Source organism: Clostridium gasigenes, assembly GCF_900104115.1.
GTDB lineage: Bacteria > Bacillota > Clostridia > Clostridiales > Clostridiaceae > Clostridium > Clostridium gasigenes.
This window is the reverse complement of sequence record NZ_FNJM01000018.1, coordinates 1-57671: the sequence shown is the minus strand read 5'-3', so window position 1 is coordinate 57671 and position 57671 is coordinate 1. Positions and strand designations below refer to the sequence as shown.

The 57671-nt window shown below is 29.7% G+C and carries 56 protein-coding genes, 1 tRNA gene, 1 other RNA gene and 2 pseudogenes (1 of these 60 running past the window's edge); 12 read left to right on the top strand and 48 right to left on the bottom strand.

Going from position 1 to position 57671, the window contains the following annotated elements; translation table 11 throughout:
• Together deoC and BLS77_RS17775 are read right to left on the bottom strand one after the other, a co-directional pair.
• Positions 1-632: the 5' portion of a deoxyribose-phosphate aldolase gene (deoC, locus tag BLS77_RS17780; protein ID WP_089973092.1), read on the bottom strand. The gene continues 19 nt to the left of window position 1, outside the view; 632 of the gene's 651 nt are visible here — the first part of the coding sequence; it begins with the start codon at positions 630-632; the stop codon falls past the left edge of the window.
• 82 nt (positions 633-714) lie between these two features.
• Positions 715-1914: a pyridoxal phosphate-dependent aminotransferase gene (locus tag BLS77_RS17775; protein WP_089973088.1), complete on the bottom strand. Its 1200-nt coding sequence runs from the start codon at positions 1912-1914 to the stop codon at positions 715-717.
• A 150-nt stretch (positions 1915-2064) separates the two neighbouring features.
• Here BLS77_RS17775 and BLS77_RS17770 point away from each other — a divergent pair, with 150 nt between their 5' ends.
• The 3 genes from BLS77_RS17770 to BLS77_RS17760 all read left to right on the top strand — a co-directional run bounded on the left by BLS77_RS17770 (position 2065) and on the right by BLS77_RS17760 (position 4962).
• Positions 2065-3402 (top strand): aminotransferase-like domain-containing protein, encoded by a 1338-nt coding sequence (locus BLS77_RS17770; RefSeq protein WP_089973084.1) that lies wholly within the window; start codon positions 2065-2067, stop codon positions 3400-3402.
• Between the two features lie 100 nt (positions 3403-3502).
• Positions 3503-4303, top strand: coding sequence for a multinuclear nonheme iron-dependent oxidase (locus BLS77_RS17765; protein ID WP_089973081.1), 801 nt, complete (start codon positions 3503-3505; stop codon positions 4301-4303).
• Positions 4304-4473: 170 nt separating this feature from the next.
• The gene (locus tag BLS77_RS17760) at positions 4474-4962 is read left to right on the top strand and encodes a C-GCAxxG-C-C family protein (RefSeq protein WP_089973077.1); all 489 of its coding nucleotides are present in this window, start codon (positions 4474-4476) and stop codon (positions 4960-4962) included.
• A 136-nt stretch (positions 4963-5098) separates the two neighbouring features.
• Here BLS77_RS17760 and BLS77_RS17755 read toward each other — a convergent pair whose 3' ends face one another.
• Together BLS77_RS17755 and nagE are read right to left on the bottom strand one after the other, a co-directional pair.
• The gene (locus BLS77_RS17755; protein ID WP_089973072.1) at positions 5099-6181 is read right to left on the bottom strand and encodes an XdhC family protein; all 1083 of its coding nucleotides are present in this window, start codon (positions 6179-6181) and stop codon (positions 5099-5101) included.
• Between the two features lie 326 nt (positions 6182-6507).
• Positions 6508-7920: an N-acetylglucosamine-specific PTS transporter subunit IIBC gene (gene nagE / locus BLS77_RS17750; protein ID WP_207648708.1), complete on the bottom strand. Its 1413-nt coding sequence runs from the start codon at positions 7918-7920 to the stop codon at positions 6508-6510.
• 516 nt (positions 7921-8436) lie between these two features.
• On the opposite strand from nagE, the gene BLS77_RS17745 reads away from it, so the two are divergent.
• Positions 8437-8940, top strand: coding sequence for a PTS sugar transporter subunit IIA (locus BLS77_RS17745; protein WP_089973067.1), 504 nt, complete (start codon positions 8437-8439; stop codon positions 8938-8940).
• Positions 8941-9003: 63 nt separating this feature from the next.
• Here BLS77_RS17745 and BLS77_RS17740 read toward each other — a convergent pair whose 3' ends face one another.
• Both BLS77_RS17740 and BLS77_RS17735 read right to left on the bottom strand, forming a co-directional pair.
• Positions 9004-9861: a PRD domain-containing protein gene (locus BLS77_RS17740; protein ID WP_089973064.1), complete on the bottom strand. Its 858-nt coding sequence runs from the start codon at positions 9859-9861 to the stop codon at positions 9004-9006.
• A gap of 61 nt (positions 9862-9922) precedes the next feature.
• Entirely contained in the window at positions 9923-10852 is a 930-nt protein-coding gene (locus BLS77_RS17735; RefSeq protein WP_089973060.1) for a GNAT family N-acetyltransferase, read from the bottom strand.
• 298 nt (positions 10853-11150) lie between these two features.
• Between BLS77_RS17735 and BLS77_RS20385 the strand changes: the two genes are divergently transcribed.
• Positions 11151-11849: a DUF4230 domain-containing protein gene (locus BLS77_RS20385; protein WP_089973057.1), complete on the top strand. Its 699-nt coding sequence runs from the start codon at positions 11151-11153 to the stop codon at positions 11847-11849.
• Between the two features lie 6 nt (positions 11850-11855).
• On the opposite strand, the gene bioA is transcribed toward BLS77_RS20385, so the two are convergent.
• The 4 genes from bioA to BLS77_RS17710 are packed head-to-tail and all read right to left on the bottom strand — an operon-like array spanning position 11856 to position 15454.
• Positions 11856-13202 (bottom strand): adenosylmethionine--8-amino-7-oxononanoate transaminase, encoded by a 1347-nt coding sequence (gene bioA, locus BLS77_RS17725; protein WP_089973054.1) that lies wholly within the window; start codon positions 13200-13202, stop codon positions 11856-11858.
• Positions 13203-13217: 15 nt separating this feature from the next.
• Complete coding sequence (bioD, locus tag BLS77_RS17720) at positions 13218-13919, bottom strand: dethiobiotin synthase (protein ID WP_089973050.1); 702 nt, start codon at positions 13917-13919, stop codon at positions 13218-13220.
• Positions 13919-14878, bottom strand: coding sequence for a biotin synthase BioB (bioB, locus tag BLS77_RS17715; RefSeq protein WP_089973047.1), 960 nt, complete (start codon positions 14876-14878; stop codon positions 13919-13921). The genes bioD and bioB overlap by 1 nt, the downstream gene beginning before the upstream one ends.
• 18 nt (positions 14879-14896) lie before the next feature.
• Positions 14897-15454, bottom strand: a complete 558-nt coding sequence (locus tag BLS77_RS17710) for a biotin transporter BioY (protein ID WP_089973044.1) — start codon at positions 15452-15454, stop codon at positions 14897-14899.
• A 170-nt stretch (positions 15455-15624) separates the two neighbouring features.
• Here BLS77_RS17710 and msrA point away from each other — a divergent pair, with 170 nt between their 5' ends.
• Entirely contained in the window at positions 15625-16095 is a 471-nt protein-coding gene (gene msrA, locus BLS77_RS17705; RefSeq protein WP_089973041.1) for a peptide-methionine (S)-S-oxide reductase MsrA, read from the top strand.
• A 130-nt stretch (positions 16096-16225) separates the two neighbouring features.
• On the opposite strand, the gene BLS77_RS17700 is transcribed toward msrA, so the two are convergent.
• On the bottom strand, positions 16226-16996 hold the full coding sequence (locus BLS77_RS17700; protein ID WP_089973038.1) for a tRNA threonylcarbamoyladenosine dehydratase: 771 nt from the start codon (positions 16994-16996) through the stop codon (positions 16226-16228).
• A 164-nt stretch (positions 16997-17160) separates the two neighbouring features.
• On the opposite strand from BLS77_RS17700, the gene BLS77_RS17695 reads away from it, so the two are divergent.
• On the top strand, positions 17161-17853 hold the full coding sequence (locus BLS77_RS17695; protein ID WP_089973034.1) for a 5'-methylthioadenosine/adenosylhomocysteine nucleosidase: 693 nt from the start codon (positions 17161-17163) through the stop codon (positions 17851-17853).
• 140 nt (positions 17854-17993) lie between these two features.
• Here the strand turns inward: BLS77_RS17695 and BLS77_RS17690 are convergent, their stop codons facing one another.
• The 13 genes from BLS77_RS17690 to dnaX form a co-directional block, all read right to left on the bottom strand.
• On the bottom strand, positions 17994-18890 hold the full coding sequence (locus tag BLS77_RS17690) for a CPBP family intramembrane glutamic endopeptidase (RefSeq protein WP_089973031.1): 897 nt from the start codon (positions 18888-18890) through the stop codon (positions 17994-17996).
• A gap of 56 nt (positions 18891-18946) precedes the next feature.
• The gene (locus BLS77_RS17685; protein WP_175490911.1) at positions 18947-20401 is read right to left on the bottom strand and encodes a PH domain-containing protein; all 1455 of its coding nucleotides are present in this window, start codon (positions 20399-20401) and stop codon (positions 18947-18949) included.
• A complete protein-coding gene (locus tag BLS77_RS17680; RefSeq protein WP_089973025.1) occupies positions 20394-20948 on the bottom strand; it encodes a PH domain-containing protein in 555 nt (184 codons plus the stop codon). The genes BLS77_RS17685 and BLS77_RS17680 overlap by 8 nt, the downstream gene beginning before the upstream one ends.
• Positions 20949-21177: 229 nt before the next feature.
• Positions 21178-22422, bottom strand: coding sequence for a DUF1015 domain-containing protein (locus BLS77_RS17675; RefSeq protein ID WP_089973022.1), 1245 nt, complete (start codon positions 22420-22422; stop codon positions 21178-21180).
• Between the two features lie 96 nt (positions 22423-22518).
• Positions 22519-23430, bottom strand: coding sequence for a D-2-hydroxyacid dehydrogenase (locus BLS77_RS17670; protein WP_089973019.1), 912 nt, complete (start codon positions 23428-23430; stop codon positions 22519-22521).
• 110 nt (positions 23431-23540) lie between these two features.
• Complete coding sequence (locus tag BLS77_RS17665; protein ID WP_089973015.1) at positions 23541-24620, bottom strand: pyridoxal-phosphate-dependent aminotransferase family protein; 1080 nt, start codon at positions 24618-24620, stop codon at positions 23541-23543.
• Positions 24621-24799: 179 nt separating this feature from the next.
• A complete protein-coding gene (locus BLS77_RS17660; RefSeq protein WP_089973012.1) occupies positions 24800-26314 on the bottom strand; it encodes a carboxypeptidase M32 in 1515 nt (504 codons plus the stop codon).
• A gap of 142 nt (positions 26315-26456) precedes the next feature.
• Positions 26457-26645: a hypothetical protein gene (locus tag BLS77_RS17655; protein WP_089973009.1), complete on the bottom strand. Its 189-nt coding sequence runs from the start codon at positions 26643-26645 to the stop codon at positions 26457-26459.
• 410 nt (positions 26646-27055) lie between these two features.
• A complete protein-coding gene (locus BLS77_RS17650) occupies positions 27056-27304 on the bottom strand; it encodes a pro-sigmaK processing inhibitor BofA family protein (protein WP_089972992.1) in 249 nt (82 codons plus the stop codon).
• Between the two features lie 129 nt (positions 27305-27433).
• Positions 27434-27688 carry a YaaL family protein gene (locus BLS77_RS17645; RefSeq protein WP_089972989.1) on the bottom strand — a complete coding sequence of 85 codons (255 nt, stop codon included), beginning with the start codon at positions 27686-27688 and terminating at the stop codon, positions 27434-27436.
• A gap of 121 nt (positions 27689-27809) precedes the next feature.
• The gene (gene recR / locus BLS77_RS17640) at positions 27810-28406 is read right to left on the bottom strand and encodes a recombination mediator RecR (protein WP_089972984.1); all 597 of its coding nucleotides are present in this window, start codon (positions 28404-28406) and stop codon (positions 27810-27812) included.
• A 206-nt stretch (positions 28407-28612) separates the two neighbouring features.
• On the bottom strand, positions 28613-28957 hold the full coding sequence (locus BLS77_RS17635) for a YbaB/EbfC family nucleoid-associated protein (RefSeq protein ID WP_089972982.1): 345 nt from the start codon (positions 28955-28957) through the stop codon (positions 28613-28615).
• Between the two features lie 239 nt (positions 28958-29196).
• Positions 29197-30828, bottom strand: coding sequence for a DNA polymerase III subunit gamma/tau (dnaX, locus tag BLS77_RS17630; protein WP_089972977.1), 1632 nt, complete (start codon positions 30826-30828; stop codon positions 29197-29199).
• 318 nt (positions 30829-31146) lie between these two features.
• Here dnaX and BLS77_RS17625 point away from each other — a divergent pair.
• The 4 genes and pseudogenes from BLS77_RS17625 to BLS77_RS17610 all read left to right on the top strand — a co-directional run.
• Positions 31147-31638, top strand: a pseudogene (locus BLS77_RS17625) (thymidylate synthase); the annotation flags it as partial.
• Positions 31639-31752: 114 nt separating this feature from the next.
• Complete coding sequence (locus BLS77_RS17620; protein ID WP_175490910.1) at positions 31753-32589, top strand: NUMOD3 domain-containing DNA-binding protein; 837 nt, start codon at positions 31753-31755, stop codon at positions 32587-32589.
• A 213-nt stretch (positions 32590-32802) separates the two neighbouring features.
• Positions 32803-33105: pseudogene (locus BLS77_RS17615) on the top strand (thymidylate synthase); the annotation flags it as partial.
• Positions 33105-33596, top strand: coding sequence for a dihydrofolate reductase (locus tag BLS77_RS17610; RefSeq protein ID WP_089972970.1), 492 nt, complete (start codon positions 33105-33107; stop codon positions 33594-33596). The pseudogene BLS77_RS17615 and the gene BLS77_RS17610, both read left to right, overlap by 1 nt.
• Before the next feature lie 221 nt (positions 33597-33817).
• Here BLS77_RS17610 and ffs read toward each other — a convergent pair.
• The 24 genes from ffs to BLS77_RS17490 form a co-directional block, all read right to left on the bottom strand.
• Positions 33818-34081, bottom strand: an RNA gene (ffs, locus tag BLS77_RS17605) — signal recognition particle sRNA large type.
• 3 nt (positions 34082-34084) lie between these two features.
• A tRNA-Ser gene (locus BLS77_RS17600) sits at positions 34085-34174 on the bottom strand.
• A 141-nt stretch (positions 34175-34315) separates the two neighbouring features.
• Positions 34316-34705 carry a dihydroxyacetone kinase phosphoryl donor subunit DhaM gene (gene dhaM / locus BLS77_RS17595; RefSeq protein WP_089972965.1) on the bottom strand — a complete coding sequence of 130 codons (390 nt, stop codon included), beginning with the start codon at positions 34703-34705 and terminating at the stop codon, positions 34316-34318.
• 24 nt (positions 34706-34729) lie between these two features.
• Positions 34730-35353 carry a dihydroxyacetone kinase subunit DhaL gene (gene dhaL / locus BLS77_RS17590; RefSeq protein WP_089972961.1) on the bottom strand — a complete coding sequence of 208 codons (624 nt, stop codon included), beginning with the start codon at positions 35351-35353 and terminating at the stop codon, positions 34730-34732.
• Between the two features lie 12 nt (positions 35354-35365).
• Complete coding sequence (gene dhaK, locus BLS77_RS17585) at positions 35366-36364, bottom strand: dihydroxyacetone kinase subunit DhaK (protein WP_089972958.1); 999 nt, start codon at positions 36362-36364, stop codon at positions 35366-35368.
• A 194-nt stretch (positions 36365-36558) separates the two neighbouring features.
• Positions 36559-38679 carry a sigma 54-interacting transcriptional regulator gene (locus tag BLS77_RS20620; protein ID WP_089972955.1) on the bottom strand — a complete coding sequence of 707 codons (2121 nt, stop codon included), beginning with the start codon at positions 38677-38679 and terminating at the stop codon, positions 36559-36561.
• 195 nt (positions 38680-38874) lie between these two features.
• Complete coding sequence (lgt, locus tag BLS77_RS17575) at positions 38875-39651, bottom strand: prolipoprotein diacylglyceryl transferase (protein WP_089972952.1); 777 nt, start codon at positions 39649-39651, stop codon at positions 38875-38877.
• Between the two features lie 128 nt (positions 39652-39779).
• Entirely contained in the window at positions 39780-40220 is a 441-nt protein-coding gene (locus tag BLS77_RS17570; protein ID WP_089972948.1) for a nucleoside deaminase, read from the bottom strand.
• A gap of 60 nt (positions 40221-40280) precedes the next feature.
• The gene (locus tag BLS77_RS17565) at positions 40281-41531 is read right to left on the bottom strand and encodes an HlyC/CorC family transporter (protein ID WP_089972944.1); all 1251 of its coding nucleotides are present in this window, start codon (positions 41529-41531) and stop codon (positions 40281-40283) included.
• 101 nt (positions 41532-41632) lie between these two features.
• Positions 41633-43129: a response regulator transcription factor gene (locus tag BLS77_RS17560; protein ID WP_175490909.1), complete on the bottom strand. Its 1497-nt coding sequence runs from the start codon at positions 43127-43129 to the stop codon at positions 41633-41635.
• Complete coding sequence (locus BLS77_RS17555; RefSeq protein ID WP_089972939.1) at positions 43122-44855, bottom strand: cache domain-containing sensor histidine kinase; 1734 nt, start codon at positions 44853-44855, stop codon at positions 43122-43124. The genes BLS77_RS17560 and BLS77_RS17555 overlap by 8 nt, the downstream gene beginning before the upstream one ends.
• Positions 44856-44975: 120 nt before the next feature.
• Positions 44976-45671: an MgtC/SapB family protein gene (locus BLS77_RS17550; protein WP_089972935.1), complete on the bottom strand. Its 696-nt coding sequence runs from the start codon at positions 45669-45671 to the stop codon at positions 44976-44978.
• Between the two features lie 30 nt (positions 45672-45701).
• Entirely contained in the window at positions 45702-46772 is a 1071-nt protein-coding gene (locus tag BLS77_RS17545) for an ABC transporter ATP-binding protein (RefSeq protein ID WP_207713942.1), read from the bottom strand.
• 17 nt (positions 46773-46789) lie between these two features.
• Entirely contained in the window at positions 46790-48487 is a 1698-nt protein-coding gene (locus tag BLS77_RS17540; RefSeq protein ID WP_207648707.1) for an ABC transporter permease, read from the bottom strand.
• Between the two features lie 79 nt (positions 48488-48566).
• Positions 48567-49598 carry an ABC transporter substrate-binding protein gene (locus BLS77_RS17535; protein WP_089972929.1) on the bottom strand — a complete coding sequence of 344 codons (1032 nt, stop codon included), beginning with the start codon at positions 49596-49598 and terminating at the stop codon, positions 48567-48569.
• 364 nt (positions 49599-49962) lie between these two features.
• Entirely contained in the window at positions 49963-50688 is a 726-nt protein-coding gene (locus BLS77_RS17530) for a GntR family transcriptional regulator (RefSeq protein ID WP_089972926.1), read from the bottom strand.
• Between the two features lie 70 nt (positions 50689-50758).
• Complete coding sequence (locus BLS77_RS17525) at positions 50759-52516, bottom strand: class I mannose-6-phosphate isomerase (RefSeq protein WP_089972923.1); 1758 nt, start codon at positions 52514-52516, stop codon at positions 50759-50761.
• 23 nt (positions 52517-52539) lie between these two features.
• Positions 52540-53091: a glucose-6-phosphate isomerase family protein gene (locus BLS77_RS17520; protein WP_089972919.1), complete on the bottom strand. Its 552-nt coding sequence runs from the start codon at positions 53089-53091 to the stop codon at positions 52540-52542.
• Positions 53092-53107: 16 nt separating this feature from the next.
• Entirely contained in the window at positions 53108-53887 is a 780-nt protein-coding gene (locus BLS77_RS17515; protein ID WP_089972916.1) for a glucose-6-phosphate isomerase family protein, read from the bottom strand.
• 118 nt (positions 53888-54005) lie between these two features.
• Complete coding sequence (locus tag BLS77_RS17510; protein ID WP_089972914.1) at positions 54006-54260, bottom strand: hypothetical protein; 255 nt, start codon at positions 54258-54260, stop codon at positions 54006-54008.
• A gap of 73 nt (positions 54261-54333) precedes the next feature.
• Complete coding sequence (locus BLS77_RS17505) at positions 54334-55155, bottom strand: PTS system mannose/fructose/sorbose family transporter subunit IID (RefSeq protein WP_089972911.1); 822 nt, start codon at positions 55153-55155, stop codon at positions 54334-54336.
• 1 nt (position 55156) lies between these two features.
• A complete protein-coding gene (locus tag BLS77_RS17500; RefSeq protein ID WP_089972907.1) occupies positions 55157-55972 on the bottom strand; it encodes a PTS mannose/fructose/sorbose/N-acetylgalactosamine transporter subunit IIC in 816 nt (271 codons plus the stop codon).
• Between the two features lie 24 nt (positions 55973-55996).
• Positions 55997-56488, bottom strand: coding sequence for a PTS sugar transporter subunit IIB (locus tag BLS77_RS17495; RefSeq protein WP_089972904.1), 492 nt, complete (start codon positions 56486-56488; stop codon positions 55997-55999).
• Positions 56489-56500: 12 nt separating this feature from the next.
• Positions 56501-56926, bottom strand: coding sequence for a PTS sugar transporter subunit IIA (locus tag BLS77_RS17490; RefSeq protein ID WP_175490908.1), 426 nt, complete (start codon positions 56924-56926; stop codon positions 56501-56503).
• A 530-nt stretch (positions 56927-57456) separates the two neighbouring features.
• Between BLS77_RS17490 and BLS77_RS17485 the strand changes: the two genes are divergently transcribed.
• On the top strand, positions 57457-57671 hold a 215-nt coding region (locus tag BLS77_RS17485), incomplete at its 3' end, for an HTH domain-containing protein (protein ID WP_341423490.1).

The window sequence follows — 57671 nt, the reverse complement described above, 5'->3', positions numbered from 1 at the left end:
ATAGCAATACTTGCACTTGCACCAACTCTATTAGCACCTGCTGTTATCATATCCATAGCTGTATTAAAATCTCTTACTCCCCCTGAAGCCTTAACACCAATTTCTACTCCCACAGTTTTTCTCATAAGCGCAACATCTTCTTTAATTGCTCCTTCAGTAGAAAATCCTGTTGATGTCTTAACAAAATCCGCTCCCACTTCTTTAGATATTTCACATACCTTAACTTTTTCTTCATTTGTTAAAAGACATGCTTCAATAATTACTTTAACTATTACTTTTTTATTAGCTACATCTATTACTGCTTTTATGTCTTCTCTAACTAATTCATAATTTTTTTCTTTTAAAGCCCCGATATTTATGACTGTATCTATTTCGTCTGCACCATTTTCTATTGCTTGCTTTGTTTCAAAAGCTTTAACTTCTTTAGTTGTTGCTCCTAAAGGAAATCCAACAACTACGCAAGTCTTAACACCGCTTCCTTCAAGTTCTTTACTTACTAATGCAGCATTATAAGAATTCACACAAACTGAAGCGAAACCAAAGTTTTTAGCTTCAGTGCAAAATCTTTTAATATCTTCAGTTGTTGCCTCTGGTTTTAATATTGTATGGTCTATATACTTAGCTATATTCATAATTTATTTCTCCTCATTTTTAAAAATTTATTTTGAATTTATATAGTGAAATTTTTAAACATATTAATTTAGATTAATTATTTTATTCATAATCTTTTACAAAATTAATTATTCTTTTAACGCCCTCTTTAATGTTATCCATTGAAGTAGCATAGGAAATCCTCACATAATTGCTTACTCCAAATCCATCACCTGGAATGACTGCTACTTTTACTTTTTCTAAAAGTATATTTGAAAAATCTATAGAGTTATTAATTGTATGACCATCTATAACTTTACCAAGCATCTTTGATATATTAATCATAATATAAAATGCCCCTTTTGGCTTTTTACATGAAAGTATATTAGTATCATTAATTCTTTCAACTATATAATCTCTTCTATTCTTAAACTCATTAACCATTATTTTTACAGAAGTTTGATCTCCATTTAAAGCCTCCACGGCTGCATACTGTGCTATAGAATTAGGGTTAGATGTAGTATGACTTTGTATACTCGCCATTAAACTAATGATTTTTTCATTACCAACTGCATAACCTATTCTCCATCCAGTCATAGAATATGTCTTAGAAACACCCTGTATTATTATTGTCCTATTATATGAATCGCTACTAATATTGGCTATGCTAGTATACTTTTCATTTTCATTTTCATAATTAAACTTTTCATATATTTCATCGGAGATTATCATTAAATCATGAGTTCTCGCAAAATCGGCTATCATAGCTAACTCATCTTTACCATAAACTGCACCTGTTGGATTATTAGGAGTATTTATTAGAATTGCTTTAGTCTTTGAGCTAATTACATCTTCTAATATAGGTCTGGTATATTTAAAATCATTTTCTTCATCTCCAAATGCAAATACAGGTACCCCATCAACTAGCCTAATTAATTCTGGATAACTAACCCAATATGGTTTTGGTATAATAACCTCATCTCCAGGATTAAGAATAGTTTCAAAAACATTCCAGAGACATTGTTTAGCTCCAGTTGAAATGATGATTTGAGAATTAGAGTATATTAAATCATTATCTCTTTTAAATTTTTTAGCTACAGCAAGTTTTAATTCATCTATCCCAGATGCTGGAGTATATTTTGTAAGCCCATCATTAATTGCTTTTATAGCTATATTTCTAATATTTTCAGGAGTATTAAAATCTGGTTCTCCTGCGCCAAGAATTATAGTATCGGCTCCATCTTTTTTCATTTGTTTAGCTCCAGATGTAACTTCTAAAGTAATAGACGGTAAAACCTTCTCAGATTTTTTTGAAAATATCAATCTTAAATCCCCCCCTTTATAAAGTCTCTTACAATCCAATATCTTTCCGTTTATCAATTTACTATACAATTAGCCTAATATAGTTTAATGTATATATCAATAAATAAAATCACCATCTGTACTAGCACAATATTAAGGAGGGATATCAATTTGCTGAAATATGAAGAAGTGATAGAGTACATTAAAAACAATATAAATACCGGGGAACTCAGCCATTCTAAGAGATTGCCCTCTATAAGATCTATTCAAAAATTGTTTCAATTTAGCACTGGTACAGTTTTAAAAGCTTATGAGAAACTTGAGCAAGATCATATTATTTATTCAGTACCTAAAAGTGGGTATTATGTAGTTGATAATTTTCATACTCAAAATTCTTCTAAATATCCTATAATTGATTTTTCAGCTGTAAATTTAAACGCTGAAGCTTTTCCCTATCAGAATTTTCAACATTGTCTAAATAAATCAATAGACTTATATAAAGAAAAACTTTTCACATATTCGGATCCTAGAGGATTAAACTCTCTAATTAATGTTTTATCAAAACATATTCAAAACTATCAAATATTTACAAATCCAAATAATATAATTATTACATCTAGTTCTCAGCAAGCATTAAACATATTATCAATTATGCCATTTCCAAATGGTAAATCTAATATTCTTGTAGAGCAACCCACCTATTACGGAATGATAAAATCTCTAGAACTTAATAATATTGCTACTCTAGGCATAAATAGAGATTTAAATGGAATAAACCTAGATGAATTAGAGAAATTATTTAAATACGGTAATATTAAATTTTTTTATAGTATCCCCAGGTTCCATAATCCGACTGGAACTTCGTACAGTAGACTCGAGAAACAAGAAATTGTGAAATTGGCACACAAATATGATGTGTATATTGTTGAAGATGATATTGCTGCTGATTTAGATATAAATAAAAAAAATGACCCTATGTTTTCCTATGATACTTCATCAAAAGTAATATACTTGAAAAGTTATTCAAAGATACTTATGCCCGGTTTAAGAGTTGCTGCACTTATATTACCTAACTTACTGATTGATAAATTTTTACTATATAAAAAGTGGACTGATATGAATAGCCCAATACTATCTCAAGGAGCCTTAGAAATATATATAAAAAACGGTATGTTTGATGATCATATGAAACAATTGGTTAGTTTATATAACAGTCGTATGAGATGCTTGAAAGATACTTTATTAAAATATAAACATCCGAGAATACAGTACAATATTCCTGAGTCTGGATACTTTGCTTGCATTTATGTAAATGGTTCTTTAAACTATGATAAAATATTTGATTCCCTAAACCGTAAAAATATAAAAATGTTTAATACAAGTGAATGTTTCCTTAAAGAGTATAAATGCCATAATTATTTCAGAATTACCATTAGTGAAGTAAATGAAACACAAATAATTAAAAATATCCCTATAGTACTTGATGTTATTCAAAAATACCTAGATTAATACCTTCCGAAATAAATTTCAATGCAACCCTGTTATATATATAGGTTTTGAACTTTATTATTAATTTTTATTTAGATGCGATAGGAGCGTGGTATAAAATATGTATATTGGATGTAATTGCTCAAAGGCCCTAAAATATCTCATTGAAAAAGAAGCTGTTAGTGTAGATTATATTAAATCCGGTGCATATGGAACGTTTAATGAACAGTTTTCAACCATGCGTTCCATGCGACCAGTTCTACTTCATGGTCTAGGATATTTTGAGCGCACAGGAATGAAAAATATAGAAATCGTAGATTTTAATTTGGCAAATGACCTCATAAAAAAATGCGATTCTCCCCATTATGGCATTCATCTTTCAATTAAAAATTCAGATATGTATCCCGGTATGACTGATGAAAATATATATGAACATATGTCTAAACAGATACAGATCTTTAAAAACAACTTAAAAGTACCATTATTACTTGAAAACATTCCTGATTCCCCTAAAGAACGTGTAATAACGATTGATCATTACCCTTATATTATGCCAGAACAATTTAGCCGATTGTTTACAGATAATGATGTATCATTTTTGCTTGATATTACCCACGCAAAGATTACTGCACAATATCATGGCTGGAATATTCGTGATTATATTCGACAGTTATCACTTAATAGGGTTGTAGAAATTCATGTAAATGGTTCTGGTTATGATAAAGATGGTTTTCCAGCAGATACACATCAAGCCATGGAAAATGAAGATTACGAATTGTTAGAATGGGTTTTAAATTATACAAACCCAAATATAGTTACATTGGAATACAATGGATTAGATTCAGAAAATGAGGAGACAGTTATTTCTTCTTTAGCAAGACAGTTAAATGAAGTACAAAGAATATGTAATTCAACCAAATAAGTAAAAGTATAAATATAGACTTGCATATGCAGCGAACATGGCAAGTTTCGGTAATGTTTGTGCTGGTATTTCATTAACTTTTACGGCCCTATAAATAACAATTGGTAACCTTTAAATATATAAAGTATAATAGTAATTGAATTAAATTTGACCTTGGGGGGGAATAAATAATGATCTTTGGAAATACAAAAGATTTCACAAAGGAAGAGCTTCTTGATAGAGTTCAATCTAATGCAGAAGAACTTTTCAGAAGCGGTACATTTTTTTGTAGCGAAGCTGTAGTTCAAACACTCAATGAATTATTAGGGAAACCATATGATGAGAAGATAGTTAAAATGGCAAGTGGATTTCCTATAGGAATGGGTAAATCAGGATGTCTATGTGGCGCAGTCTCAGGTGGTCAAATGGCTCTAGGTATGGTATATGGTAGAGTCGAAGGTGAAGCTATGCAAGAAAAAATGTTTGCAAAAGCTAGTAGTCTTCATGACTATATTAAGAATGAATATAAATCAACTTGCTGTAGAATAATAACAAGAGAATGGACTGGAGACAACTTTAAAAGCCCTGAAAGAAAAACCCATTGCATTACAATTACTGGCAGAGTAGCAAGATGGATAGCAAATGAATTTATAGAAGACGGGCAAATTCAAGTAAAATAATAAGACAAGCTATAAGCCTTATATGTTAAGACTTATAGCTTATTTAAATTGTAAACTTGAGATATTACTAAGTATATTTATTTTATTAATTTCAGTTGTCTAATAGGATGTAACATCTCCTATGCGTTAGTGAAATTTAAAAAGACTCTATTATTACATCCATGATTCCTCCGCATACCATACCTTCATCTTCAGCTATAGTACCTGTCATATCTATACTTTGAATTTGATATCCACCTTTTCCCAGTAAATTCCGCGCGGTATTAATTATCTCTCCTTCGCTACACCCGCCCCCAATACTCCCTAAAATCTTACCATATGCCCATACAATCATTTTAGCTCCTGCATTTCTTGGAACTGAACCTTTCGTAGAAATGATTGTAATGATTGCTTTTGGTGAATCTTCTTCTTTGCACAATTCCATTAATACTTCAGGGTCAAATTCTGGCCAATTAGTTTTCTTAGGTCTAGTAATAACATTGCTTATATCACCAAGTCGTCTATAACTTATGACCTGAGATATAATGGAAATTGCTATCTCTTCAGGTGTAAGGGCACCTATTTCAAGCCCTATTGGGGCATTGACTTTGTTTAACTTTTCTTCAGGATAGCCTTCACTTACCATTTGCTCCATGACGCTTTTAACTCTCCGTTTTGAACCGATCATTCCAACATATGCAGTATTATGTTTTAAAACCTGTCTAAGACAATCCATATCATGTCGATGACCTCGAGTTACAATAACAACGTAGTCACATTTATTTAAACTAATTAAGTCGAAACAGTTATGGAAACTCTCACAAATTACTTCTTTAGCAGTAGCAAATCTTTTACTATTAGCAAATGAGGGTCTGTCATCGATAACTGTAACTGAAAAACCTACTTTTGAAGCAAATTCAGCTAAGGGCTTAGCTATATGTCCACCACCTAAAATTATTAAACGTGGTTCAGGAAAATATGGTTCAATTAAATAAGCTTCATTTTCACTAATTTTAAAAAACTGAAGAATTCCAGTTTCTATAGCATATTTCGCCTTTTGGTAAAGTACTTCATCTAAATCGGATACGCGATTGTATGAATTCAGACTTTCCTCAGTAAAAAGTGTTTTATTCTGAGATGGTTTATTTTTACAACTTTTGTTATCCAACATTGTAATTATAACGGCATTATTTCCCGAACCCACTTCTTTTAATAAATTTTTATAGGTATCTACATACATGATTTCATTCCTCCAAATTCATTTATTTTTAATATTCTGAAATATTTGATGCATAGCTGTCCTGTACCGGAAACTTAACCCCTCATACTCGGAATGTATTACTGCCTTTTGGTTTGATTAATACTATAAGAATATTGTAACATACTATGAATTAATTAGGTGATACTAACTTAAGTCCTGCAATTGCTAATTAAAACATATTGTATCTATACATTAATTATATATAGAAAAAGAGGTTATCTCCTTTAATGATTTAAAAATCATTTCTAGATAACCTCTTTTTAATATTATATAGTAAAAATTTTATTATTTATTTTGAAATAATATTATCTACCTCTTTTCAATTCACTCTTTATTGCATCTGCAAGAAATTGTACATTTGTTCCTACTATAATTTGAACATTCTTCTTACTTGGTCTAACTACGCCTCTTGCGCCTAATGCCCTTAATTTAGCATCCTTTACTATTGTATTATCTTTTACTTCTAATCTTAATCTAGTTATACAGTTGTCAACTGAAACTATATTATCTTTTCCGCCTAAGTATTCTATATATGATTTTGCAAGTTCTGCCATGTCGCCAGTTACAACCACATTTTCCATAAACTCATCATCATCATTTTCTCTTCCTGGTGTCGGAATGTCAAATCTCTTAATTAAGAATACGAATACTACAAAGTACAATGCTCCAATTGCTAATCCAATTGGAATTATTAATATTGGCTTTGTAGCAATACCAAAGTTCATTACATAATCAAGTGCACCTGCCGAGAATGTGAATCCATGTAAAACACCTAGTGATGTTGTTATGAACATTGATAAACCTGTAATTAACGCATGTGCTATTAATAATAATGGTGATAAGAATATGAATAAGAATTCTATTGGTTCTGTAATACCTGTTAAGAATGCTGTAAGTGCTAATGAACTTAATAGCCCTATGGTAGCAGTTCTCTTTTCTTTTTTAGCACATACAACTATTGCTAAAGCAACAGATGCCATACCAAACATCATTACAGGGAAAAATCCACCCATATAAATTCCAGCTGTTGGATCTCCTACGAAAAATCTGTTCAAATCTCCACTTTTCCCACCGAAATCTCCAATTGTAAACCAGAATATTGAATTTAATACATGATGTAATCCCATTGGAATTAATAATCTATTAAAGAAACCAAATAATCCTGACCCTACTGCTCCAAGTCCAACCATCCACATACCAAATGATGTTATAGCCTCTTGAATCGGTTGCCATATATATCCAAATATGCCCGCTAATATAATCATAAAGAATGATGTCATAATAGGCACTAATCTTCTGCCTCCAAAGAAACCTAATATTTCTGGTAATTTAACATTTTTAAACTTGTTGTAGGTATGACCTGCAACTATACCTGTAATTATACCACCTAAAGTATCAAACTTTAATGTTTTAGCAACGTCTACCCCAAATCTTGCTTCCCATATAGAGCTACTAACTTTAGTTAATACTAAATATCCAATTGCTCCTGCTAATGCTGCTGCTCCATTATCATCATCCGATAAACCAACTGCTACTCCAATTGCAAATATTAATGGCAAATTATCAAATAAAGCTCCACCAGCTGCTGCAAGCCATGCAATATTTAAAAGATCTCCTTGTCCAAGTCTTAACATAAGACCCGCTACCGGTAACGCTGCTATTGGAAGCATTAACGATTTACCGATTCTTTGTAAATAACCTAAAATTGCTTTTCCCATAATTAATTCCTCCTAATTTTTATTTATAAATTAACTTACATAGTAAATTTAAGGCTACATACTAAATATAATTACGAATATTGAACACAAAAAAGAGCCGAAAAGGATATAATAATCCCTTTCGGCTCTTGCTCAACTTATTGATAACACGCCTAAAATTTACGCATATTTAATTTATTGAATTCAGTATATCATGTTATGATATTGTTTTCAATAGTTTTTTTAAAGTAATTTATGTATTTTATGTATTTTTTTAGGTTTAATATTTGAATTATTTCTTTATATTCTGTTGACAACAATAATCAAATATATATATAATTGAATAGACGTGTTACTGTTAAATCAGGCATAAGTTGCTTTTTTAAGTTAACTTATGCTTTTTTAAATTTTATTCAGAATTTTCCGAATATATTGTATTACATATAAATTTTTATACTAATATTTATATGCAATATTAGTAATACTAATAAAATACATAAAGAAAGGATGTGAATTCCTGAATTTTCAGGAAGTATTATGTTTGATTTTATCAAAAATATGTTTAAACCTAATTCAGCTCAAGACACACTTACATTTGTAGCCCCAGTATCAGGTAAAGCAATGCCTTTATCAGAGGTCCCAGATCAAGTTTTCGCTGAGAAAATGGCTGGCGACGGACTTGCTATATTAGCTGAAGGAGATACCTTTGTTGCACCTGCTGATGGAGAGTTAACTTTAGTTTTCAAAACAAAGCATGCTTTTGCAATGACTTTAGCTAACGGAATAGAATTATTAATACATATTGGTATTGATACTGTTTCATTAAACGGTGAAGGTTTTGAACAACTTGCTGAGCAAGGCACTCAAGTTAAGGCTGGTACACCAATAATAAAAATCGATAGAGATTTTATTATTAGTAAGGGTTTATCTCTTATAACACCAGTATTAATCACAAATGTTGATATTACTAAATCAATATCAGCTGTAGAAACTGGAAATGTTATTGCCGGAAAAACTACAGTTATTAACTTTGAAGTTTAATATATAATTTTGAAATATTATTTCAAAAAAAGTAGCTATTAATTTAGCTACTTTTTTGTTTTTCTACGCCTTCTCTATAGATGACTTAAACCGTTCTATATGCATTGCTAAATAAGCAATTTCATCTTTTGTTACTTTTTTATCTAGACCTTTTTCCAAAATTATCGAAGCTTCTTCTGCAATCTTATAGGATACTTTATATCGTTTTTTTATTACACCCATTAAATCATTCTTTATATGATTATCTAATAATATTCTTTCTACCGCAAACCTTATATGAATTAAAAACCTTGCATAATCCAAAGACTCTCTATCTATTTTAATATCTAATCTTTTTTCAACATGTTTCACAATTGTATTACTTAGAGAACTATATTTAATAGTATTAGACAGATTACCATTATTTCTAGCAGAATGTATATGTAGGGCTATAAACCCAGCTTCTCCATTTGGGATTTTAACATTTATAGCATCACCTATTTTTTTTGCTAGCTTAACTGCCAAATTAAACTCTTTTTTATACAAAGTTTGAATTTCAACTAAAAATGGATTTTCAATTTCTTCATTACTTTCTATTCTTGTAATTGCAAAGGATAAATGATCTACTAATCCAATATGTATACTTTCATTTAATTTTTCTCCTAACTCTTCAGAAATATCAACTATAGCTTCTTGGCATAAAGCAAAAAACTCAGGATCAACTCTACTTATAACTTCATTCATATTCCTTTGATTATCTTCATTTTCTATTTTAAATAGTTTTTCTACCATTAATCCTGGATTCAGGGTTTCTCCAAACTTTTTCCCAAAGCCTAAGCCTTTTGCAAACAACACTTTCTCTATTCCCTTATCTCTAACAAGTATAATGTTATTATTAAATACCTTAACTACCACTACCTTATTTTTTAAAATAATACCCATAATTACACCTCATCAGTACATCTTATTAATCTATATGTTTCAGATTCATTTTTCAAACTTTTTATAATATTTTATAAAAAGTAATATGATCTTTCCAACTTCCATTTATAAATAAATACTGTTCATTTATTCCTATTTCCTTAAAACTACATTTCAAAAGCACATTTTTTGATTTATTATTATCTACTAAAGCCGAAGCTTCAATTCTATGTAACTCTAATTCTTCTTTAGAATACTTAAGTAAAAGGTTAACAGCTTCCGTCATATGACCCTTTCCTTGTTCCTTCTTATCTATAGAATATCCTAGAATTCCGCTTTTAAACACACCATATACAATATTAGATATTTTTGCCTTACCTATTAATTTATTATTTTTATATATTCCAAAATCAAAACTACTACCATTAAGTAATTGCTTGTAACTTTCTAGTAATATATCCTTTTGAACTTCATAAGTATAAAAACTGTTATCCCTTGCTGGCTCATAAAGTCTAAGATGTTCCTTATTTCTAATATAATACTGTAAAAGCTCTTCTGCATCATCTGGTGTGAAATTTCTAATTTCTAGGTTTGTTCCAACTATATTCACAAAAGAATTTCTAATTGGCTGAGTGTACTCACTTCTATTTATCCCAAAGCTTAATTCAGCTAAAAATACTCCATTTATAAAAAGATTTTCAGATAAAATCCCCTCTAAAGTAAATCCATAATCTAAGAAAGCTTTTAAATTAGCTTTTTCATTTATTATAAAATTAGCTTTATATATGTTAGCATCTTTAAAAATAGCCCTTAAAATAGTTTTTAAAGTTTCAATTAATAACTCATAATCGTTATCCCTATAGAATTTAAACTTTACATTACATTTTTTATTTTCTTTGTCTAAATCCATAATCGTAAATCTTCCTATTATTATATTACTCTTATCTTTTATCATATAATCGCTTAGCGTTCCTCTAACTAAATCTATATGAATTTCTTTCTTAGCACTCATAACACTTTCTCCTAAGGATATTCTTTTTGAGGCGCTTTCAAAAAAATAATAAACTATCATATTTGTCTATTATTTTTTTCAAAGTGCCTAAAGTCTTCTTTAATACTATTATACAGATAAATATAGTCTTTGCACAACTGAAATTAAAAAATCTTAATTCTAAATTAAATACGCTAATCATACACTTAATTATGTTGTTTAAGCCATACTTTTAAAAATAACAAGTAAATATGTTAGTATATTTTACGCCTTGATTTGTTATTTTCTCAAAGACCTAATGATTATTATATGAGGAGGGATTTTTATTTTTATTTTTAAATTTTTTAAAAGTAGAAAATCCAATCATAAAACTCATTTTAAACTTTCTTTAACTTTAGCTTTTATATTTATCCTCATTGGAGTTTTTTTAGGTTACAAAATTTTTCTTTCACCAAAAACTCCTCCAAAGCAATGGAAATTAACTGATAATGATAAAAAGAGTGTTAAATTTGTTTCTGAGGAAAGTTTAATTAATGAAATTAAAAGCGCTAATAAAATAATTCCACTAGAAATAGAATTCTCCGAAAGCATTATTATAGATGAAAGTTGGGGTAACTTTACTGTATTTAAGAAATTTAAAAAAATCAAGTTTTTTGCTAACTGTTCCTATGCAGTAGATTTATCCAATATTTCAGATAATGATATTAAAGTAAATTCACTTAAAGACGAAGTTGAATTAGTTCTTGAATATCCTAAAGTTTTTAGTGTAGATTTAGATGAGGATAAAACAATTTATGAAGAAGTTAATAATGGCTTTTTTAGATTTGGAGATGTTATTTTAACTGCTGAAGAACATGGTGTAATTGAAAGAGAGGTTTCTAAAAGTTTCGAAAAGAAAATGGAAGATCCTGAAATTTATGATAAAGCTGTTTCAAATACAACCTTAGCTTTAGAAAAACTCCTTAATCAAATTACAGGCAGTAAACTATCTGTTAAAGTAACCTTCAAAGAAAATTAACCACTCCTAGGAGTGGTTAATTTTTTCTTTAATACTTTCTTTACATAATCTAACCATTTCTCTCATTTCATCCTCTTCAATTATATAAGGAGGATTAAAATAAAGAACATTTCCTATTGGTCTTAGCACTATACCTTTTTTAAGTCCTATTTTATATATTTCATAACCAATTCTCTCTTCATGAGGGAAAGGATCTTTATTTTTCTTATCTTTAACAAGCTCTATAGCATTTATTAACCCTATACTTCTTATTTCTCCAATCCAAGGATTATCTGAGAGTTCCTCTTTTACTATCTTATTTAGTAATAATGCTTTTTTATTTATCATTTCAATAACATTATCCTCTTCAAACATTTTAAGAACTTCAAGCGCAACTGCACAGCCTAATGCATTCCCTGAATAAGTATGTGAATGTAAAAAGGCCTTACCATCATTATAATCGCCATAAAAAGCATTATATAATTTATTAGATGTCATAACTACAGACATAGGTAAATAGCCTGCTGTTAACCCTTTTGATAAGCACATAATATCAGGGCTTATTCCGGCATGTTCACAAGCAAACATCTTACCCGTTCTCCCATACCCTACAGCAATCTCATCTGCAATAATATTAATATCATATTTATCACATAACACTCTTAATTTTTTTAAATATATTGGGGAATAAATTTTCATACCTGCTGCCCCTTGTATAATGGGTTCTATAATAACTGCTGATATATCCTCATGATTTTCTCTTAAAGTTTTATCCATATGTTCAAAACACTCTGAATTACACTCATCTCTATGTTTTTTATATGGACATCTATAACAATCTGGGCCTTCCACCCTTAACGTATCTATCATCAAAGGTTTATATACCTTACTATACCTATCTAAATCACCAACAGATAATGCTCCTAAAGTTTCTCCATGATAAGCATCACTAAGGCCTACAAACCTCTTCTTTTTTTCTTTTCCTATTTGTTGATGATAATGAAAGCTCATTTTCAAAGCAACTTCAACTGCTGATGATCCATTATCAGCAAAAAATACTTTTTCTAATCTGTCTGGTGTTATTCTTACTAACCGTTCACTTAATTCTATAGCTGGTATATTAGAGAAATTTGCAAATATAACATGTTCTATTTTATTTATTTGATTCATAATTGCACTATTAATTCTTTTATTTGAATGACCAAATAAGTTACACCACCAAGAACTAATTGCATCTAAATATCTATTTCCATCTATATCATAAATATATAGCCCTTCACCCTTTTCAATAACAATAGGTTTAAGATCTTCATAATCCTTCATTTGAGAAGCAGGATGCCAAATATACTTTAAATCTTTATCTACTAAATTCATTACTCCACCTTCATACTATTTATTTATAATATTTATCAACAAATTAAAATTGAAATAATTATCCACAATTTGATTTCTTTCATCCACAAAAGGTATTTCAAAAAAGTTATTAACACCCGTTAAAACTTTTATAGTCTCTTTGTTATCCTTGTGGATAATATTTTGTGGATTATATCCATTTAATACAATTGCCTTAACCTTAATTCCTATTGATTCTAAATATTTAACCGTTAGTGTTGTATGATTAATTGTTCCAATCTCTGCTCTTGCTATTAATATGGTTTCTAAATTCAAAACTTTTATTACATCTTCTAATAAAATAACTTCATCATCTTTAATTTTCAAAGGACATATAATTCCTCCGCTACCTTCAACAACTAAACACTCATATTTTTCTTTAAGATTTTTATAATCATTTTTAATCTTATCTAATGATACCTCTATATTTTCTATTCTTGCTGCTAAATGAGGTGAATAAGGATTTTTCAATATATACGAAACCATATTACTGTACTCTTCTTCAATACCAGAAACATTACACACTTCTTCCGCATCTCCAGGAATTAATTTATTACCCTCTTCTCTTGCTCCACTTAATGCAGCTTTAAAATATCCCGCATTTATCCCATTATCTCTTAAAGATTTAATAATTAAACCTGTAACAAAAGTTTTTCCAACATCAGTATCTGTACCTACTATAAATATTGATTTATTCATTACTTCACCTTTAACCCTAAATCTAAAATCATTTTTCTATCAGCTTCAATATTATTTCCACAAGTAGTTAATAAATTTCCGGTTATTGTAGCATTTGCACCACTTTTAAATGCATTTTCTCCATAATTGGTTAATAAGTTTCTGCCTGCTGCTAACCTTATGTTCGCCTTTGGATTAATAAATCTAAATATTGCTATCGTTCTTAGTATTTCTTCCTCAGTTAAGTTTACCTCATTTTCTAAAGGCGTTCCCTTTATTGCCATAAGCACATTTATTGGTATTGATAAAATTTTTAACAGTCTTAATTCTATCGCCATATCAACTCTATCTTCTTTTGATTCACCCATACCAATTATTCCACCTGAGCAAACTTCAAGACCAACTTCCTTGGCTGATAATATTGTATTAATTCTATCTTCATAACTATGAGTGCTACATATATTGCTATAATATTGTTTTGAAGTTTCTATATTATGATGATATCTTTTAACCCCTGTTTTCTTTAGTGTAATTAATGATGACTTTTCTAATATTCCATGAGATGCACATAAACTTATACTACATTCATCATTTAACCTTTCATAATAATTTATTACTCTTTCAAAGTCATTACCTACTAGCCCTTTTCCAGATGTTACAATAGAAAATCTATCTACTCCAGCCTGTTCATTTTCCTTAGCCATAGATTTTATTTCATCATAGGATAATAATTTATATTCATTCACTCCTGTATTAAAGTAAATAGACTGAGCACAATATTTGCAATCCTCAGAGCATCTTCCACTTTTCCCATTAATAATTGAACATAAATCTACCTTATCCCCAACCAGTACTTCTCTTATTTCATTAGCACAACTATACAATTCTTCTTTTGGCTCTAAATATAGCCTTAAAGCCTCTATCTTTGTAATTTCATATCCCTGCAGCACTCTATCCTTCAAGCTACAAACAAAACTCATTCATCTCCCTCCTTCTACTTAATCCATTAATCCAAGCTTATTTAATATAGGTATAACTCTAACCCCTACAAGTGAAATTAATAATGTCAAAACTAAATCTCCACCTATAAAAGGTAAGAATCCTATTGCAACTACCTTCCATACTGAATAAGCTTTTCCCAAATAAAAATTCATTACTATATACATATAAATTAATCCTAATACATAAATAGCCCCAAGCCCACAAACACAAGCTATAAATATGTTTTTAACTGTTACATCTTTTAACTTCTCGCTAATTATGCCTATAATATAAGCCCCTACTATAAACCCAAGCAAATATCCAAATGTTGGTTTAAATATATATTGAGGTCCTCCACCTTGCGTAAATACTGGAATTCCTATAAGTCCTATTGCTACATATAATATTTGGGCAATGGCACCTCTCTTGGCACCAAGTAATATTGCTCCTAATGCACAGAAGAAATATTGCAAAGTAAATGGCACTATAGGTAATGGAATTCTTATAAATGCCCCCACCGCTGTAAGTGCTGCGAACATTGATATCAAAACTAAATCTCTTGATTTTAAATTCATATTAATCCTCCTAAATATATTTCGACTATCAAACTATATTTAGGATTTTATACCTATCTTTTTCCATTGTCAACCACATTTTTAATTATCGGTCGACAATACCTTGTTTAAATTTGTTTTTATAGTTTATTATTTTATAAATGGTTATAATAATCCTAAGAGGTGATATTATGAAAAAAATTATTTTAGCTGGAGGTTGCTTTTGGGGTGTTGAAGAGTTCTTATCAAGAATAGACGGTGTTGTAAATACCGAAGTTGGCTATGCAAATGGTAAAACTGTGAATCCTACTTATGAAGATATTTGTAATGGTAATACTTACTTTGCAGAGGTGTGCATGGTAACTTATGATGAAAGCAAGCTTAAATTTGAAATGTTATTAGATGAGTATTGGGGTATTATAAACCCGACTTCTTTAAACAAGCAAGGAAATGATGTTGGAAGTCAATATAGAACAGGAATTTATTACTTTGATGAAAGTGATTTAGATACAATTATCAAGAGCAGAGAAAATATTCAAACTAAATATGAAAAGAAAATTGTTACTGAAGTTGAATCTATTAAAAATTACTATACAGCAGAAAAATACCATCAAAAATATCTAAAAAATAATCCTAATGGTTATTGTCATATAAAATTTTAATAATTGTAAAAAGGCAAAGTGAAAAAATTCACCTTGCCTCTTACTATGTACTATTAAAACAACTCTACTATTTTAATATTCTAAACTATATTTCTTAGGAAATATTTCTTTTTACCTTCTCTAACTTCTACTAGTTAGTTGCCAATATATCCTTAATAACTTCTCCACCTATAATCATTCCTGCAACTGGTGGCACAAATGAAATACTCCCTGGAGTTTGTCTCTTTGGCTTAATTTTCTTTTCAACTTCTACTTCACTAGATACTTTGGCATTTTCAGCTTTAACCACTGATTCTGGTCCTTTGTTTGGTCTAGTTGGAACTTCTTGTGAATAAACTACTTTTAATTTCTCTATTCCTCTTTTTCTAAGCTCATGTCTCATGACCTTAGCTAAAGGACATACTTTTGTGTCATATACATCTGCTACTTCAAACTTTGTTGGGTCCATTTTATTGCCCGTCCCCATTGAACACATTATTTTTATATTCTTCTTAGTACAATATTCTACTAATGCCAATTTAGCTGTTATTGTATCTATAGCATCAACTACATAATCAGTATCCTCTGGTATTATATCTTTTATATTCTCTGCTGTTACAAAAATTTGTTTACTAGTAACATTACATTTACTATTTATAGAAAGAACTCTTTCTTTCATAACTTCTACTTTCACTCTACCAACAGTGGCTTCTGTTGCATGTATTTGTCTATTTAAATTTGTTATACATACAGTATCATCATCTACTAAAATTAGATTACCAACACCTGCTCTAGTTAATGCTTCTACTGTGAAGCTACCTACTCCCCCTACTCCAAATACTACTACTTTTGCATTTCTTAATTTCTCTATTGCTTCACTGCCTACAAGCAATTCTGTTCTAGTTAATGAGTTTTGCGACATCCATACCTCTCCTTTATATAACACATTAAAATAAATACTACTTAATATGCATAATTTATTCTTTATTTTAGCCTATTCTATGTAGATATACAAGATTATTATGTATATAATACTTATTAGGTTAATAATTTAATTATCCTAATTTTTTTTTGGAGGATTTTAATATGACTTTAGGAATTATAAGTGCAATGTCAGAAGAATTAGAACTTCTTTTAACTGATATGAAATTAGAAAATAAGATAACAAAGGCTAACATGACTTTTCATCAAGGTAAACTTTGGGGCAAGGATGTAGTCGCAGTAGTAAGTGGTATTGGTAAAGTTAATGCTGCTGTTTGTGCTCAAATTTTAATTTCAGAATATAAAGCAGATTCTATAATTAATGTAGGAGTTGCTGGTGGTATTGGTAAAAACATATATCCAGGTGATGTTGTTGTTGCTACAGATTTAGTTCAACATGATATGGATACAACAGTATTTGGAGATGCATATGGTCAAGTACCAAGATTAGATACTTTTGCTTTTAAATGTGACGATAATTTAGTAAGAGTTGCTTTAGAAGCTTGCAAAGAAATTTCCGAAATAAATACTTTTTCCGGAAGAATAGTTTCAGGAGATCAATTTATATCAAGCCTTGAAAAAATCCAATGGTTTGAAAAAGAATTTAAGGCTATTTCATGTGAAATGGAAGGTGCAAGCATAGCTCATGTTTGTTACTTGAATGATGTTCCTTGCGTTGTTATAAGGTCAATATCTGATAATGCTAACAATGGAGCTCATATGGATTATGAAAAATTCATACCTCTTGGTGTTAGAAACTCAACTACCATTTTAAAAACAATGATAAATAAATTATAAGAAAATAAGAGCATTAAAAAATACCTATAGGCTGAACATATTAAAAAACATGTTTAGTCTGTAGGTATTTTTTTCACCCTATTTTTAAAGTTACTTTTCCATTTAAGGCATCCTAAAATACAGAAACCAACCCTTATATATTAATTACCATCTTTAGTGTCCATAATTAAAGAAATCTCTTCTTCTCTAACACATCCATTGAACCTATTTTTTAAATCTAGTGCCTTTCTACACTTTAATAACAATGCAATTCCTAAAACCGGAATAATTACATATAGTGCAATCTTTAATATAAAATTCTCAGGAACAATTATAAAAAACACTAAGAAATTATTTGCTGCATGCATGAACATAGAAATATATAATGACCTGGTATAGTAATATACTGTTGCAATTACTAATCCAAGAACAAACGCATTTAATCCTTGTGGTAAGTTACCGTGTATCAATCCAAATATAAGAGAAGAAACTATTATAGCTTTTTTAGGAGAATATTTTTTAAGCATTCCATTCAAAATTATACCCCTAAAAATAATTTCTTCAAAAACAGGTGCGATTATAACAATTTCAACAAATAAAAGTATCCATGATGAATTGTTAATTAACTCATTAAGTTCTTTTAAAGACTCACTTGGAACTGAAGATTCTAATATTTCAAGGATTTCATTTAAAATTCCATACTTTATCATGATAAATGAGACTATTAATCCAGCGCAATATATATAATCTTTTTTAGTTATACCTATAGCTATTGAATTATACCTACTACTATCATCTTTAGCCTTCATCATTTTAATAATTATGATAACACCAATGAATTGGATTACCAAATCATTTACTAAAGCTCTAAACCAAGTAAATCTATTAATTACCTCTCCATAAATACTTGTTTCAATTAAATTTGGTATTATCCCCAAAATACCTGCTACAATTTGAAATATTATTATGATCCCTATTGCTTTCCAAAAACCAATTTCCTCTATTCCTATTTCCCCTCCACTCAACTTATGAATTGAACTTTTTTTAATCAAATTCATTTATACCCCTCCAACTTCTAGTTTATAGCTATAAAAAATAGATAAATGTACATTCCCTACATTATAATATTATTATATAAATCTTCTTTTAAATTTTTGTCCATATTTAGTACTTGTACAGATTCCCCAAACTTATTAGTATAAATATCTATAACAAAGTTACATACATTTATTTTCCTCTTGAATGGGCTTTCTCTCATAGTTATAGATTGAATACTACTTTGCTTTATTATAATACTAGATTTTACTAAACTCCCGCTAGTAGCAAGTATAGTTTCTTTACCTATTCCTAAGGATGTATTTCTATAGTTTATATATTGAAAAATAATATTTGCTACTAATATAAATAATACCACTATCATTTCTAGCATTATTGGCATTTTACTTATAAAAATAGCTATCGGCACAAATATAGCTGCTAAAATTAAAGTTGTTTTAGTAATAAATAATGGTATTGCTTTTTTAGGTGGTTTACTAACGTCTCCATTAAATGCTAGTTGAGGTATTAAACTATTTATTACTTCTTCTATAAACTTCTTATTAGCTATAGGATAAATTAATGCTTTTTCATTTTTCTCATCCCCATATCCAATAGTAATTGCTTCTATAGTAAAAATTCCAAGAATTTGTTGTAATATACCTTGTTTGTATCTTAATGCATGTATCTTCTTAATAGGTAATGCATATTCTTTTTTATTAAGTAATCCATAACTAATTGAAATATTTATACCATCTGATATTATAGTATAATTATAAAGCCTTATATTTTCATATAATATAAAAATAACTGTTATTAAAATATATATAACAACCAATAGTCCAAACCCACCTAATATTAATGTTGCCGTGGATTGTCCCAATATTCCGTCCATATTCACATAACTATCTATTGCCTCAGTAATAGGTAGTGATAATCCATCCTCTACTTGTTTCATAAATTGCATTACAATAAACAAAGCACCTAAAGCTCCTATTAGTTTACCTTTAGTAATTGCATATATTAATAATTCTTTTCCTGTAATTACCTTCTTAATAATATCTTTATTATCTATTTTTATATCTTCTTCATCTACAGCTTTATTATTTTTCAAAATAATATTTTTCAGTTCTTTCGCTTCATCCATTTTAATTTTTAGCTTAATTTCTGATTTCTTTATTTTTGAAGCCCCTGTATCAATCTTAGCTGAACAAGTGTTAAATATTCTATCAAATATAGATATTCCTATATCTATTGTTGTTATTTTATCAAAAGGAATTTTCATTTTCTTCTTTTCTATTATTCCTTTATTATAAATTAGACTATTACCTTCAACCTGAAATTTCACTAAATTCCAATTTACTATAGATATTATTATTACTAATACAATTCCGCCCCCTAGTACTGGATATATCCACCACTCATTCCTCCAGTTTACAAAGGCTAAAATAATTAAAAAATAGGATTCTCTAAATAATTTTATTATATTTTCTATTATATAAATCCAATGATTTTTTCTTAATTCTTTAAACATTATCATCTTCCTTTTCTGATAATATTTTTTCATCAACCTCTAAATCTTGTCCTAATTTTTCTGCTTCGACTTTTTCTTTCACTTTATTATTTAGATACCTACTTATTTCTTCCGCTCTACATAACTCAATATTAGGAATCTTATTTGTTCCACCCGCAGTATTTATTTCAACATCAGCCAGTTTTAAAAATCTATTTATTGGACCTTGCTTAAACTCTATATGTTGAATTCTTACTATAGGTATCAATACTGTTTTTCTGAAAAATATACCTTCCTGAAATTCAATTTTATCCTCATCTATTAAGTAACTCCATTGCTTAAACTCAAAAATCGGATATATTATTGAATTTAATAGACTTAATAATATTATGATTCCTATAGATATCTCTAATCCTAATTTCACACCTTTAAACGTTAATAATATGAAATTATTTTTTATTAAGAAATATCTTGTAGTTAGGAGTATCCCACTTATTATTATAGTGAAAATAATCCTTGCAACGAACCAAGATTTTATAGAATTTTTATTTAGCTTTTCATATTGCATTACTTTATCCCCCTGTAATTATTACTTGTTCTGTTAAAAATCAAGTTGTTTTTTCATATCAGCTTAACAGCCTTCATCAACTCCTATTATATTTTAACATATTATAACATTATCATTTATATAAAATATATTTATACTAATATATTTCTGCCCAAATAAAAAAACTATTCCTAAGAAATAGTCCTTTTAAAATAATTATATATTTTTATTTTTTCTTGGCTTAGTACATTTATTTAAGTTTATGAACAAACAGCCCACTTCTTGGCTTTGGTTCAAACCAAGTTGATTTAGGTGGCATTTTTTGTCCATTATCTGCAATATTCATAATATCATCTATAGTTGTTGCAAACATTGAGAAACTTACCTTCATATCTGTATTTGCTCTTTTTTCTAATTCTTTTAATCCTCTTATGCCGCCAATGAAAGCTATTCTACTAGATTTTCTTGGGTCTTCTATCCCTAAAATTGGTCTTAAAATATTGTTTTGTAGTATTGAAACATCCAATCTATCTACTGGATTTTTATCATTATATGTTCCCATCTTCGCTTCTAATTCATACCAACTTCTATCTAAATACATACCAAATATATGCTTTTTAGCAGGCTTCACTGCTTCATTGTTTTCAGAATGTTTAACAACAAAATTTTCTTCTACTTTTTGTAAGAACTCTCTTGAAGTAAGTCCATTTAAATCTTTAACTGTTCTGTTATAATCTAAAACTTTAAGTTCATTATCTGGATATGATATTGATAAAAAGAAATTAAACTCCTCGTCTCCTGAATAACTTTCATTTTGAACTCGCCTTAAATGTCCTACTTTCACTGCTGAAGCCGATCTATGATGACCATCTGCAATATATAAGTACTCTACAGTTTTAAATAATTTCTCTAATTTATTAACCACTTTACTATCATCAATTAACCAAACTATATGTCCATTCCCATCTTCTGATACAAAATCATATATCGGCTCTTTTTTTACCCACTTATTAACTATTTCTGATATTTCATTATTCGCTCTATATGTTAAGAAAATTGGTCCTGTGTTAGCATCACAATAATCAACATGATTAACTCTATCTAATTCTTTAGCTTCCACTGTTAACTCATGCTTTTTAATAATGTTATTTACATAATCATCAATAGAAGTACAAGCTACAAGCCCTGTTTGTCCTCTTCCATTCATAACTTGCCTATAGATATAAAAACAAGGCTTTTCATCTTGAATATATTGTTTGTCCTTTATCATTTTGTTTAGATTATCTCTTGCTTTTTCATATACAACATTATCATACATGTTAACATCTGCATCTAAATCTATTTGAGCTTTATCCACATGTAAAAATGAATATGGATTGTCCTTAACCATTTCTCTTGCTTCTGCAGTATCCATAACGTCATATGGAAGCGCTGCTATTTTCGAAGCTAATTCCTTTATTGGTCTTATTGCCCTAAAAGGCTTAACTATCGCCATAATTCCCCTCCTATTTCTATAACTAGTCATATTTAAAAATATTAGGCCAATGTGCTAGTCTCCTTTGCACTTTGACCTGCTATTTTCCTAAATTTCTTATCTAATTTTAAAGAAATCCTTAATTATTGTTACAACTTCTTCTCCAATTCTATCTTGAGCTTCTCTTGTTGATGCTCCTATATGTGGAGTAACACTAACTCTTGGATGATTTACTAATGTTTCATTTACAGTTGGTTCTTGTGCGAAAACATCAATTCCAGCTCCTGCAACTTTTCCGCTATTTAAAGCTTCAAGTAAAGCATCTTCATCAACAACCTTGCCTCTTGCACAGTTAACTATATAAACCCCATCTTTCATCATATCTAATTCTTTTTTTCCTATTAATGGTCCATCATTTTTATCATATGGAACATGTAATGATATAAAATCTGAAGTCTTAAGAACTTCTTCTAATGATAAGAAATCATTTTTTAACCCTTCTTGCTTTCCTAATAAATCATTATATACAACTTTCATTCCTAAAGATTCTGCCTTTTTGCCTAAAGATCTACCTATTCTACCCATCCCCACTATTCCTAGAGTTTTAGAGCCAAGCTCTGTTCCCTGATATTTCTTCTTATTCCACTCACCATTTCTCATAGTATAATTTGATGTCCCTAAGAATCTTGCTACTGCAAACATATGAGCTAAGGCTAGTTCTGCCACTGAATCCGAGCTTGCATTTGGTGTATTTTTAACCTTTATTCCTTTTTTATGAGCATGGATAATATCAATATTATCTACACCAACACCTGCTCTAATAACTAATTTTAGTTTACCTTCTGATGCCAGGTCTAAAACATCTGCTGTTATTTTACTGGCTGATCTTACTACCACTGCATCAAATTTTTTTAATTCTTCCCCAAGAACTTCTTTTTGATAAAATTCATTTACTACCTCAATTCCAGCTGAAACTAATTTATCAATTGCCCCTTGTTGTAGTCCGTCACTTGTTAACACTCTATACATTTTTTATTTGCCCCCTTTTAAAGAAGAGTTTAGAGTGCACCCACATCTCTAAACTCATTTTTACCCATTGTGTTGAATATTGCTTTTACTAGGAATCTTTTTTAAATACTTTAATCTTCTAATTCTAAAATTTCATTAATATTTTTTAATAACTCATTTATATCTTCTACTGTACAATCTGCCATATGAGCTATTCTAAATGTCTTATCTTTTAAGCTTCCATATCCATTAGCTATTTGGAAACCTCTTTCCCCTAAAGCCTTATTTAAGGCTCCTACATCTATACCCATACTATTTTTAATATTAGTTACCGTGTTAGATAAGTATGCTTCATCTGAAAACAATTCAAAATGTTTAGCTCCCCATGCTCTAACTATTTTAGCCATTTCAATATGCCTATCAAATCTATTTTCTATACCTTCTTTATTCACTATAAAATCTAATTGATAATCTAATGCGTACATATGTGATATAGATGGTGTTGAAGGATATTGGTAATCCTTCTTTTGAATATATTTATATAATGCTAAAAGGTCTAAATAGAAACCTCTATTTGGAACCTTTTCCGCTCTTTCTTTTGCTTTCTGCGAAAATGTACATATAGCCATTCCAGGTGGCAATCCAATTGCCTTTTGGGTTGAAGTTATACAAACATCTATCCCACACTTGTCTACTTCAATTTTTGAACCAACTGCGGAACTTACTGCATCAACTATATATATTACATCTGGATACTTTTTAACAACTTCACCAATTGCTTCAATTGGATTCATAACGCCTGTTGACGTCTCATTATGAGTTACCGCAACTAAGTCATACTTTCCTGTTTTTAAGGCTTCATCAACCATTTCTGGTGTTATAGCCTTTCCCATTTCTACTTCAAATAAATCTGCAGCTACATTGTTAGTTATAGCCATTTCGTACCATCTCTTTCCGAATGCCCCTACGGAAAATACAGCTGCTTTTTTTGCTGTACAAGATCTGATAGCACCTTCCATTAACCCACTACCTGAGGTTGTTGAAAGTAAAATCTCACTTTCTGTGAAAAATACTTTTCTCATATTATCACTAATTCTTCTTTGAATTGCAGATGCATCCTTGCCTCTGTGTCCTATCATAGGTTTTGCCATTTGTTCTAAAACTTCTGGTTTAACCTCAACTGGACCTGGAATAAATAATTTTTTATGCAATTTTTAGTCCCCCCGATTTTTATGAATTTTATTTACAGCTTATTTCTTGTTGTATATTTTACTACCTTTACCTTTTTTATACAACTATTTTCTCTTGCATATTTATAATTTTTTCTCAATTTAATTCTAATAATGGGCTAATCATTCATTTATATATACTGAATGATTAACCCATATTATTAAAGTATGTTTGTATATATATTTAGATACTTATTATTTAAATAATCCAAGAAATATTTTGTATTAATTTCTTCACCAGTTATATTTTTTATTAATTCTTCTGGAGTATATATGCTTCCATGTTTATGAACATTTTCTTTTAGCCATTCATGAACTCCACTTAAGTTTCCTACTGAAATTTCTTTAAAAATATTTGGTTCATCTTGTAACAATTTATTTAGCATTTGAGCTCCATAAACATTTCCAAGTGCATAACTTGGAAAATATCCAAATGATCCATCAGCCCAATGCATGTCTTGAAGAAGACCCTCTGCATCATTTGATGGTTCTACGCCTAAATACTCTTTATATTTTTCATTCCAAACCCTTGGTAAATCGCCAACTTCAATTTCCCCATTTATTAAAGATTTTTCTATTTCATATCTTATAATTATATGCAGGCTATATGTTAACTCATCTGCCTCTGTTCTTATTAATGAAGGCTTAACATAATTTATCGCCTCATAAAATTCATCTAAAGTTGTATCTTTAAATTCTGGGAAATATTTCTTTGCTAAAGGTAAGAAATAAGTCCAAAATTCCTTGCTTCTACCTACTATATTTTCATAAAATCTTGATTGAGATTCATGTATCCCCATAGATACCCCTGTCCCAAGCTTTGTATTTTCAAGTGAATCAGGAATATCTTGTTCATATATACCATGTCCACCTTCATGAATAGAGCTTAATAAGGCTGATGAAAACTCATTTTCATAATAATGAGTTGTTAACCTCACATCATGGCTTCCCATATCTAAAGTAAATGGATGTACACTTACATCTAGTCTACCTGCCTCAAAATCAAATCCCATTTTCTTTAACACTTCAATTGAAAATTTTTCTTGTGCTTCAACAGGAAATTTTCCACTGAAAATATCTTTACTTATCTTTTTATTACTGTTTTTTATTTTATTTAATAATTCTACTATTCCATCTCTAAGTTCCCCAAAAATAACATCTAACTTCTCAACTGTTATTCCCTTTTCATACTTATCTAAAAGAGTATCATATTTATTCTCTTTATATCCCCAGTAGTTTACAAATTCTTTTTGATATTCAACTACCTTTTCTAAATGAGGTTTAAAAATACTAAAATCTGATTTTTCCTTAGCCTCTTCCCAAGCTGCTTCAGATTTAGAAGCTATAACTACATACTCTAAATACTTATCTTTAGGGATTTTTTTTGTTTCATCATAATTTCTTTTTAGGTTTTCTATCATAACTTTATCTACCAAATCCAATTGCTTCATTTCGCCTTTAAAGAACTCTATAAACTCTGCTACCTTTTCCCCAGTAGTTAATTTAAATTCCTGCTCTGATAAATATTCTAATACTCCAACTCTTGAATCTAAAGATTTTTTAGGCATATATGTTTTCATATCCCAATAAAGTAACCCTATTGCTTTTGTTAATTTTTCAATGTCCCCAATATAACTCTTAACTTCATTTAATTTTTCTTTTATTTCTAAATTCATTTTAACATCTCCATTCTTATTTTCATTTTGTATACTATTATCCATATTTTAACTTGTAATATCAACTATAATTTAAAATATATTAAAAATTCGCCTACACTTTTTCAAGTATAGGCGAATTATACATATTTTTTGAAGTTTCCTAATTATTATCTTCCCACTCATAATCAAATGTTATTATTGATTCTGTTTCTCTACAATATTTTACACATCTACATTGTCCTAAATGTCTTGGACATCTATAACATAAACAACCTGTGTCATCACCCCTACAAATACCTTTCTCAAGTTCTGGACAATATTTGCAATTAACTCCATTTCCTGCTGGCATATGGTTTTCCTCCTATATTCTATAAATATCAAATCAGTATGCTAGTGTATTTTTCATAATACTTCATAGGCAGAAGCATCAAATAGTACAACTAGCAAGGTCATCTGTCTACTTTCTTTTGCACAAAACATCCATAATATCTTTGACTTGTTATTTATTTTTATGTGCCTAATTATTTTACTACTAAATTATATAAAAATATAGACTAATTCAAAGTAACACTTTTTATAAATATCCATACATTGTTATTACAAGAAGCTTTTCGTTCATTGGTAAATCAAAAAGACTTCTAACTCCCATCTATATAGACTTTAAGGGATCCCTTAAGATCCCTCTCTCTTCTCAAAAAAAAAAGAAGGTTCAATCCTCAAATTGAATCTTCCTTTTATGTTTATTAATTATACTCTACACTATAAAAACATTTTGAATACTACTAAAAATATAACACCTGGCACACCTAAGAACCCTGCTATTAATGCTGTTACTGCATTAATTCCAATATAGAAACCAACATATGTGCCTAAATAATTTGCTACATATAACAGCACTATTCCTATAACTCCATTTAGTAGTATTTTTAAAGGCCATTTTAATAATTTAATAGTTAAATATAATAATACTAACCCTACTAGTCCATAAAATATCATTTCTAAATCCATATAAATATTCCACTCCTTTGTACATTATACTAACATAACAACTACATTATAACTATGTTATTAGTTTGAAAAAAATAACAAGTCAACATACAAAATAGACTATCATATTCGCTTTTTTTTAATCTCCAATTAATAGAATGTAGTTATTGCTCTAGTTATTTGTCTTTCTTTTGCTAAACTTAATAAATATTCATATCTTTTCTTTGCTGCTTCCTGTGAATATATAGCTACTTCTATAAGTTGAGGATCATTAACACTTTCAAACATACAACTAGCTACTTGCATTTCTAATTTTGCGTCTTCTATACCGTCTATAATTTGTTGATCTTCTTTGCTATAGTCTATTTTACCCATCAAAAATTCCACAATCAAATTTTTATTCATATAAAACCCCTCCAAAATACTTTCTATTTAGTTTATTGCCATAAATTAGAAAATATATTCAAAATATATCCTTTTTTAAAATATATATTTATATTTTGAAGATTCCTTATACAAAATAGATTTAAATTTCTTTTCTTCCCTCTAATGCCTTTGATAAAGTTACCTCATCTGCATATTCTAGTTCTCCACCAACTGGAAGACCTGATGCTATTCTTGTGACTTTGACTTCTAAAGGTTTAAGAACTCTTGATATATACATAGCGGTTGCCTCACCTTCTATGTTTGGATTTGTAGCAACTATTACTTCTTCTATATTTTCTCTCATTCTTGACACAAGTTCTCTTATTTTAATATCTTGTGGACCCCTTCCTTGCATTGGCGAAAGACTTCCATGAAGAACATGATACACTCCATTAAATTCTTTAACCCTTTCAAGTGTCATTATATCCCTTGGTTGCTCAACTACACATATAAGATTTTGATTTCTATTTGGATTTGAACATATTGCACAAGGATCTTTATCAGTAAAGTTTCCGCATACTCTACAGTATTTTATTGTGCCTCTAGCTTTAACTAAAGCTGCTGCAAACTCTTTAACTTCTTCCTCTGGAAGATTTAAAATATGTAATGTTAATCTTTGAGCTGTTTTTTTACCAACACTTGGTAATTTAGCAAATTCTTCTATTAATTTCTCTATTGCAATTGGATAAAAATCCATATAATACACCTCTCCTCTATACATTAAGGAACCAAAATAAAATAATAGTCATCATGATATATATTTATTCTTATATCCCTATATATTTTGAAATTAAGAAAAGGAGAAATTATAGATAACTTTCAGTTAAACTGAGTTCACCTTAATTCCTCCACTTCCTATGTTTTTCTCTAGATATCTAAAAAATAAATAATCAGATCTCTTACTTAGAACATTCCTGGTATATTCATTCCACCAGTCAATTTACCCATTTTACTTGAACTTTCATCCTCAGCTTTTCTTAAAGCTTCGTTTACTGCACTTAGTACTAGATCTTCTAACATTTCAACATCATCAGCATCTACTACTTCTGGTTTTATATTTATTGCTATAACTTCTTTCTTTCCGTTAGTTTTAACAACTACGGCTCCGCCTCCAACTGATGCTTCAAACTCTTTAGTTTCAAGTTCTTTTTGCATCTTTTCCATATCTTGTTGCATTTTTTGTGCTTGTTTCATTAAGTTACCCATATTTCCCCCACCGAAACCGCCTGGAAATCCACCTTTAGCCATAAAAAAATCCTCCTCTTTCATAATGCATATTAACTAATATTGTTTTTAATATGCCTAAGGGACCTTCAAATAAATAACAAGTAATTATACTAATCTATCTTTATGTCCCTAAAATCTATCTATAATTATATATTATTTTTATTAATTTTACTATAATTATCCTACCTTATTTTCTCTAGATAATTTCAAAAAATAATAAACCAACTCATTCCCATACTATTTTTTCAGGTACCTTGTTCTTATTCATCTAAAAAATCTACTAATCCTGATCCTAGAGTTTCTAAAAGTTGCTCTTCTGTTGATTTTTCTTCATTTGCTGATTCATCAACGGAGAATGCTACTTTTATATCTTCTCTAAATATTTCAGCAAATACTTCATTTATTACCTTTTTATTATCCGTTTTATCCAATCTATCCTTATTAAATCTGTACTCTTCTTCATATTGTATAGTTACAATACCATTAATACAAGATACAGGCTTTCCAGTAAGAATTGATGCATATATTATCATTGCTCTTCTTGCCTTAAATTTTTCTAAAATATCTTTCCAAGACCTTTGAACATCATTTATTGTAACCTTTGAATTTACATTACCTTGAAGAAAAGCCGCACTTGATTGTGGCTGACTAGCTCTTGTTTGCTGTCCCAATTGTTTTTTGCCTGGGTTTTCCCCAGTGTTTGCTTGTTGATTTGTTCCTGATTGAACAACCTTAAGGCTACCATTTTTAAGTCCTTCTTCTAATTTATTTAGTCTTGCTAAAATTATCTCATTAGAAGTATCATATTCTACTTTACACATTTGTATTGCAGCTAGTTCTAAATATAATCTTGCTTGCTTACTTAACTTAGCATTTCCTTCTGCCTCTTGAAGTATTCGTATAGCTCTCATTACTTCTTCAACTCTAATTCGTGCTCCTTGTTCTTTAATTAAAGCTATATTTTCTTCTGCCATATCTAAAACTTCTTCTGGGTTATTTGTTACCTTTACCATTAAAATATTTCTATAATGACCCACTAAGTCTTTTATAAACAAATAAATATCCTTACCTGCATAAACAACTTCATCTATTATATTCATAGCTTTTTCTATATTTTTATTAGTTATTGCACCAGTCAAAGTGAATAAATGCTCGTTTGTAACAAGTCCTAGCATATTAATTAAGCTATCATATTCAATAGCGCCATCGCCCATAGCTATAGATTGATCTAATATACTTTGCGAATCTCTCATAGCTCCATCAGATACTCTTGCAATAAGAGCTAAACTTTTATCATCTGCAGCTATATTTTTATCTGTTACTATGGCTCTAAGCCTCTCAATAATATCTTTATTACTAATTCTTTTAAAATCAAATCTTTGACATCTTGATAATATTGTAATAGGTAGTTTTTGTGGATCTGTAGTTGCCAATATAAATATTACGTTACGTGGTGGTTCTTCTAAAGTTTTAAGGAATGCGTTAACAGCCCCAGTTGATAACATATGAACCTCATCCATTACGTAAACTTTATATTTAGCTTCTTGTGGTGGATATTTAACATCATCTATAATATCTCTAATTTTATCTACTCCATTGTTTGAAGCTGCATCTAACTCAGTTACATCTATTGCTAATCCATCATTTATTTTTGTGCACATTTCACACTCATTACAAGGTTCACCATCTTTAAGATTTAGACAATTTACTGCCTTTGCAAAAACCTTTGCTGTTGAGGTTTTACCGGTACCCCGTGTTCCACAAAAAAGATATGCATGGGCTATTCTATCATTTAATATTTGATTCTTAATAGTTGTAGTTATATGTTCTTGACCTACAACATCATAAAAAGTTTTAGGTCTCCACTCTCTATATAAAGCAGTATATGCCATGCCCTTCACCTCTCTTTACTTTCTTTCAAACGAAAAATTTTAATCATTTGATTGTTTGTATTACTAACCAGTTAATTACATAACGAGATTTAGTATATATATAACTATTGTAACTTTATTTTATTATCTTTGTTATAGTTAATTATACAATACTATTTACCATGTGAACAATTTTTATATTAATAATAAAAACTATTTTTATATAGGTGGCTTTGCCATCACTATCCTTCTTTTCCATTGCATTTTTTTTAGGATTCTTTCTATTTTAACATTATTATAGTAAAATTAAATTATCACTACAATAAAGGAGGTATTATTTTGAGTCTTTATGATAAAAAATACTTAGCATTAGTGGATGACATTTTAGAAAATGGATACTACGATAATAACAGAACTGGAATGCCTACATATAAGTTACCACATCAAATAATGCAGTTTAATTTGCAAAAAGAATTTCCTATTCTAACTACAAAGTTTGTTGCATTTAAAACAGCTGTTAAGGAAATGCTATGGATATACAAAGATCAATCTAATGACGTAACTAAACTTCAAGAGCAAAATGTCCATATTTGGGATGAGTGGGTTGATGAAAATAACACTATTGGTAGAGGTTATGGCTACCAAATAAAGAAGTTTAATCAAATTGATAAGCTTATCGAAACATTAAAAACTAATCCACAAGATAGAAGAATGTTAATGACTATGTGGAATATAGAAGATCTTCCTCATATGACATTGCAACCATGTTGCTTCATGACTATGTGGGATGTTACAGATGGTAATCTTAATTGCATGTTAATCCAGCGTTCATAATTCAGAGCGCCTTTAGATAGTAATATCTATCGAAAACCTTACTAAAAAGGGGAAATCCTTTTATTAAAGGATAATCCTTTGCTAAATTTACTCTACATTTACTATTTTATTTTGAAAGGATTGATTTTTATTGAAAATTTAATCGGAGTATATTTTATAGTAAATAGAACTAATAACAAATTTTATGTTGGTCATTCATCAAATATTTACAAGCGTTTTATAGCTCATAAATCATATTTAAGAAGAAATATTCATCATTGTATTTTTTTACAAAGAGCATGGAATAAGCATGGTGAATCTAACTTTGATTTTAGAGTATTTAAAATATGTAACACTATTGAAGAAAGTATTTTACTAGAACAAAAATTTATTGATCATTGTAAAATTTTATATAACACTTCTAAAGATGCTAATTTTGGTGGTGATTTAATCAGCAATCATCCTAACCGAACCGAAATAATTGATAAAATAAAAAAAAGTTCAATATTATATATGAGTACTCTGTCTTCAGAGGAACGTGCTTTTAAATTCGGTCAACCAGGAGAATCAAACCCTATGTTTGGTAAAAATCATAGTGAAGAAACAAAAAATATTATTTCCATAAAAAACCGAGGTTCTTCACCTAGCAATAAAGGCAAGTCTTTAGAAGAAACTGTAGGAATTGAAAGGGCTACTGAAATAAAAAAAATATTATCTAATAACGCAAAATCTAAAATTGGTGATAAAAATCCGTTCTTTAATAAATCTCATTCAGATAAAACCAAACAACACTTATCTGAAAAAATGAAAGGAAGAAAACCTCCCAATATGAAAAAAGTTATAATAGATAATATTATATATGAAAGTGTTACAGATGCCTCTCGTAATCTTTCTGTTTGCCCAGCTACAGTAATTTTTAGAATTAAATCTAAAAGTAATAATTTCAAATCATATAATTATGTAGAGTAATAAATGCCCAACGACTATCGAAAACACATATAATAAATTTAAAAGGTTATTATATTGGAAGTGAGTAGAGTACCTTGCAAGCTATTGGTAAGGGAAACGTAAGGATTCCTTAAAATAATATTTTTAGGAATATGATATAGTCTTCTCTATACAGTAATGTATAGTAGTTCATAAGGAACATATAAAATGTAGCGAATTTTATAGAAAATAATGTCTGGGGACGTGCCACTTGGAATTCCATTTAATACCAGTCAATATGCTGTATTAGTTCATCTAATTGCACAAGTGACAGGTCTTAAGCCTGGTTTATTTACACATGTAATAAACAATGCACATATTTACGAAAACCAAATAGAGGGAATGAAACTTCAACTTACTAGAGCAAATGATGAATATATTGCTCCTAAGTTATGGATAAATCCTGAAATAACAAACTTCTATGATTTTACTCCTGAGGATATAAAATTAGAAGATTATAAATATCATCCATCAATTAAAATGGAGGTATCTGTATAATGTTATCTATTATAGTAGCTACTGCTAATAATAATATTATTGGTGGTGATAATAAACTTTTATGGCACATTTCCGAAGATCTTAAAAGATTTAAAGAAATAACTTCAGGTAATACAATAATTATGGGAAGAAAAACTTTTGAATCACTTCCTGGTGTTCTGCCAAATAGAAAACATGTAGTATTAACTAGAGATAAAAACTTTAAAGTTGATTCAGAAATGGTGGAAGTTATCCACAACTTAGATGAAATTCTATCCACATATGAACATTCTACTGAGGAAGCTTTTATAATTGGTGGTGGCGAAATTTATAATTCTACTCTCCCTTTTGCTAAAAAACTTTATTTAACTAAGGTTAAAAAAGAATTTGAAGGAGATACTAAATTTCCTGTTATTAATGAGCATGAGTGGAAAATAGAATTTAATTCTGAAGAAAAGCTAGATCCTAAAAGTGGATTAAAATTTGAATTTATAGATTTAATCAAAGCGTAGTTTTAGAACTACGCTTTTTTCTGCATAATAAAACGAGTATTATTCTGCAGAATAATACTCGCTTTATTTTTCCTATTGTTAATCCTATTGAAGAGTAACCATACTAATTGACATTTTAGCAATATATAGATAATCCAATCTTAATTATCTCTTTATATCAGTTAACTTGTCTTTTCCTTTTCTTTAAAAGAGCCTTTCATAAATGAAAGGTTTTATAAAAACCGTGCACCTAGCTTTGACAGTAATCTATATGCGTTACCTATGTAGTTAACTCAGGTCAGATTTATCCACGGCGCACGCAGTAACCACTTATCGCTGCTTCCTTCCGGATCTGACGAGGTTCATGGACTTACGTCGCGTGGGACCCAACCATCAACGCCACTTTCATAGGGCAGACCACACAGATTAAAGCCTAGGCTAGGAATTCGACCCTGCTATAGCGGATTGCAGGTTACAGGGCACCGCTGACTCCCCATCTAGCACAGTTATGGCGGAGAGAAGGGGATTCGAACCCCTGATAGAGTTGCCCCCATACCCGCTTTCCAGGCGAGCTCCTTCGGCCACTCGGACATCTCTCCATATTTTTTTATTACCTAATTAAAATAAACATTTTCAACTTCCATGTTTGCTTTTAATTCTTTCTAATTCTAACATAAATATTATTGCAGTACAATAGAAAAATTTAGGCATCTATTTTTTTTAAAGATGCCTTAATTTTCTTATGGCATTTTATTTAATTTCATCACCTCTACTGATTCTTTTATATCCATTAATGATTTGCCCATTGAGGCTTCTACTATTGCCGTAATTCCACCTTCAACTATAGCAGTATCAACAATACAAATTTTTTCTCTTTTTTCTTCATCTAAGAATTCTAGTGCCATTTCTGTGTTCATAAAAGCACTTCCTAAATCAAATAAAATTAGAACTCCATCTTCGCTATATACTTCTTCTATAGCTTCAGTAATTTTATCCATATCAGTTCCTATTCTATTATCCTTAGTTCCACCTGCAGTGCTTACTTTAGCCTCTGGTGCCATTTGCATTGATAATTCTTTTATTCCTTCTGCTATCTTTTCACTATGTGAAACAAGTACTATTCCAACCATGTCTATTCCTCCTATAATGTCATATTATATTTCTTCTGCTATTGTCTTTAATATTAAGTACATAGATGTAGATCCTGCATCCTGATGCCCTATGCTTCTTTCTCCTAAATAACTAGCTCTACCCTTTGTTGCTATAATTTTTTTAGTTTCATTCATGCCATTTTCAGCTGAATTTTTTATTATATTCAACACTTCTTTAGCTTCACTATTTTTTTCTAATGCTTTTCTACCTTCAATAAATGCCGGTTCCAAAGAATCTATCATTGTTTTTTCTCCAAAGACTCCTTTTCCCCTCATTTTAATTCCTTCTAAAGCCGCTTCTAACATATTAATAAAATCATTTATATCAATCTCTGTTTTTTTCGCTATTGCCATAGACGCTTTCATAAATGCTGTGCCATATAAAGGGCCCGCTGCTCCTCCAACATTTGATACTAATGCCATTCCAGAAGCTTTTATAATATTGCTTATATCTTCATCTGGTAGTGTTTTTATTTTTTCAACTACTGCGTTAAATCCTTTATTCATATTTAAACCATGATCTCCATCACCTATAGCTGCATCAAGTTCTGATAAAAATAATTTATTTTCTGCTAAAACAAAATCTATTTTATTTAATATTTCTTTTACTTTAATCCCGTTTATCATATCTTATTCCTCCTATTTAAAAACTTTCATAGCTGGTGTATCTGCTTTTTCATCTAATAAGCCTTTTAATTCTTCGTCTAATTTAAGAATTGATATTGAGAATCCTGCCATTTCTAAAGCTGTCATGTATTCTCCTACAAATGTTCTATGAACTTTAATTTCTCTTTCTCCAAGTATTTCATGCACCTTTTTATTCACTATATATAATTCCATAAATGGTGTTGAAGCTAATCCATTAACCATAACCGCAACTTCTTCACCTTGTTCAATATCCATATTTGTTAATATTCTTTCCATTAAATGTTCAACTATAGAATCTGCTGTTGATATTTTTTCTCTATGAGTTCCTGGTTCTCCATGTATCCCCATACCAATTTCAACTTCATCTTCTCCAAGTTCAAAATTTGCTTTTCCTGCTGCTGGAACTATACATGATGATAATGCCATTCCCATACTTCTCACGTTTGTAATTACTTTTTCTGCTACTCTTTTAACTTCTAGTAAATCCGCTCCATTTTCAGCCATTGCACCTGCAATTTTATGAACAAATACAGTTCCCGCTATTCCTCTTCTACCTGCTGTGTATAAACTATCTTCTACTGCTACATCATCATTTACAACAACAGTTTCAACTTCTATCCCTTCCATTTCAGCCATTTCTTTAGCCATATCAAAATTCATTATATCTCCAGTATAATTTTTAACTACTAATAAAACACCTTTGCCATTATCGACTGCTTTTATACCTTCATACACTTGATCTGGAGTTGGTGATGTGAAAACTTCTCCACATACAGCTCCATCTAACATTCCATATCCAACATAACCTGCATGAGCTGGTTCATGTCCACTTCCTCCACCTGAAACTAAAGCAACTTTATTTACTGATTTGTTTTTTCTAACAAGTACATTACCTTCTTCTATCTTTTTTAAATATTCAGGATGAGCATATTCAATTCCTTTTAACATATCCTCTAAAACATTACCTTTATCATTAATTATCTTTTTCATTATTAATTCCCCCTAATAAGTTCTTTTGATAATATATAAAGCAATTACTGTGCCAACTTAAATTCACAGTTTCATATACCTTAGGCATGATAAAATAAATACTTTCCCCTATAAAAATGTATCAAGGTTGATATTTTTTATCAACCTTGATACATTTTGTATATAACCTTTCTAAAAATATTCAAAGTATTTTCTTATTTCCAAGTAATAATCTTTTCAATTCCATATTGCTTAGCCTTTACAGATACTGTTCTATGAGTTAACCCTAAAGCTTTTGCCGCCTTATTATAACTTCCATTTTCTATTAATGCTTTTTCTATTATAATTTTTTCATATTCTTTCATAGTAAGTAATTTATCATTTTTTATTATATTTTCAATTTCATCTCCACATATTTTTTCAACTTTTTGGGATTCCTCAAGTATCCCTTTTTCTTCGTTTTGATTTCCCTCAATATTTAATTCACTCTTTCTTGAATAGGTAACATATTCTTTATCATCTAAAATATGCATAGGCAAATCATCTAATCCTATAACCCCCTCTTCACAAAGAGCTATAATTCTTTCTATTACATTTTCAAGTTCTCTAACATTTCCTCTCCATGTATATTCCATAAATTTATTCATAGCATCATTTGTAATTCCTATTATTTTTTTATCACCTTTAAGCTTGTCTATAAAATGTTCTGCTAATAAGGGTATATCTTCTTTTCTATCTCTAAGGGGCGCTAGTATTACTGGTATTACATTTAATCTATAATATAAATCTTCTCTAAACTCCCCATCTCTAACCATATCTTCAAGGTTTCTATGAGTAGCTGCAATAATTCTTACATTTACCTTTACAGTACTTTCTCCTCCAACCCTTTGAAACTCCTTATATTGTAATACTCTTAATATTTTAGATTGAGTATTTTTATCCATTTCACCAATTTCATCTAAGAATATAGTTCCATTTTGAGCTAATTCAAACTTACCTAGTTTTCTTTTTACGGCACCTGTGAAAGCACCTTTCTCATATCCAAATAACTCACTTTCTATTAGTGTTTCTGGAATAGCTGCACAATTTACTCTTATAAATGGGCCTTCACTTTTATTACTTGCATAATGTATTCCTTCTGCAATAAGTTCTTTACCAGTTCCACTTTCACCTCTAATTATTACAGTAGCATTACTTTTAGCTGCCTTTGTTGCTAATGCTAATGAATCTAATATTTTACCACTTTTCCCTATATATTTATCAAAAGCCTGATGAGGTTTTCTTGTTCTAATAAGTTCTTGTTCTAAATATTTAACTCTTTCAGAGGCCTTATCCAACTTCTCAGTAAGTTTTTTTACATTAGATATTTCCTTGGCAATAGAAACCACACCAACTTGTTCATCTTCTACTTTTAGTGGATAAACAGAACAGATCATTTCATTGCAATTTCTTTTCTTAACTATTTCTCCTATTTTAGCAACACCAGTTTCTAAAACACTATTTCTCAAACCTTCTGGTGATATATCTACTATATTTTTACCTAGTAATTCTTCATCATCTACCATTTTTTTATAATTATTATTTACATAAGTTATTATCCCTTTATTATTTATTACACATATTCCATCTCCAACTGTGTCTATAATTAATTGCAACTTTTCCTTTAGCTCTTTAACTATTGAAAGTTCTTCTATTACCTCTTCTAACATTGAAACATTCTCTAGAACGTAAATATTCCCTTTATCTTCATTTTCTATAATCAATTTGTTTTTATATATAATGAATCTTTTACCATCCTTTTCTCTTCTATATATTTGACTTGAGCTTTGAGGACTTATTTTTTTGGGTTTTCCTAATATAGAAGCTACAGTGCTTCCTATAATTTCATTACCTTCTATCCCTAATAGCTTAGGAGTAGCCGAATTTATAAATGTTATCTCACCATTCAAATCCTCTACTATAACTCCGTTATCTATATAATTAATTATTTCCCCAAATGTAATTGCTTTATCAGTTATCATTATATCTATATCTTTAATTTCTTTAGATAAAAAATCATTAATTTTGTCTCCAAAAAAAGGTTCAATTTCATTTAGTGCTGAATTTAAATCCCCATTACCTTTTGCATAGATAGTTATTGCTTCCCCTTGCCTAACCTTAAAAAATATAAATGACATTACTGCACCTATAGGCGTTATTCCCCTATGTTCATATTCTATATAAAGTTTAACATCATATTTCTGTTCTATTTTAATAGCCTCTCTTGCAATTGCAGCTATTACCCTTGTATGTAATCCATCCTTTAATTTTATTGTTAATTCTCTTTTTAATTCCATCTATAGCACCTCCAAATATGTACCTAATCCCTGTTTTTGTAAACGTTACTTCAATTGTAATTATACCACTTTAGGGATATTAAAGAAAATATACCAGAGTAGTACTATATATTACTTTCAAGATTCTTTATATAAAAAAGCACATGATATTAGGTTTTTCACCTTATATCATGTGCTTATATAAATTATACAATTTTATTTAAGCTGTTTTTTTGAAGTTGCCCTAACAGCGTATAATATAAATCCTATTCCTGCTACTATACCTATTAAACTTACAATCTGCGCTATCCTAAGTCCAAAGAACATTAAACTATCTGTTCTTAAGCCTTCTATAAAGAATCTACCAACTGAATATAATGCCATGTAACTTCCAAGCACTATCCCATTCTGATTTTCTTTCTTCTTATAAACTATATATATTAACAGTCCACATACAATTACATTCCAAATTGATTCATATAAGAATGTTGGATGATAATATGTTCCACCTATATACATTCCTTTTTGTATAAATTCAGGAAATTTACTCATAAATTCAGCTGATACTGGGCCACCGTGAGCTTCTTGATTCATAAAGTTTCCCCATCTGCCTATAGCTTGTGCTAATATAATTCCTGGCATTACTATATCAATATATTGTAAGAAGTTAACTTTTTTAATTTTAGTTACAACTAAAGCTGCTAAAAGTCCACCTATTAACCCACCATGAATAGCGAGTCCACCTAGTCTTATATTAATAACTTCCATAAACGAACTATAATTTTGCCACTCAAAGGCTACATAATATAATCTTGCACATATTATGGCTATTGGAAATGCCCATAAAAAACTATCTATTATTATTTCGAAATCTAATTTTTTCTTTTCTGCAATTATATAAGATAATCCTAATGCTGATACCACTCCTGAAGATATGATTATTCCATACCATGCTATTGTAATACCAAACACTTCAAATGCTACTGAATCCATATTTATTCCTCCCTTTTTTTATTGTTATTATTGATTATACCCCTCTAAACTTTTATATATCAAGGCTTATTTTATTAAAATATATTCAAATAATTAACAAACAAATATTCTAGTCTATTATCTACTTATTAACTTCTTCTTCTTTCTGTAAAAAATTCTGTTAATATTTCACTACATTTTTTATCATAACACCACTTAACATCTACAAAACTATTTAACATATTATAATCTAATAAGTTTAAAATAGATCCGCAAGCCCCCATATCTTTATTAAAAGTTCCTATATGAATTTTAGATATTCTGCTTTGAGCAATAGCTGATGCACACATAGCACAAGGTTCTAATGTCACATACATCTCAGCTCCCGTTAACCTCCAGTTTCCTATTTTCTTGCAAGCCTCTTCAATTGCTAATATTTCTGCATGAGCTGTTGGCAATTTTAAAGTTTCTTTTAAATTATGAGCCTTCGAAATCACTTCTCCATTTTTTACTATTACAACACCAACTGGTATTTCACCTTTATTCTTCCCTTTAATAGCTTCCTCTATTGCAATCTTCATAAACTCCATTTAATCAACTCCCAATAAACAAAAGCTAATTACAATAAATTATTGTAATTAGCTTAAATTTTAAGTATATATTCTAACTCTTTTAATCCTATTTCTATTTATATCTATATCTTCTGCAACGAACCTTATATTGTGGAGAAGAACCTCTTCCCCTTGTTCTGGGAATCTTCCAAGTTCACCAATCATAAGCCCTCCAACAGAATCAAACTCTTCTGACTCCATATTAACTCCAATTAACTCACTTAAATCATCCAGCCTTGCACTACCATCTACAATATATTCATCTTCTTTTACTACTTCTATTTCATTATTTTCATCATCATATTCATCTTCTATATCACCAAATACTTCTTCTATTAAATCCTCTATAGTTACTATACCAACAGTTCCACCATATTCATCTAATACAACAGCTAAATGGTTTCTTGTCTTTTTCATTTCACTAAATAACTCTTTTATCTTTTTAAACTCAAAAGTATAATATGGTGCTCTTATATAATCTATAACTTTAAAATTTTCTTTATTTTGCCCTGCTATGATTAAATCTTTAACATATAAAGCTCCAACTATATCATCTATAGTTTGATCATACACAGGTATTCTTGAAAATTGTTCTTTCTTTATAACATCTAATATTTCTTCATAATTTGCATTTACATCTACAGCTACAACATCAACTCTTTGAACCATAACATCCTTAACTTGAGAATCTACGAAATCAAATATATTGAAAATCATTTCTTTTTCTACACCTTCTAGAACGCCCTCTTCTTCACTAACTCCAACCATTGTCCTAAGTTCTTCTTGTGTTATAAATGATTCGCTAGCTTTTGGGTCACATCCTAAAATTCTTATAAACACACTTGAAATTGCTGTAAACACAAATATTAAAGGTCTAAATACTTTAACTACTATATTAATAGGTTTACTTACTCTTAAAGATACCTGTTCTGACTTTTGCTTTGCAAATGATTTGGGAGTTATTTCTCCAAATATAAGCACTAATATTGTCATCACTACAGTAACAATTCCTACTCCACTTTCACCAAAAGCTCTTAACGCTAATGATGTGGCAAGCGCCGATGCTCCAATGTTTACTATGTTATTACCAATTAATATGGCCCCTAAAAGCTTATTTGGTTCTTCCGTTAACTTTGCTACTAACTTTGCACCTTTCATACCTTCATCAACCATGTGTCTTATTCTAATTTTACTTAAAGACATTAAGGCTGTTTCAGACATAGAGAAAAATGCTGACATAACTAATAATATTATAAGTAATACTATCTGCCACGTATAACTACTGTCCAAAAAACAATCACTCTCCCATTTTTTTTATAAAATATAATTTATTGTTTATTATATCATATGTTTATTCTTTATAATATAAATTTATTATTGAAATTAGCTTATTAATTTTTAATAAAATAATTATTCTGCTCTTTATATTCCGTAGGTAATAATCCTGTTACCTTCCTAAAGTTAATGTTAAACTGCCTGTGATCTGAATATCCTACCTCTTTAGCAACAACAGTTATCTTTTCGCCCTTAATTAACAGTTCCTTAGCCTTATTTATTCTAATATCTCTTATATATATAGAAAAGCCAACACCCATTTTCTGTTTAAAATATCTACTTAAATAATTCTCATTTAAGTAAACCATTTTAGATAATGTTTTTAATGATATTTCTTTATTATAATTTTCATTTATGTATTGAATGAGCACTTTTATTACTTGATCCTCTTTGTTCCCATTTATCTCTCTAAAGTAATCAATTGAGTTATTAATAAACTCCTGTAAAAAACTCTTAAGTTCTTTTACATCCCGCGCGCACTCTAAACTTTCCTCTCCAGTAATTTCTACAGCATTCTTAATTAATTCTGACCTTATCCTAAAGCAAATTTCAATAGAACACTCATAAAATTCAGGTCTTTTTACCCCTCCATCAATTAAATATTGCAATAAAATATTTAAGCTCTCTTGTGCTAAGCTCCTTTGCATAAAAATACTATTCTCTACGATTTCATTTATTAATATTTTAATATGTTTTTTATTTATTATATGTTTTTTAGGGTATTTTTTAGTTATAACACTATTTATCCCCCATAAAAAACTATCTTCAAGCCTTTCCTTTGCTTGTTTGTATAAATTATGTATATTTTTTTCATTATCCACATTTGATATTCCTACAGTTATCCTACCTATATTTTGGTTGTTAATTTCATATATCAATTCTTTGAAATCATAATCGCTACTCTTATCTAAAACTAAGGCAATTCTATTACTATGAGGGCTTAGCACAATTGTATCCTTAGAAAAATTTTTATTACTCCAATCCTTAATCATATTTATAACCTGTCTGTTTTTTCCCTCTTCCTTAGCTCTCAAATATTTATCGTAAGAATCATTCTTTATAATTACTACCCTTACATCTCTAGCTTCAACTTCACCGATGTAAACTTCACTAAAGCTAATTTGCTCCCTCATTATTTGCAGGTACTCCTTCTCACGAATAACCACATCATATAAATTATCCTTTTTTATTAATTCAACAGTCTTTTTTATAGCCTCAATAAACTCCTCAATATTAATTGGTTTTTTAATAAAATCCACAGCATTTACCTTAACTGCTCTTTTAGCGTAATTAAAATCATCATAGCCTGTTACTATTATAAATTTAGTCTTTAGCGAAGTCTGTACCTTTTCTGCTAATTCAAGTCCATCTAATCCAGGCATATTTATATCACTTACCACTATATCAGGCTTCTCTTGGTTTATTTTATCTAAGGCTTCATAGCCATTTTCTGCTTCTCCTACAATTTCGCAGTTTAATTCTTTCCAAGGTATTATTTTAATTAAACCTTTTCTTGAATAATATTCATCATCTACAATTAGTACCTTATACATCATTTTCCTCCATAACTTTTAATTTTAATCTTGCTATGGTAAAATCATCCTTCCTATTTAGTTCAAATCCGTATTCCATACCATAAAATATATCTATTCTTTTTCTTATATTATCAATGGCAACCCCTTCCCCATAAGTTTCACTATTATTTAAGCCATCACCATCACCATCACCATCATCAATTATCTCAAATATTATGCACTCACCATCTTGATATCCATTAATAAATAATCTCCCTTTCCCAATTTTCTTTTCTAACCCATGAACAATTGCATTTTCTACCAATGGTTGAAGTAGTAACTTAAGCATTTTCTTATTTAATATATTATTATCAATTAGTATTTCTATACAAAACCTATCTTTATACCTATGCTTTTGTATAGTCAAATAGTTCTTTATTTGATTTATTTCTTCCCTAATATAAACATTATCCTCATTATTTTTCACAGAATACCTATAAAAATTTGCTAATGATTCTGTCATTTCCGCTACTTCCTCCACTTCACCCAACCTAACCATCCAGTTAATTGATCCTAACGAATTATATAGAAAGTGTGGATTTATCTGAGATTTTAAAGCATTAAACTCAGCCTGCTTAACTAGAAGTTCACTCTTATATCCATCCTCTATTAATTTTTTTATTTTATAAACCATATTATTAAAGCCCTTAGAAAGAACCCCTATTTCATCCTCTGTATTAACCTCTATTTGCACATCAAAATTGCCCTCTTCAACTTTCTCCATTAAATCTTTAAGTTGCAAAATAGGCTTTGATATTTTATTTATAATATTAAGTTCTAAACATATTGCTATTATTATTATAATTACTATAAAAACAACCAAATATTCTACACTGTTTATAGCACTACTGAAATATAGGTTCTGCGGAATAACTTCAAGTACCTTTATCCTAGTCTCCTTAGCAGTTGTAAAATATGCCATATAATCGATTCCATCTATTCTTATAATAAATTCTCCATCTTCCTCTAACAGATAGGAGTCTTCTTCACTACCAAACTTAAACCCTGTTTGGTTTTTATAATTTTTATCTGTTATTATTACGCCAAACTGATCTAATATATAGTTGTTTGAACTTTCTATATTGGATATGCTATTAAAAATTTCTTGGAAATAGTCTTCATATATATCAACTAATACATACCCAATAACATCCTTAGTTGTATCATCAATTATAGCTTGTCCTATCACCATCACTGTATCCTTAGAATATTCTCCATCAACTCTCCTGTGAACCTTAGTAAACACCTTTTCTGGGGACTTATCTAATATATCGTAAAAGTCTCCCTCCTTGTCTGTATATATTGGATAATAATAATCAGTGCTTGAATATCTACTTACCCCATTTTTCTGTACAATATGTACCGGATTTTTATGTTGTGATGTTGCCATAATTGCATTTACCATTTTATAGAGTACTTGAGTATCCTCAAACTTTTGATCATTGTTTGTATCTATTTTATTTACTATAGATTTAACATCCTTGTTGTTTGCTATGTAATCTACCATTCTTTTGTATGAACTTATATTATTGTCTATTAATTTAGAAGAAATATTAAGATTACTACTAATAAATCTACCGGAATTTTCCTCTGTTCTTTTTATTATTTTGTAAGTTTCAAATGTTCCCACAATTAGCATTGGGACAATACCACATACTATAAATATAAATAATAATTTTTTACTGAAAGATTTCTTAATTTTCATATTTTACCTCAAATAATTTTATATCTATATGATACACTAAACTTTCTTAATTTTCTATTTTTTTAAATGCCTAATAATAAAAGCTCAATGCATACACACTAAGCTTTTATTAGAAATAATTTATTCTTTTACTTCATAAATACTGGTTATTCCCGAAATTAATCCACACTTTAATATAATATCATTTATATCCGTTGCCTTTGACTTTCTCATAGTAATTAAACAGGCCTCTCTATTTTCTTTATCACTATCCATATAAAATTCTAAATTAAGCACAGTAATATCCTTGGTTATACAATACTTTTGTATAGCTTCCATAACCTGTTCCTTATTTAAATATCCAATATATATTTTGTGCTCATTTTTACTCCACTTTAACTTTTCTTCAATAAACTTGAAAAGCGAAAGTACTATGAAGCTTGCCACAGTTCCAACAAAGCTAATCTCATAATATCCAAGCCCAATAGCTAACCCTAAGCAACCAACTACCCAAATAGATGCAGCTGTTGTAAGGCCTTTAATAGAACCCTTTGTATGAATTATTGTACCTGCACCCAAAAATCCAATTCCACTTACCACTTGAGCTCCAAGCCTTCCCATATCTATTTTATATACATTTGCTAAAGCTTCATTTGACGAAATCATAACTAATGTATCATTAACCATTTTCACTTGTATCAAGGATATAATGCAAGCTCCTAAAGCTACTAAAATATGTGTTCTAAACCCAGCTGGACTATTCGTATATTGTCTTTCATATCCAATAATCCCACCAATAACAATGGCTAACGATATTCTTATAAAAATATCTACCATAACTTCACCACCTTAAGCGTGAAGCAAACATTATATAATATGAACATTTTCCTCATTAAAATCAATAGTTATTCTGTCACCAATGTTATAGACCTTTTTAACTATTGGATTAAAATCTTGACAGCTAATAATATTTTCCTTTATCTTTATTCTATAATCCTGATATGCACCCATAAAAGTAGAAGAAATTACCTTACCTTCAAAATTACCATCATCACCAATAATTATTGATTCAGGTCTTAATACAATTTTGCAAACATCCCCAGCAACTTTTTTACCACTATATTTTGTATTTATAAACTTATCTAAAACACTAACTTTAGCTTTTCCCCCATTAACTTCAACTATTTCTCCACCAATAAAGTTTGCCTCTCCAATAAAATCAGCAACAAACTCAGTAGCTGGTGAATAATAAATTTCCTTTGGAGTTCCAACTTGTTCAATTATTCCTTTATTCATTATTATTATTCTATCTGAAAGGCTCATAGCCTCAGATTGATCATGAGTAACATATATAGCTGTAATACCAACTTTTTGTTGAATATTTCTAATTTCACTTCTCATCTGAACTCTTAGCTTTGCATCTAAGTTTGATAACGGCTCATCAAAAAGTAATACTCCAGGTTCCATAACAAGGGCTCTTGCTAAGGCTACTCTTTGTTGCTGACCACCTGATAATTGATTTGGATATCTACTTTCCATACCAGCTAGTCCAACTAAATCTATTATCTCTTTAGCCTTTAACTTAATGTCATCTTTGCTCATCTTCTTAAGCTTTAATCCATATGAAATATTATCAAATATATTTAAATGTGGAAATAACGCATAACTTTGGAATACCATTGCCGTATCTCTTTTATCTGGAGTATCGTTATTTACCATATCTCCACCTATATATATTTCTCCTTCATTTGAAACCTCAAAACCTGCTATCATTCTTAATGTAGTAGTCTTTCCACATCCTGATGGTCCAAGCAGTGTAACAAATTCACCGGCTTTTATTTCTATTGAAACATTATCTACAGCCTTAAATTCTTTACCATTTGGTGTTACATATATTTTTGTTATATCCTTTATATTAACGCCTTTACTTCTTAGCATAATAATTCACTCCTTTTCTAAATAACACTATCGTCGCTTTTGCTTACTCCAAATTTACTTAATAGTAAACTCATTAATCCTATTGATACTAAAACAATTACTATTAACACTGTAGAGAAGGCTGATGCAACCCCAAATCTACCATTGTCAACCTGTGACAATATTGATGCTGTTAATAATTGATATTTTGGTGTAACTAAAAATACTACTGTACTAACTGCCGTCATACTTCTTACAAACGAGTAAACTAACCCACCAAAGAAAGCTGACTTTATTAGTGGTAGTGTAACTGATGTAAATACCTTATTTGCACTTGCGCCCAAATCTTGAGCTGCTTCTTCTATAGCTGGATCAATTTGTTGAAGAGCTGCAATACCACCTCTAATTCCAACTGGTAAGCTTCTAACAATAAATGCTACAACTATAAGGAATGCTGTTCCTGTTAATATAAGTGGTTTTGTATTAAAAGCACTTATATATCCAAGCCCCAGCACAGTCCCGGGCACTGCCATAGCTAGAATTGAAGTAAACTCTATAAAGTTTCTTCCATAAAATTTCTTTCTAACTACTAAGAATGCGATTATCATACCTAATATTCCTGTAATTGGTGTGGCATATATCGCTAATAATGTTGTATCTTTTATTGGCTCAATTCCTAAATTAAATACATACTTAAAATGATCTAATGTTAATGTATAATCTATTCCCATAACCTTAAATAGTCCACCTAATGGAACTAATATGTAGAAAGCTAATACAAACACTGTAATCATTAAGCAAATTATTTCTATAGGCATCACTATATGCTTTTCTGTTATTAAATCTCTTTCTCTTGAAGCCTTTCCTGTTACCGTAACATATGACTTCCTTTCTATCCAGAACTTTTCAACAACAAATAATAAAATACTTAGGGTTAATAAAGTAACTGCAATTGCAGCTCCACCTCTCATATCATAGTTACCTATTGCTTGCATATAAACCTTTGTAGCTAAGGTTCCAAAATTTCCTCCTATGACCATTGGGTTAGAGAAATCTGCTAAAACCTCAATAAATGTTATTAAAAATGCATTTGCAATCCCTGGTAACATTAATGGTAATGTTACTGTTTTAAATGTTTTCCATCTTGTAGCCCCCATACTTCTTGAAGCTTCCTCAAGTGCTGGGTCTACCTTCTTTAAAAGTCCAACTAAAAGTAAATATACTATAGGGAAGAATGTCATTGTTTGTACAATCACTATCCCCTTAAATCCATATATATTTGCATCTGCTATTCCAAATAAATGTCTTGTAATCAATCCAAATTGACCAAATAACATTATTGCTGATAGCGCCAACACGAAAGGTGGTGAAACTATTGGCAATATTGAAACTACCTTAAATAATTTTCTAAATCTAGTTTTTATATAAGCATCTGCATAAGCAAATATAAACCCTATTATTGTTGATAATGTACTTACGGTTATCCCAAGTACTAATGTATTTATTAAACTTTCCTTAAAATCAATATCTTTTAACATTTGTGAGTATGCACTTAATGAAAAGCCTCCATTTTCAATGAAACTCACCTTTAGCACTGAATATAAAGGATATAAAATAAATATTGATAACATTATAATTAAAAATATTATTGTTGTTAATAATATAGGATCTCTCCATACCTTTTTCATATCAGCACCATTCTGTTGTCTTCTAATTGCTCTTGTTGATTTGCCCATGTTATCACCCCTACTCTAAACAAAGTGTTAATTAATTAAGAAATAATGAGGAGGTATTTATACCTCCTCGCCTTATTTACTAATTAATAGCTTTGTTCCATTTTTCTACTAACTCACTTCTATTCTTTCCTGCCCAATCTAAATCATAATCTATTAACTTTGTATCCTTTAACTCTTCAGCTAATGCTGGATCTTTAGCGTCTGTATTTGTTAAGAATTGATATGAACCAACTGTTTCACCAAGTTCTTGACCTTTTTTGCTAAGTACAAAATCAATAAATTGTTTAGCAGCTTCTTCATCTGGTCCGCCATTTAACATTGCAACAGACCCAACTTCATAACCTGTACCTTCCTTTGGAGATGTTAATATTAAATCTTTCATTCCTTCTTCTCTATACTTAATTCCGTCATGTAAGAATGAAATACCAACAATTACTTCACCTTGTCCTGCAAGTCTTGCTGGAGCTGTACCTGATTTTTCATAAGACTTAACATTTTCATTAAGCGCCTTCATATATTTTAAGCCCTCTTCCTCTCCCATTAACTGAACTATTGTAGCTAATGCTGAGTAAGCTGTACCTGAAGATCCTGGATTTGCTATTGATATTTGACCCTTAAACTCTGGCTTTAATAAATCTTGCCATGATGTTGGAGCCTCAATTCCTTTTTCTTTTAAAAGCTTAGCATTTGAAACAAAACCTAAATATCCACTATAGATACCAGTCCATGCCCCTTCCTTATCTTTAAATTTGTCCTCTATTTTATCTGCATTAGGCGATACATAATTTTCTAATAACGCTTCTTCTTTTGCTTGGATAAATGCATCTGCAGGTCCACCGAACCAAACTGATGCTTTTGGATTTTCCTTTTCAGCTCTTAGTCTTCCAAGGATTTCCCCAGATGACATTCTAACAGCTTCTGCTTGTATTCCTGTTTCTGCTTTAAATTCTTCCACAACCTTAACCATGTGGTCTTCCATTAACCCGCAGTATATTGTTAATTTTAAATCTTTATTTTTAACTTCTGTTTTTTCCGAACTTCCGCAACCTGCTAAAATTCCTGTTGTCATTACAGTCGCTAGTGTTAAAGCAATTAAACTTTTTCTTTTCATAATTAAACATCCCCCTAATTAAATTTGTAGTTCTTAACTATAAACTTATTTTACAGTAACCATTTACAGATATTTTTTAAAAGTAAGATTTTCACACACTAAAGTAAAAAATAAACACTTTAATTTTACTTTACAACCATATATATAGGTTCATGAACCACTATCCCCAAATTTAATGTTAGATTTATAGCTATCTCCATATTTAGCTTATTTAAAATTTAACCCTACGACAAGCCTTTACACATCCCTGGACATACAAAAAAAACTACGATAGAATATTTAATTCTATCGTAGTATCACTCATCTAAATATAGTTATTGAAACTATACTTGGAATCGTTAGCCCTCTCAGGGAGTTTCTGCTATTATCCTATTTCAACTAAGTACCTGTATTTATCAGCTCTATAATAACAAATCGTATATTCTAAATTATTTCCATTTGAATCAAATGATATTCTAGTCCTTTTTAACACGGGAGTACCTTCTTCTATTTTTAAGTGCCCCCTAATATCTTTATCTACTGCCACAGCTTCAAAATATTCTTTAGTTCTAGAAACTACTATACCATTTTTTTCATTTAAAAGTTCATATAAAGAGCCAGTATATTGATCTATATCTAAAGATAAATTTAACTCTCTTTTTAGATATGTTATAAAAAGTACCATTGGCTGGTTATTAACATATCTTAATCTTTCAATTTTATAAACTTCTTCACCTTCAGTTATATTTATTTTTTTTGCTATAAGCTTATTTGATTTTACTATATCAATTTTAATGAATTTTGTAGAGGGCTCAAGCCCTTTCATTCTCATTTCTTCTGTAAAACTCATTATTCTACTTAAAGGTTCTTCAATTTTATTAAATATAACACTTGTTCCTTTTCCTCTAGTTCTTAAAAGATACCCCTCATTTACAAGATCATTTATCGCTTGTCTTACCGTTATTCTACTAACATTAAATGTTTCTTGAAGTTCTAATTCAGACGGGAGTATATCTCCTTGTGAATACTCTTCATCTATTATCTTTTTTTCCAGGAACCCTTTTATTTGATAATATAGTGGTGAGGCTCCTTTACTATAATCGAGCTTCAAAACGTCACCTCTTTCCTTAAATATACCTATGTATATTTTATCAGTTTTTTGTCTATATTTCTACATTATTTTAAAATCTTACATAAGCCTTTATAACTGCTATTTTTTTTCCGACACTTTTTCCTATAGGTGTTATTGTGTATTTAGAAACATTTGCAGGCATAATAAATGTTTCTGCATAATGCACTATGAATGGTTCAAAAGTATTATCAACACTTTCCACTACAGCCTCATCACCTTCAATAAGATTTAAAACATTAACTCCTTTATCCGTATCAAATAAAGTTTTTTCACTAAACCAAATTCTTCTTGTCTCTATAAATTCTAATTCATGAAGACCTGTTTTTTCCTCTTTAACTTTGCCATCATCTTTTATAAGTTCTATTTTGTTTACCAAATTATTTTTTACCCACTCAGTTCTTCTATCCCAATCTATTACATTTTTACCGTGGTTAACATGTATAGGTCTTGGAATTCCATCTAATCCCAATCTTCCCCAATCCCAAAGTTTGAATGTAAATATATATGGTGTTGCACTAATTTCAAGTACCATACTATTTTTTCCTGAACAATGAATTGTTCCTGCTGGAATTAAAAAGTGATCGTGCTTTTCAGCTGGAAATTTATTTATATATTTTTCTGCATCAAATGAAATCTCTCCATTTTCTGCTCTTTGTAAATCATTTATCATTTCATCTTTTTCAATTCCATCTTTTACTCCTAAATACACACAAGCATCCTCTTTTGCATCTAAAATATAGTAACTCTCATCTTGAGTATACTTCATTCCGAAATTTTCTTGCATATACTGTGTTACTGGATGTACCTGTAAACTCAAATTTCCACCTTCAATTGTATCAAGAAAATCAAATCTTATTGGAAACTCAGCTCCAAACCTATCATAAACCTTTTCTCCTAATAATTCTTTTGGTCTATATAAGACAACATTCAATGAAGGTACCTCTATTCTTACTTCGCCATATCTTAAAAATAAACTATTTTCTTCCGGCACTCCATCAAAGCACCAAGCAAAATTTTCTTTACTTCTATCTAAATCACATACTTCTTTCATCCATTGTCCACCCCATATTCCTGTATCAAAATACGGTACAACTCTGAAAGGACGTTTCGTTGCTTCAATTAATCCTGCCCTAAAACCATCTCCACTAACCATTTTAGGATTATCATATATATTAGTATCTAATAAATACTCTATTCCATCATATAATTCTTTCTTATGTCTATCTGCAACTCTCCATTCTATGAAAAATGCCCTTTTGTATTTTTTCAGTGTATCTTCTTCAAGGTTCTTTATTTTATAATTTCCTAATTCTTTTTTTCTGTACCTTTGTTGAATTTCCCATCTTGCTAAATCTAAATAAATAAGTGTATCTCCTTTAGCAATCTTGCTTGCAGCAACTCCATAAACAATAACTATGCCCTCTTCTATTTCTTCTAGTTTTTCCTTTGCCTCATTTAGTTTTTCTTTATTTATAAAATCATCTATTTCTCCATAATACATCATTCCAAAAACCCTATCATCCGTTAGGTTTTTTTCAATTAAGTTTGTTATATTTTCCCCATCATAAAAAACATCTTCACTTTTTATCACACAACTTGGGTTTAATCCATTAATAAATGCACTCATAACCTCTTCATCTCTTACTCCAGGATAACAATCCAAAGTTAAAATGTATTTTTTCTTATCTATCTTACTTTTAATTTCATTTATTATTTGCTCGTATCCTGTCCATACTTTATTTTCAAAACCTTTTATAATTACTTCTGGTTCTTTATCATAATTAGAAATTCGCTCTTTATAATCCATAGTTTTTTCTCCTTATCCAACATTTATATTTTAAAAAATTCAATTTCGTCATTATTTTTAAATATTCTATATGGAAACTGTTTATTTTCAATTGATTTGTAATCATGTCCCGAAGTAGTTGGCCAACATGCCCCCACTTTTAATACATCATCACCAATATTTACAATTCTATGGGCAATCTCTCCATCAATATGATGTAATGACCCTTTAGATATTTTTTCTGCCCACATATCCCCAGCCTTATTCATTAAGAGCAGCAAACCTTCTCCCTCTAACCCAAAATAGAATTCTGCACAATCTGTATCTTCATGAAAATGACCTCTTGTCATGTTACATTCACCATTTAAATAAACAGGATACATAACTGTAAGTCCCCAAAACAAATTGCCTGCTTTCTTTTCTTCCCCTTCAGAATAAGAATAAACCTCATACACAAGGGTACTTAAATCTGTACCATCACTATCTTTATAAATATTTTTAACTTCCTCTAAATATTTTTTATAATGTTTTACATTATCTCCTGTCAAAACACCTTCTATCATTTCATGCCATGCTCTTGGCTCTATTATCTTCATAATAACGCGCCCCTTTCTATGGATTAAAATTTTCCCATTTATCTTTACTTATTCCTGGATATGATACAAATATAAATTTATCTGGAGTTTCTTCAAACTGATTATAAATAGGAACTCCTTTTTCTATGGAAAATTCTTTATATTCTCTAGCATTTTTTACTATTAATTTTGATTTTTCATAATTTTCATTATGAATCCAATCTATACGCCCTTCATCATTAATTATTGGGAAATATGCTAACCCCTTATGTTCTCTTATTTCTTTATAATCAAACCCAAAATCTCGTACACACCAAGCTCCAAAAGTTAATGGAATTTCTTTATCTGCACTAACTGTATAATGTGCCCAATAAGGTGGAACTATTACAACATCACCAGCTTCTGCAAAAACCGCAAAACATCTACCGGGATTATCTTTTGTATTTTCCTGCATATAAATCACTGCTTTTCCATTCCATATTTCATACACTTCTGGCGTTGAACTATTGCAAGACTTTGATACGTCATGCACATGCCCCTGTGATCTTACCGGCTCATTTCCTAATTTTCCTGCAGCATAAGTTACTACACCAAATAATAAATTCCTTTTTAACATTGTTTCTTTATCTTTTTCTTTTCCAACATCCATTGCTATTGAATAAACAACATCAGGACCTATGCAATTAGGCTCTTTTAAACTCTTTCTTATATCATCTAATTTTCTATTTTCAACTTTTGGTCCAAAAATACCCTTTCCATAGGCAAAACTAAACGGCTCATAATTTGGCATTATATCAAACCCTGGATTAAATTCCATTTATACCACATCCATTTCAAATATTTTTTTATATTAATTACTCTATACAATCATAGAAATATTGTTACTTTCTATTTAATAAACAACTAAACCCCCAATGAATCTAATGTGTTGTTTTTTACTTTCCTTGCTGTTCCTTTATAATTTCTAATATGTGTTTCTTCATAGGTTTTATTGATATCCACAATACTAAAAATAAACCTGTACAAATAATACTTATAATCATTAAAATCGGCGCAAATTTTATGTCCATTTTGTAAGCACTAACGTATGCTATTAAAGATAAAGATGCTATTGTTGCTAATACTACAAGTATTTTTTTAGCTTTTAAAAACATACTGTATTTCTTTAAAATATCTTGTTTTTTATTCATACTCTCACCCTTTGTCTTTTATTAAAATTGATGAGATTGAGATGAATAATCTCAATCTCATCCAAATATTATATTAGAAGAATTTTGCAGCTACACCTACAATAGCTAATCCAACTAATACACCCATAACCTTAATTGGTGACATCTTTTTCTTTGACATTAAGAACCAACAAAATATAACTAATAGTAATGGTAGAATTTTAGGAAATATTCCATTTAAAACATCCATTACAACAAGGTTTTTTTCAGCACCTGTTGGAATTTGTAATGCAGTAGTTACATTTACATATGATGCAGCTACTCCACCAACTACTATAGAACCTAATAAATTAAAAGATTCACGTGCACGTTGAGCCGTTTCACCAACAATTAAATTTACAGATTTTGTACCCAAGTTATAACCTTTTAAGAAAACGAAATAGCTAAGAGCTGTTATTGTTGTTAAGAAAGTTACTATATAAAATATTGGACCTAAAGGATTTCCACCTTCAGCTAATCCCATTGCTATTGAAAGTAATAATGGAATATACATACCAGGTATCATAGCATCACCTATGCCTGCCAAAGGCCCCATAAGTCCTATCTTAATACCATTTATTACTTCGTCATCAATATCAGCACCATTTGCACGTTCTTCTTCTAACCCACACACAATACCATTTATTACTGATCCTAATTGAGGTTCAGTATTATAAAATGATGAATGTCTTTTCAAAGCCTTTAATTCTTCTTCCTTATCATCACCATATAATTTCTTTATTACGGGAATCATTGATACAGCAAACCCAAAAGATTCTAACCATTCAAATGACATAGAGCTTAAATTTCCAGTGTACCATGCCCACCAAGATTTTCTTAAGGTAGCTTTGTCTAATTTTTTAATTTTATCTCCCATCTTATAGTTCCTCCTCTTCATCTGAAGCATTCTCTGCAACTACAACAGTTTGAGTTGTGTACTTGAAATTTAAAACTGCGAAAAATGCTCCTACTATTGCCAATGAAATCATATTTATCTTTAATGCAGCAATTAAAATAAATCCAAACAAGAAATATATTAATTCAAAATCTTTTTTAGTTACCTGTCTTAAAAGTATTGCAACTCCTACAGCTGGTAACATTCCTCCTAAAGCTGTTAATGTACGCATTGTAAATGAAGTAACTGGGAATAAGTTTATTATATTTGCTGCTATAGCTGCACCAAAATATATAACTATAAATGTTGGAATCACACGTAATAAGAAATTAGTTATTTGAGGGCCTATTAAGTGATTAAATTTTAAACCCTTTAAATCACCTTTCTCTATACATGCTATTGCTTTATGATTCCAGTATGAATTAACTAACATCATAAAGTTAAAGAATATTGTACCAACTGCGCCTACTGCAGTTGCTATTGCTACAGCTGATGCTACAGTAGCTCCACCCTTAACTGATATAACCCCAAGTGTAACACCTATATAAGCTGCTGCATTTAAATCCTGTGGCATTTGTCCACCTGGTGTAACAAGTGCAATGTAAACAACTTGAACTGCTACTCCTACGATAATTCCCGTAGATACATCTCCTAAAATAAGACCAATTAAAAATCCTGATACTAATGGTCTACTTAGCGTATACCATCCACCTGATATTCCAAGGAACCAAGGGACTGATAATGCTCCTAAGTAAGATAACACTGAAATTAGAAGAACTTGAATAATATTTACTTCCATGATTTTTCCTCCCTCTATTTTATATTACTTATAAAATTTTTTTCTTGCCTTACTCCATAAAACGCTTTTTGTATCCGGTACAAGTCTAAAATCTATTGTATAGCCTTTATTAAATATTTTTTCATAAGCCTCTACTTCTTCTTTAGTTATATCAGCGTTATTATTAATATTTGTAGTGCCTTCACGTGCACTTTGAGGCCCAACATTTATGTTTTTTATTCCGACTTGTAAATTTTCATCTACAAGTATCTTTGCCATAGTGATTGGATCTTTTGTTATTAAAAAGTATTTCTTATCACTTTTTACTGCCTGTTCCATTTTTCCTAAAAACTCTTCATAACTAAATATAAACGTTTTCTTTCCTGAGGCAGCTTTTAATGCAGCTTTTAGAATTGGGTTACCTGCGGCTGTATCATTAACAGCTATTATTCCATCACAAGGGTTTTCTAGTGCCCATCTTGTAACCACTTGTCCATGAATTATTCTATCATCTATTCTTATAAATTCAATTGCCATTTGTTTTCCCTCCTATAAATCATCATTTTCATTTTCTTCTACAGGTATTTCAAATTCAATAATACCCTCTTTAGCCTCATTTATGATTTCCTTAATTTCTTTATCTCCAATTTCATTCTCAATAAATAATACCGACAAAATCATTGGTAAATTCAAACCTGCAATTATTTTTGATTTTTGAAGTAATCCCTTTTCTGAAAGTAATGTTACTGCTGATGTATATGGTGATCCACCTTTTAAATCCGCAAGTACAACTATTTGATCTGCATCTTTTACACTCTCAATAAGCTGATCTAACTTTTGTCTAAAAAAATCAATACCCATAGTCTGCTCTAAACATAAATAATTTACATTGTTTATGTCTCCATAAATCATATTTGTAGCTTGGTATATACCTTTAGCTATAGTTCCATGACTTACAATAATAATACTTTTCAATATACTTCCTCCTTTTATAAATGCTTTATGAACCTTTACTGTTTCGTTTATATTAATTCTAGAAGGACTTTTTTTATTTTTATCCTTCTAAAACTTCAACAAAGTTTCTTTCAATATGAAAGATTCTTTATTTTTTTGAAAAATGTTATAATGTTATAACGTTATAATGTCATAATATATCTTATACGTTTACATGTAAATTGTTTTTTGCAATTATTCGCTATTATATTCTACTTTTCGACTTTAAATAATTCTTCCAATCCAATTAATGTAAATGTTTGTTATGTAATTAGATTTATCTATTAAATTATTAGTATAAGTTATCTCTAAAAATATCTATTCCTCAAATACGGATAACCTACACTATTTTTACCATTTACCTTTTAACATAAATAAAAAACGGCTTAACCGAAATAAACTGGTACCTATAGAATGGACAGTTAGAAAAAAAGTGCTAAACATTTATTTAACTGACTCTATTTTATAGGGTCTTTTTTTATTGTAAAATATTTTAAAGGAGGATTGTAGTTATGGGAAGAATCTATTTTACAGATGAACAATTGAAAGATTTATCAGTAAATCCATTTGTAAAAAAAGCTAGTAATAAAGCTATTACTTATACAGATGAATTTAAGGAGTATTATGTTTCTGAATATAATACCGGGAAAATGCCATTAGAAATACTACGGAATGCAGGATTTGATGTTAAGGCTTTAGGAAAACAGAGAGTTGATAATTTATCGCG

Excerpts from the sequence above, each read along its gene's own strand:
- dnaX (WP_089972977.1), bottom strand. The coding sequence starts at position 30,828 with ATGGCATATACTGCTTTATATAGAGAGTGGAGACCTAAAACTTTTTAT.
- bioB (WP_089973047.1), bottom strand. The coding sequence starts at position 14,878 with ATGAGTTTTGTTTGTAGCTTGAAGGATAGAGTGCTGCAGGGATATGAA.
- BLS77_RS17635 (WP_089972982.1), bottom strand. The coding sequence starts at position 28,957 with ATGGCTAAAGGTGGATTTCCAGGCGGTTTCGGTGGGGGAAATATGGGT.
- dhaM (WP_089972965.1), bottom strand. The coding sequence starts at position 34,705 with ATGGTTGGAATAGTACTTGTTTCACATAGTGAAAAGATAGCAGAAGGA.
- BLS77_RS17760 (WP_089973077.1), top strand. The coding sequence starts at position 4,474 with ATGATCTTTGGAAATACAAAAGATTTCACAAAGGAAGAGCTTCTTGAT.
- BLS77_RS17540 (WP_207648707.1), bottom strand. The coding sequence starts at position 48,487 with ATGGGCAAATCAACAAGAGCAATTAGAAGACAACAGAATGGTGCTGAT.
- BLS77_RS17735 (WP_089973060.1), bottom strand. The coding sequence starts at position 10,852 with ATGAGTGCTAAGAAAGAAATTCATATAGATTTAGTTAGAGGAACGCTA.
- BLS77_RS17655 (WP_089973009.1), bottom strand. The coding sequence starts at position 26,645 with ATGCCAGCAGGAAATGGAGTTAATTGCAAATATTGTCCAGAACTTGAG.
- BLS77_RS17650 (WP_089972992.1), bottom strand. The coding sequence starts at position 27,304 with ATGGATTTAGAAATGATATTTTATGGACTAGTAGGGTTAGTATTATTA.
- BLS77_RS17690 (WP_089973031.1), bottom strand. The coding sequence starts at position 18,890 with ATGAATTTGATTAAAAAAAGTTCAATTCATAAGTTGAGTGGAGGGGAA.
- BLS77_RS17535 (WP_089972929.1), bottom strand. The coding sequence starts at position 49,598 with ATGAAAAGAAAAAGTTTAATTGCTTTAACACTAGCGACTGTAATGACA.
- BLS77_RS17610 (WP_089972970.1), top strand. The coding sequence starts at position 33,105 with ATGTTATCTATTATAGTAGCTACTGCTAATAATAATATTATTGGTGGT.
- BLS77_RS17675 (WP_089973022.1), bottom strand. The coding sequence starts at position 22,422 with ATGGCGATAGTTAAGCCTTTTAGGGCAATAAGACCAATAAAGGAATTA.
- dhaK (WP_089972958.1), bottom strand. The coding sequence starts at position 36,364 with ATGAAAAAGATAATTAATGATAAAGGTAATGTTTTAGAGGATATGTTA.
- BLS77_RS17695 (WP_089973034.1), top strand. The coding sequence starts at position 17,161 with ATGACTTTAGGAATTATAAGTGCAATGTCAGAAGAATTAGAACTTCTT.
- BLS77_RS17645 (WP_089972989.1), bottom strand. The coding sequence starts at position 27,688 with ATGAATAAAAATTTGATTGTGGAATTTTTGATGGGTAAAATAGACTAT.
- BLS77_RS17505 (WP_089972911.1), bottom strand. The coding sequence starts at position 55,155 with ATGGGAGATAAAATTAAAAAATTAGACAAAGCTACCTTAAGAAAATCT.
- BLS77_RS17700 (WP_089973038.1), bottom strand. The coding sequence starts at position 16,996 with ATGTCGCAAAACTCATTAACTAGAACAGAATTGCTTGTAGGCAGTGAA.
- bioD (WP_089973050.1), bottom strand. The coding sequence starts at position 13,919 with ATGAATAAATCAATATTTATAGTAGGTACAGATACTGATGTTGGAAAA.
- BLS77_RS17670 (WP_089973019.1), bottom strand. The coding sequence starts at position 23,430 with ATGTATAGAGTGTTAACAAGTGACGGACTACAACAAGGGGCAATTGAT.
- bioA (WP_089973054.1), bottom strand. The coding sequence starts at position 13,202 with ATGAATTTAGTAGATAAAGATTTAAAGTATATTTGGCATCCTGCTTCT.
- BLS77_RS17660 (WP_089973012.1), bottom strand. The coding sequence starts at position 26,314 with ATGAATTTAGAAATAAAAGAAAAATTAAATGAAGTTAAGAGTTATATT.
- BLS77_RS17525 (WP_089972923.1), bottom strand. The coding sequence starts at position 52,516 with ATGGATTATAAAGAGCGAATTTCTAATTATGATAAAGAACCAGAAGTA.
- BLS77_RS17740 (WP_089973064.1), bottom strand. The coding sequence starts at position 9,861 with ATGGGTATTATTTTAAAAAATAAGGTAGTGGTAGTTAAGGTATTTAAT.
- BLS77_RS17685 (WP_175490911.1), bottom strand. The coding sequence starts at position 20,401 with ATGTTTAAAGAATTAAGAAAAAATCATTGGATTTATATAATAGAAAAT.
- BLS77_RS17745 (WP_089973067.1), top strand. The coding sequence starts at position 8,437 with ATGTTTGATTTTATCAAAAATATGTTTAAACCTAATTCAGCTCAAGAC.
- BLS77_RS17550 (WP_089972935.1), bottom strand. The coding sequence starts at position 45,671 with ATGGTAGATATTTTTATAAGAATATCGTTAGCCATTGTTATTGGTGGG.
- BLS77_RS17510 (WP_089972914.1), bottom strand. The coding sequence starts at position 54,260 with ATGAATAAAAAACAAGATATTTTAAAGAAATACAGTATGTTTTTAAAA.
- BLS77_RS17710 (WP_089973044.1), bottom strand. The coding sequence starts at position 15,454 with ATGAATTTAAAATCAAGAGATTTAGTTTTGATATCAATGTTCGCAGCA.
- BLS77_RS17680 (WP_089973025.1), bottom strand. The coding sequence starts at position 20,948 with ATGCAATATGAAAAGCTAAATAAAAATTCTATAAAATCTTGGTTCGTT.
- BLS77_RS17555 (WP_089972939.1), bottom strand. The coding sequence starts at position 44,855 with ATGAAAATTAAGAAATCTTTCAGTAAAAAATTATTATTTATATTTATA.
- dhaL (WP_089972961.1), bottom strand. The coding sequence starts at position 35,353 with ATGATAAACGGGATTAAAGTAAAAGAAATATTAAATAAAATAGATTTT.
- BLS77_RS17765 (WP_089973081.1), top strand. The coding sequence starts at position 3,503 with ATGTATATTGGATGTAATTGCTCAAAGGCCCTAAAATATCTCATTGAA.
- BLS77_RS20620 (WP_089972955.1), bottom strand. The coding sequence starts at position 38,679 with ATGGAATTAAAAAGAGAATTAACAATAAAATTAAAGGATGGATTACAT.
- BLS77_RS17545 (WP_207713942.1), bottom strand. The coding sequence starts at position 46,772 with ATGCTAAGAAGTAAAGGCGTTAATATAAAGGATATAACAAAAATATAT.
- msrA (WP_089973041.1), top strand. The coding sequence starts at position 15,625 with ATGAAAAAAATTATTTTAGCTGGAGGTTGCTTTTGGGGTGTTGAAGAG.
- BLS77_RS17500 (WP_089972907.1), bottom strand. The coding sequence starts at position 55,972 with ATGGAAGTAAATATTATTCAAGTTCTTCTAATTTCAGTGTTATCTTAC.
- BLS77_RS17515 (WP_089972916.1), bottom strand. The coding sequence starts at position 53,887 with ATGGAATTTAATCCAGGGTTTGATATAATGCCAAATTATGAGCCGTTT.
- BLS77_RS17570 (WP_089972948.1), bottom strand. The coding sequence starts at position 40,220 with ATGGAGTTTATGAAGATTGCAATAGAGGAAGCTATTAAAGGGAAGAAT.
- BLS77_RS17520 (WP_089972919.1), bottom strand. The coding sequence starts at position 53,091 with ATGAAGATAATAGAGCCAAGAGCATGGCATGAAATGATAGAAGGTGTT.
- recR (WP_089972984.1), bottom strand. The coding sequence starts at position 28,406 with ATGGATTTTTATCCAATTGCAATAGAGAAATTAATAGAAGAATTTGCT.
- BLS77_RS17560 (WP_175490909.1), bottom strand. The coding sequence starts at position 43,129 with ATGTATAAGGTACTAATTGTAGATGATGAATATTATTCAAGAAAAGGT.
- nagE (WP_207648708.1), bottom strand. The coding sequence starts at position 7,920 with ATGGGAAAAGCAATTTTAGGTTATTTACAAAGAATCGGTAAATCGTTA.
- BLS77_RS17495 (WP_089972904.1), bottom strand. The coding sequence starts at position 56,488 with ATGGCAATTGAATTTATAAGAATAGATGATAGAATAATTCATGGACAA.
- lgt (WP_089972952.1), bottom strand. The coding sequence starts at position 39,651 with ATGGATTCAGTAGCATTTGAAGTGTTTGGTATTACAATAGCATGGTAT.
- BLS77_RS17755 (WP_089973072.1), bottom strand. The coding sequence starts at position 6,181 with ATGTATGTAGATACCTATAAAAATTTATTAAAAGAAGTGGGTTCGGGA.